Below are 57,671 nucleotides of genomic sequence, written 5' to 3'. Positions count from 1 at the left end.
CGTGCCTCAAAATGAAGCGGCCCCGTTGATTGAAAACGAATACGAACGCGTAGAGTCTTTACGCTAAGCATTAGTTTAACCAGAGGCTAAATTATGAAGTTATTGAAGGCATTTTGGCGCAAACTCAGTACTCCCAGCAAAGCTGCTGTGGGTGTTGTGCTAGCGCTTGGTTTTACAGGCGGTATTCTATTCTGGGGTGCGTTTAACACCGGTATGGAAGCAACGAATACCGAAGCGTTTTGTTCTGGTTGTCACGCACCAATCGTAGCTGAAATACAAGAAACTATTCACTATTCAAACCGTTCAGGTGTGCGTGCTATTTGTTCAGATTGTCACGTTCCACATAACTGGACTGACAAAATTGTACGCAAGGTTCAGGCAAGTAAAGAGCTGGTAGCCTTTGCTATGGGTACCATTAACACTCAAGAAAAATTTGAAGAGCGCCGTAAATATTTAGCAGAGCGCGAATGGCATCGTATGAGCCAAAATGATTCTCAAGAGTGTAGAAATTGTCACGAGTTTGAATTTATGGATTTCTCAGAGCAGCGTCCTCGCAGTGTTGCGCAACACTCAGATGCGTTAGCTAGCGGGGAAAAGACCTGTGTTGATTGTCACAAAGGCATTGCTCACCGGTTACCGGATATGAGTGGTGTTGAAGGCTGGTAGTAAAATAAGGAAAACACATGAGTACTTTGGAATCAGTTTTTTGGCATGTTTTGGGCTATGCAGCCATGCCAACCATTTTTGTAATGGGATTCATTGGTGTAGCAGTGGTTTCTTTAGCGGTTTTGTCCAAATGGGATAAAGACCAATAAGTTAGCACGATAAATCTTTTCATCTAAACGCTTAGTAGGCATTATTAGCCTACTAAGTCGTTCAAGCTTTTAATCAAATGCAATCAAATTCTCTCATAAAGTTAACAGGAGTTGTTCTCGCTGGCGGCAAATCTCAGAGAATGGGAAGCGACAAAGCAGCGCTTCAGTGGCAGGGGAGTAGTTTACTTAAATCTAGGCTTAGCTTGCTTGAAGAGACATTAAATAACGAATGTTATGTGAGCGGCAACTATCCTGAGTTTCGTCATATCGAAGATTCTAGTGAATCGAAAGGACCATTGTCCGGCATACTTTCATGCCTTCAAACCCTTAACCAACGGTTTTGCCTGTTCATCCCTGTTGATATGCCCCTACTCAATATGCAAGTTCTTGATGTGATTATAAATCAACACCAAACTGAACCTGGCAATTACTATTTCTCAAATAGTGTTTTCCCTATAATTGTTGAAGCTAATGCCAAGAACTTGTCCTGTTTAGCTGATGTTTTGTCTTTGCCAGTGGCAAAGCAAAGGTCAATAAAAGCTTTTTTAAACCTTATTCAAGCCACTGAAATTGAAGTACCAAAAGAATTAGCACCTGCGATGGTAAATACCAATACTCCCGAGCAGTGGCAACATATACAAGATAAAGTTGGAGAATCATAATGAGCCATCTGGCCAACGATACGCAAACCTTCTTAAACATCGCGGTATTAACCGTTTCCGATACACGTAATGAAGATACTGATACTTCAGGACGTTATTTGGCCGAAGCTCTTACAGAAGCCGGCCACAAACTGGCTGATAAACAAATTGTTATTGACGATGTTTATCAAATTAGAGCCACATTAAGTAATTGGATTGCTGACCCGTCAATAGACTGTGTTATCTCTACCGGAGGCACCGGTTTTACTGCACGAGATAATACTCCAGAAGCGGTAAGTGTATTATTTGACAAAGACATTGAAGGTTTTGGAGAATTGTTCCGCCATATTTCTTATACCGAGATTGGAACATCTACAGTGCAAAGTCGCGCATTAGGCGGGTTTGCCAATAAAACTGTGATCTTTTGTGTTCCTGGGTCAACCAACGCCTGTAAAACAGCATGGCAGAAAATCTTGTTAGAGCAATTAAATAGCACTCATAAACCCTGTAATTTTGTGCCTCATACAGGTCAAAAATAATGAGTGAATTTACTCATATTAATGCTTCTGGTGAAGCAATTATGGTGGACGTCTCAGAAAAGACCGAGACAAGCCGAATCGCTAAAGCACAGGCTTTGGTACAAGTTAATCAGCTAACCGTAGATAGCTTGCTAAATGGAGAACAGCACAAGGGGGATGTGTTTGCATGTGCTCGTATAGCTGGAATTCAAGCGGCTAAAAAAACATCCGAGTTGATTCCACTATGCCATCCCTTAATGTTAAGTAAGGTTACCGTTGATTTAAGCTTAGATGAAAAAACAGGCATTATTGCGGTAGTAAGCACCGCTAAACTAAAAGGCCAAACCGGCGTAGAGATGGAAGCGTTAACCGCTGCTAGCGTAGCTGCGCTAACAATTTATGATATGTGTAAAGCGATTCAAAAAGACATCATTATTAAAGATGTAAAGCTACTAGAAAAGCATGGCGGAAAATCAGGTTCGTTTAGCGCCGAATAAGCAGGATGTTTAGATGATAATTAAAGTACTATTTTTCGCTCGTTTAAAAGAGCAGTTAGGCGAAAGCTCGATAAATATTGAGTTAGTAGAAGGTAGCGATACTAATACCTTAAAGGAAACGCTGCTTGCTAGAGGTGAGCAATGGTTGGCCTTAAATGATGAGGCGATTTTGACGGCAGTTAACCAAAACCATCTTAGCCAAGTTGTAACGCTAAATAACGGTGATGAAGTTGCATTTTTTCCCCCTGTTACAGGCGGTTAGATGATTAAAGTACAGCTAGAAGATTTTGACGTTGGAGAGGAATACCAACGTTTGCGAGAGCGAGCGAGTGCTGGCGCTATCGTATTTTTTGTTGGTCTAGTTAGAGATATGAACTTAGATCAACAGGTTAAGGGGCTTCAGCTGGAGCATTACCCGGGTATGACCGAGTTGCAGCTGGAGAAAATTGTCGCTGAAGCAAAAACGCGCTGGCCAATCCAAGACGCAAGTATTGTGCATAGGGTTGGGGATTTAGATGTCAGTGATCAAATCGTTTTTGTTGGGGTAAATAGTGCTCATAGGGAAGCATCCTTTGAAGCCTGCCATTTCATAATGGACTACCTTAAAACTAAGGCTACCTTTTGGAAAAAAGAGCGCACTTTAGGCGGTGATGTATGGCTTGATGCTCGTGAGTCCGATCTTAAAGCGAAAGATAAATGGTAGCCCGTTTAGCTTGTATAGTTGCTGTTTTTGTTAGCTCAATTGCTCTCGCTAAGCCCGTTACCATCGCTGTGGCTGCCAATTTTAAACAAACTTTAGAACTATTAGCTGAAGACTTTAAAAGCCAACATACTGAATTCAACTACAGAATATCTAGCGCTTCTACCGGGATTTTGTATAACCAAATAAGTCACGGTGCCCCCTTCGATTTATTCTTCTCGGCTGATGACATTCGGCCAAAACAGCTGGTAGAAGAAGGAAAAGCGCGCCAGCAAATGGCCTATGCGTATGGCCAGTTGGTATTTTGGGCTCCAAGCTTTTTAAATAAAAATGGCGATAAGGTAACAGATAGCAGTTTATGGGATAACTGGGAACAGATGTATGCCTACGCTAACCCAACACTAGCACCATATGGTTTGGCAGCCGAGCAATTAGCTAAACAGAAAAATAATGATGCCAAAATAGTGTTAGCGAATAATGTATCTCAAGTATTTCAATTTATCTCTACTGGTAATGTCGCAGCAGGATTTGTAGCTCGCTCAATTCAAACTGATTTTAATGGGTCTTATTGGTTGGTACCGCAAGATTTACATAAGGGCGTTGCTCAGCATGTTGCGTTGCTTAGCGATGAATCTCAAGCTATTGAATTTTATAACTACTTGTTAAGCGAGAACGCACAAACTATTATCACTGAAAATGGATATTTGTTACCCAAAATATGAGCGATGCTGAATACCAAGCCATTATCCTTTCTGTAAAACTTGCAACGATTAGTTGCCTAATCTTATTGCTACTAGGCACTCCTTTAGCTTGGTGGTTAGCGCGCAGTCACTCTAAGTTAAAGCATATTGTTGAAGCGGTCGTCGCATTACCCATTGTTCTACCTCCTACAGTGTTGGGTTTCTATTTGCTGATCGGATTCGCGCCTAATAGCTTTCTGGGGCAATGGTGGCAGGCTATAACTGGTAGCCAATTGGCCTTTAGCTTTTCGGGGCTGGTATTTGCCTCATGTTTATATTCCTTACCTTTTGTCGTTCAACCCATTCAAAGTGCTTTTAAACAAATTGAACCTGGCGTATTAGATGCCGCAAAAGTGCTTAGAATGCCTAGGTGGAAACAGTTGCTGTCTGTGGAGTTACCGCTGGCAAAAAGTGGCTTTATTGTTGCAATGGTATTGGGGTTTGCACACACCTTAGGAGAGTTTGGGGTGGTGTTAATGATCGGGGGCAATATTCCTGGAGAAACCCAAGTGATTGCGATTGCGCTGTTTGATCACGTAGAGAGTCTTAATTTTGCCGCTGCCCACCGTTTAGCCTTAGTGTTATTGGGTATTTCATTTTTCGCTTTATTGCTCACTTATGGTGTGACCGGAGCTAAGAAACGGGTAGGGAGTGTGGGTGTTAAGTTTTAATCTACATTATCAAAGAGACGATTTTGAGTTAAGTGTAGAGGCCTGCTCTCTACCTTTGCTTACCGGTGTGTTTGGACCGTCCGGAATTGGTAAAACCAGCTTATTGCGATTACTTGCTGGATTAGAGTACCCTCAAACAGGAGAGATTAAATACTTAGAGCAAGTATGGTTTGATAGCAATAGCTGTTTAGCCTCATATCAACGACCCATAGCTTTTGTCACTCAAGGAAGTTTTTTATTTCCTCACTTAACTGTGGCAAAAAACATCAAACTGTCACAAAGGGTGAGTGCCAGTGATTTAGCATATTTAGTTGAGAGTTTTGGTGTTAAAAACCTTCTTAATAAAAATGCCCAACAGCTTTCTGGTGGGCAAGCCCAGCGAGTCGCGCTGGTAAGGGCGCTAGCAACCAAACCCAAAGTATTATTTTTAGATGAAGCGTTCTCAGCTTTAGATCGAAAAGCTGCTACCAATTTGCTGAAAATATTAAAGAAGTGGCTAAAGCAACATCGCATCTGCAGCTTACTTATTTCTCATAATCCAGAAGATTTAGTGTTTTTTAGCGATAAGGTGCTGTTAATGGAAGACAGCCAAACACTTACGCTTGGAAATAGCCTTGAGTTGATTAACCAATATAACGGTAAGGCTAAACAAGCCATAGTGTTAAGTGTAGAACGTAGTGAGCGTTTGGCAGATGAGGGATGGCGTTGGTTTAAGCTGGGCCAGCAATACATCTTAGCTGAGAGCCCAGAGGTGCTAGATGAAGGTGTTCACTTAGTGAGTATTTCACCAAGTAACATTGTGTTGTCGAAACAATTTGTAGAAAGTTGTAGTGCTCAAAATCAGTGGCAAGCCGAAGTATTATCGGTTAATTCTTTGGAAGGTACCTTTTATGTAGAAGTGAGTTTAGAAGGCGTGGCTTTTAAAGTGCCTATCTCTCCGCGAGCACAACAGACTTTGGCATTAAAAATGGGAGAGCAGATATTTTTAATGCACAAAGCGGTTAAGCTACATAATCAATTCTAACTAAAGAATTGGCTCGGCAAACATTTCTATAGTCACCATTTCACCGGCGCTTACACGGCCTCTATCTTGTTCAAGTACTACGAAACAGTTAGCCTCAGTTAAGCTGGTGAAAATAGCGCTACCTTGAGCACCGGTCGATTTTACTTCTAGTTGGCCGCTGCTACTGATACTTGCAAAACCACGTTGATAGTCTGTTCTACCCGGTGATTTTTTGAAATCTAGTAAAGACTTTGCCGGGATTGCGAGTGGCTCTTTGTAGTCCCATCCACACGCTTTTGCTATTACTAGCATTGCCAGTTTGTAGAACGTTACATAAGCCGAAACCGGGTTGCCAGGCAGGCCAATAAAGTATGAATTTGGCAGATTACCGTAAGCAAAAGGTTTACCGGGCTTAATTGCTAGTTTCCAAAAGTTTATGTCGCCAATTTCATCTAAAACCATTTTAGTGTAATCGGCTTCGCCTACCGATACACCGCCACTGCAAATGACTATGTCAGCAACTTGGTCTGCTTTAATAAAAGCTTCAGTAACCAGCTGTTTATCGTCAGCAATAACGCCTAAATCTATTACTTCAACAGGTAACTTTGCGAGTAGGGCGCGAATAGCAAAACGATTACTATCGTATATTTGACCATGCTTTAGTGGGTTGCCAGGTTGAATTAGTTCGTCACCGCTAGAAAACAATGCCACTTTTAGTAAGCTTTGAACTGATATTTCGTTAATGCCCAGTGTGGCGAGTAAACCTATGTGGCTTGAATTTAAGCGGGTCTTCGCTGGGATAACAACTTGTCCTTGTTTAACATCTTCACCTTTTAAGCGAACATTTTTGCCTTTGTTGATTGGCTGCTTAAATGTGATCTGTTGTTCATTGTCTGCGTTTATTTCAGTGTTTTCTTGCATTTCTACAGCATCACAGCCGGGAGGTAGTGGTGCGCCGGTCATAATTCTTACGCAATGACCGGGTTCTAATGCTAGTTGCTGGGTATCTCCAGCAAACACTTTGTGACTAAGTGGAAGAGTTTTATTGTTAGGTAGTTGTTCTGCGCAAATAGCGTAACCATCCATCGCGCTATTATCGAAGGGAGGAATATTAATAGGCGACACAATGTCTTCTGCTAATACTCTACCTAGCGCATCTTCTAAACTCACGGTCTGTATTTGGGTTTTTAGGCTAGCGCTATCGCTTAATAAAGACCTTGCTTGTTCAATGGGCATTAGACCTGGTTGGCTGCAGCAATCCATGTATCTTCCTATAGGGTAATGAGTTTGAATATAGTTGAAGATTATCGCATTTATATGGTTGTTTATCAGTGATTCTTGGCAATTTATAAAGCAGCGAAACTTTCTTTAATCTCGTTGAAGTTTGTATAGTTTTGTCAGCAAGTTGGCACAATATTGGTGATTAAGTTTGTATCACTGGTTTAATTTTAGTTTTTGTGCTGCAAGCCTTGCTTTGTAAGGCTGAAATAAGGAGCTTGTTTTCACCAACAATGCTTTTAACTTAAAGGTAATCTGTGTAACATGTTGTTCACAACTGGTCATCGGTCACAGTTTAGACACTTATCAAGGGAGTTGATATGTCAAGCGAAGCGACACCTAATTTGGTGGTTCGTTCTATATCAAGTATTGAGCTTTATCAGTTTTGCGAATTACTGATGGAAGCAGCAAGTTGGTTCGAATCAAGAGGCGAACCGCTTTGGAAATTTCATCAAATTACTCCACATTCTTTACTTGCTAATCATCGTTTAGATGAAATGTACATGGGGTATATTGCAGGCAAACCTGTAGCAGCCATGATTCTAAATAATCGTAGTGGTGCAATTGAGGTAGAAGCCGAAGTAAGACGTGAAAGTTTGTTTATGCACAAACTTACGGTTAACCGGGATTTTGCAGGAAAAGGGCTGGCTAAACTAATGGTTGATTGGGCCCGCTGTTATGCTTTAAAACAAGGGTTCACGCTACTTAGCCTTATATGTAATTGTAGAGATGAACGTCTACGCTGGACGCTTAGTCAATTTGGCTTTGATGAAGTAGAGCAGCTTAACGCGCAATATCAATTGCAACGCTATTTTTGTTTAGACCTTGATCGCTGTAGCGTTCCCTTAGAGAACATGCCAGTTGAGAGCATTGGCTTCGAATTTACTGGTCTAAACGAAGTAAAACCAGTGCTGGGCTAACTGCTGGTGTTTTGTTTAAAGGCTTTAGCTAAAGGTAAGGTACAGGGCGTTGGTTACCGTTATCACACTCAACTTAAAGCCCTTAAATTAGATCTTGTTGGTTATGCAAAAAATTTAGACTCTGGAGATGTTGAAGTCGTCGCAGAAGGAGAAGAAGCTAAACTTCTTGAGTTGTTGTCCCATCTTCATCAAGCATCTCCGTATGCGGCGGTGCAAGAAGTTAAAACGCTAAAGATGTTACCAATAGAACAGCTTAGCTACTCAGGTTTTAATACTTACTAGAACTAAAAAAGGCGCTTATTAGCGCCTTTTTATGTATTACATTACTCGCATACCTGGTTGAGCACCTTCTCCAGGGCTCAAAATCCAGAGGTCTTTTCCACCAGGGCCTGCAGCAAGAACCATTCCCTGAGACTCTCCAAAGCGCATCTTACGAGGTGCTAGGTTAGCGACCATAACGGTTAGCTTACCTTCGAGATCTTCTGGTGCGTAAGCCGACTTAATGCCCGCAAATACTTGGCGAGTTTCGCTACCAATATCCAGTTCAAGACGAAGTAGTTTTTCCGCTTTTTCTACATGCTCTGCTTTAACAATGCGAGCGATACGTAGATCAATTTTTGCGAACTCATCGAAACTGATAGTATCAGCTATGGGTTCAATCTCGCTGTTAGTTTTGCTTGCTGGCTTCTCTTCTTTTGCCGCTGCGGTAGCGCTAACCAAGTTATCTTTAGAAGCATCAACCATTGCCTCTACGTGCTTCATATCAATGCGCTGCATTAATGCTTTAAAGCTTTGGATTTCATGATTAACCAAGGTGTTATTTATGTCAGCCCATTTGAGCTCTACATTTAAGAACTGCTCAACTTTGTCTGCTAGTTTTGGCAGCACTGGCTTCAAGTAAGTGATTAACACACGGAATAAATGAATCCCCATTGAACATACTTGGTGAGCACGTTCTAAGGTTTCTTCATTTTTGGCTAACTGCCATGGTGCTTCTTCTGCGATGTATTGGTTTGCTTTATCGGCTAAAGCCATAATTTCTCGCATTGCTTTACCAAACTCTCGGCCTTCGTATAAAGCTGCGATGTTTGCTTCAGCTGCGACAAATTCGTCTAATAAAGCTTGGTTGCTTACCACTGGAGACAGCGTGGCGTTAAAGCGTTTACTAATAAATCCAGCGGTACGGCTAGCAATGTTAATCACTTTGCCTACTAAGTCCGAATTAACACGTTGTGCAAAATCTTCTAAATTTAGATCTAAGTCGTCAATTCTGTTATTTAACTTAGCAGCATAGTAGTAACGCAAGTACTCTGGGTCTAAATGGTCAAGATAAGTGCGGGCCTTAATAAATGTGCCGCGTGACTTAGACATTTTTGCGCCATTTACCGTTACATAACCGTGGGCATACACGCTGCTTGGTTTGCGGAATCCTGCGCCTTCTAGCATTGCTGGCCAAAATAGGCTGTGGAAATAGATAATGTCTTTGCCGATGAAGTGATAAACCTCTGCGTCAGAGTCTTTGTTCCAATAATCGTCAAAGTTTAAATCGTTGCGCTTGTCACACAGGTTTTTAAAGCTGCCCATGTAGCCAATCGGAGCATCTAGCCAAACGTAAAAGTATTTATCTTCTGTATTTGGAATTTTAAAGCCAAAGTAGGGCGCGTCACGGCTAATGTCCCACTGTTGTAGGCCTTGCTCAAACCACTCGTTAAGCTTGTTAGACATTTCTTCTTGTAGCGAACCAGAGATTGTCCAGTCTTTAAGCATGTTTTGAAATGCTGGTAGATCAAAGAAGTAATGCTCTGAGTCTTTAAGAACTGGCTCGGCACCAGAGATTACAGACTTAGGTGACAGTAAATCTGTTGGGCTATAAGTAGCGCCACAGTTGTCACAGTTATCACCGTTTTGGTCTTCGCTTTTACATTTAGGGCAAGTGCCTTTTACGAAGCGATCTGGCAAAAACATGTTTTTCTCAGGATCAAACAGTTGAGAAATTGTTCGAGTTTTTATGTGACCCGCTTGATTAAGCTTGTTGTAAATCTCTTCCGATAGCGCTTGGTTTTCTGGGCTATGAGTAGAATGATAGTTATCAAACTCGATGTGGAACTCGTTAAAGTCTGCACTGTGTTCAACGTGAACCTGGTTAATCATTTCTTCAGGGGTAATGCCCATCTGCTGAGCTTTCAGCATGATCGGTGTACCGTGCGCGTCGTCTGCACATACATAGGTACACGTGTTACCACGTAGCTTTTGGAAACGAACCCAAATATCTGTTTGTATGTATTCGAGTAAGTGGCCTAAATGAATAGGACCATTTGCATAAGGTAAGGCACTGGTAACCAGAATTTTACGTTGTTCGTTTGTCATGTGATCTACTGTTAGCTCAGTCAATTAACGGGTAATTCAAGGGTGCCAATATTACCTTAAGCGGCAGGTGATGCCTAGTATCCTAACGCTTGCCTGAATAACTTATAGGTAATTAAGTTGAAAAATAATGTTAGGCGCCATTCGCATAATGACTAATGGGTATATTGCACCTATAATTGCGGCAAAAGAACTAGGTTATTTCTATGCAAAATCAAGATCATAATATCGTAGTAATTGGGATCTCTGGGGCGTCGGCTTCTGGTAAAAGTTTATTTTCTCAAACCATTGTAAACGATATTCGCACCGAACTAGGTGATAGCTGCATTGCAGTAATTAACGAAGATAGTTACTACAAGGACCAAAGCCATATAACGCCTGAGCAGCGCAAGCAAACTAACTATGACCATCCTAAGTCTATGGATCATGATTTATTGGTTGCGCATTTGAAGCAGCTTAAAAGCGGTGAGTCCATCGAACAGCCCCAATACAGTTATAAAGTTAATAACCGTATGGCAGAAACCAAGACGGTAGCACCTACAAAAATTATCGTATTAGAGGGTATTTTGTTATTCACCGATCCTGCTATTCGTGAGCAGTTGGATATCAGCATTTTTGTAGATACACCTTTAGATATTTGTTTAGCAAGAAGAATCCAACGGGACGTAAAAGAACGAGGCAGAACTTTGGATTCAGTGTTGTCTCAATATCACAATACCGTTCGGCCGATGTTTCTGCAATTTGTAGAACCCTCTAAGCAATACGCTGATGTGATTGTTCCAAGAGGCGGTAAAAATCGAATCGCTATCGATATTATTAACGCCAAAATTCGTGACTTGTTGGCCTCTAATTAGCGGGTTAACTAAACACAGCCAAAACAGACTAGATAAGTAATAAAAATATAAGTTTTAATTTATCATTAATAATTAAGCACATACTTACTCAACAGCTTTGTAAATAGGGAAGATTATGAAAAAGTTGCTCTATGTTGTCGCAGCCCTGATTGTTTTATTGGTTGTCGGTGTTGTCGTCGCAGTATCAATGGTAAATACCGACGATATTAAAGCGCTTTTGGTAGAGAAAACCAAAGAATCAACCGGAAGAGAATTAGTGATTGATGGGGATTTAGCTTGGCGTTTTTTCCCTAGTATTGGCTTTGAACTTGGTAGCTTGCGCCTGCGTGACAATCCTGAATTTGGTGAAGGGGATACTGTTAGTATCATAGGAGCTGAAATGTCAGTGGCCTTGATGCCTTTGTTTAGTAAAAGCATTGAAGTGGGGGATATCTCAGTTCGAGGTTTGACCTTACGCCATCAAACTAAAGCAGATGGAACAACCAGTCTTGACGACTTAACCCAGTCTAAAGAAGCCGAACCTGCTTCAAGCGAACCTAAAAGTACTGAGGGGTCGTCTGGCACATCAGCTGCTGGGTGGAACGTTCGATTAGCTGGTATCGAAATTGTTGATGCTAATGTTGAACTCATCGATTTAGCGCTAAACAAAACTCAAAAGTTAGGTCCTGTCAACTTTACTTTAGACGGTTTAGAACTAGGTGAAGATAACGGTTTTAGCCTTTCATTAAAGTTTGATGATGGCGAAATGTTGGTAGAGCAACAGGCAACAGGTTTGCTATTCATAGCCGAAGACTTTAGCCGAATTGCCTTAAGCGATGTTAGCAACGGCTTGAACTTACAAGGCAGCGCTATTCCAAATGGTGCAATGAATGTTCAAACTGATTTAGCGCTGTCTTACACAGTAGCAAGCAAAACAGCAGAGCTTTCTAAACTGGCAGTAGATATTGATGGCAAAACGCAATTAGTTGGTACCAGCAGCGTAGTGCTAAATAACATACCTAGTATCAAATTCGATTTAAATATTCCATTACTCGATACCTCCAACTTTATTAGTGAGTCGTCTGCAAGTAGCAATACAACTGATGATGCAAATTCGTCAAGTGAAGCGCCTGGCCAAGAACAAGAGCCTGATTTAACCGTTTTGAAAACGCTCAATTTAGACGGCACTCTTACAATAGATAAATTACAACATCAGAAGCTGCACATAGAGGACATCAAACAACAAGTTCAGATTAAAGACGGAATTCTGCGTTTAAAAGAGTTAAGCGCAAACTTGTACGATGGACGCTTAGAGAGTAACGCGGTGATTAACGGCCAAAAGCCAGTGGCTAGTTACTCAATGGCTGCTAAATTAAATGGGGTTCAAGCGAGGCCCTTGTTAAGTGACGCTGCTGACTTTGATTTTGTTGCAGGCGGGCTGAATGTAGATCTTGATCTTAAAGGCACTGGTTTAACGCCTACCGCCATTAAAAAGAAGATATCTGGTCCAATAAACGCTACGTTTACCGATGGCGCTATCTATGGGGTTAACATTCCACAGATGATCCGCTCCGCTAAGGCTACTATTAAAGGCGGTAATAAGCAGCAAGCGCAGCAAGAGCAAAAAACAGATTTTAGTGAGCTGGTGATAAACTCAACCTTAGGTAAATCCTTAGCTAAGGTAAATAAGATGCAAATGTCTTCGCCTTTGTTACGCATTGACGGTACCGGTCAAACTCACTTGATTAATGAGAGCCTGGATTTCACTTTTATCACCAAAGTGGTTGCTAGCCTAGAGGGGCAAGGTTCTAAAAATGACTTAGCTGGCTTAGATATACCGATTAACGTAAAGGGCAGCTGGACTGAGCCAAAGGTTAATTTAGACATGAAAAAATTGTTTGAAGGACAAGCTAAAGAAGCGGTTAACAAGGAACTTAAAAAAGCCTTGGGCGACAATGAAGATAGTAAGAAGCTGCTGGATAGCCTAGGCGGCTTCTTCAACTAGATGGTAAAAGGCACTTTAGGTGCCTTTTTTATAAGGGATATATGTGAAAAAACTTGTCGGTGTTAAATCGGTGCTGGTTATTTGTATGGGGAATATTTGTCGTTCAACCACTGCAGAAGCTGTACTGCGAGCTAAATTTAAACAACACAAACTGAAAATCAAAGTTGATTCAGCAGGCACAACGGATTATCACAAAGGTGATAAACCTGACCCTCGTGCAGTAAGAATTGCTGAAGAAAAGGGCTACAGTTTTAAAGGTATTCGCTCACGCAAAGTATTAGATAAAGACTTTGCTAAGTTTGATTTGATTTTAGCATCCGATAAGAAAAACCTAAGCTATTTACATAAGCATTGTCCTGAGCAATATGCGCATAAATTGGCGTTGATTTTACCTTTTGGCGGGGTAGAGCTGGAAGAAGTGCCTGATCCCTATTACGGCAGTGTGCAGGGCTTTAAGCAAGTATTAGCAATGATAGAGCAAGCAAGTGACGGCATTGTGGAAAGGGTGAAAGTTTAGGTTTGTTTAGTTATTCCTAAGTAAATAAAAAGGCCAGCAATTTGCTGGCCTTTTTTGAACAACTTATTTGCTGCCTACAATTCTGGCTTGCTCATAGGGCTCTGCGCAGATGTACTAGAACTAGTAGATTGAACACGACGCGACCCAACTGTTACGGGCTTACGTACGTAAGGTTTTTTAACTACTTCTTCTGCCTGGCTAGGCGTTGCAGCAACAGGCGCTGGTTTTGCCATAGCAGCTGAAGCGTTACCTTTACCTTCAACTTTGCTAGGTTTTAGCTTACCGCGATTACTGCGTTTAGGTTTAACTTCGGCTTTAACCGCATCAAGCTTAATGTCTTCAGCTTTAGCTTCAACTACCGGTGCTTCAGCTTTAGTTTCAACTGCTGGTGCTTCAGCTTTAGTTTCAACTGCTGGTGCTTCAGCTTTAGTTTCAACTGCTGGTGCTTCAGCTTTAGTTTCAACTGCTGGTGCTTCAGTTTTAGTTTCAACTGCTGGTGCTTCAGTTTTAGTTTCAACTGCTGGTGCTTCAGCTTTAGTTTCAACTACAGGTGCTTCAGCTTTAGTTTCAACTGCAGGTGCTTCAGCTTTAGTTTCAACTGCAGGTGCTTCAGTTTTAGTTTCAGCAACAGGTGCTTCAGCTTTAGTTTCAACTGCAGGTGCTTCTACTTTAGTTTCAACTACAGGTGCTTCTACTTTAGTTTCAACTACAGGTGCTTCTACTTTAGTTTCAACTACAGGTGCTTCAGCTTTAGTTTCAGCAACAGGCGCTTCTGCTTTAGTTTCAACTACAGGAGCTTCAGCTTTCACTTCTGCTTCTGGATAGCGAGAATCGATAGCTGCTTCTTGAGCGTTGGTCTCTGCTTTTGGCAAGTCATTAAAGCGTTTACGGCCTGCGCTGCTCGATGAGCGACGACGACGTTTAGGCTTTGGTGCTTCCGAGTTATCGCCGGTTTTAGCTGCCGGAGCTTCAGTTTTTTGAGAAGCTACTTCTACTTTTTTAGATACTGGCTTTTCAGCCACTGGCTGTTCTGCGGTTTGTTCAGCTGCTGCTTCGTTGGTTTTCTCAGCTTTTACTCTTACTTTCTTACGCAAGTTACGACGTTCTCTACGCTCTTTAACTTGCTGTTCTTTCGGAGCATGTTGCTTGGTTTGAGACTTAGTTTCTTGAGTAGTCTCATTTTCAACTTTATCTCTAGCAGGTTTGTTACGCTGATCCTTGCGGCGGCGGTTGCTATTAGAACCTTCCTTGCGATCGCTGCGTTCTTTTCGCTCTGGGCGTTCTTGGCGCTTGTCGTTGCGTTTGTCATTACGTTGATTATTGCGACGATTATTACGCTTATCACGCTGATTGTTCTTGCTGCGTGTTTGTTTCTTTGGTGCTGGCTTTTCTTCGCTAGCAAACATGGCACTAAAGAATGCAACAATACGTGCGATTAAAGATGGCTCTACAGCACTCTTAACAGGCTTAGCGGCTTTGGCTGGGGCGCTAGGTGCAGCTGGAGCACTAAAGCCCTGCAACACTGGCTGCTCAGCTTCAATTTTTTCTTTAGCCACTTGGTTAGGTTGATAAACCGGAGATGGGTTTTCAGCAGTAAGCTGATAGCTAGTCTCTTGAGTCTCTTCACCATTTCGAATACGAGTAACGTCGTAGTGAGGTGTTTCCATATGTTGGTTAGGAATGATCACTAATCGAACGTTATGGCGCTTTTCAAGCTTGTTGATTGCTACACGCTTTTCGTTAAGCAAGTAAGCTGCTACTGGCACAGGAACTTGAGCATGAACTTCAGAGGTATTTTCTTTTAGCGCTTCTTCTTCGAATAAACGAAGGATAGACAATGCTAGAGACTCGTTATCACGAATAGTACCTTGTCCGTTACAACGTGGACAAATATGAGTGCTCGACTCACCTAATGACGGACGTAAACGTTGACGAGACATTTCTAGTAGGCCGAAGCGAGAAATGCGACCAACTTGAACGCGAGCGCGATCTTGACGAACAGCTTCACGGAAGCGGTTTTCCACTTCGCGCTGGTTTTTAACCGGCGTCATATCGATGAAGTCAATAACTACTAGACCACCTAAGTCACGCAAGCGAAGTTGACGAGCAATCTCATCTGATGCTTCTAGGTTGGTTTGAAGCGCGGTTTCTTCAATGTCTCCGCCCTTAGTTGCGCGAGCCGAGTTAATATCAATTGAAGTTAAGGCTTCGGTTGGATCGATAACAATTGAACCACCCGATGGAAGACGAACTTCGCGTTGGAAAGCAGATTCAATTTGCGATTCAATTTGGTAGTGGTTGAACATCGGCACTTCGCCTTCGTAACGTTTTACGCGGTTTACGAAGTCAGGACGAACCAGCTCGATGTGCTTTTTAGCTTGCTCATAGATAGTTTTGTTATCGATGAGGATCTCGCCAACATCGCGACGTAAATAATCACGAATTGCACGAACAATTACGTTGCTTTCTTGGTGGATAAGGAATGGTGCTGGCTTAGACTCTGCGGCATCGGTAATTGCACCCCAGTGATTAAGCAGTACTTTTAAATCCCACTGAAGCTCTTCAGCCGATTTACCCACGCCAGCTGTACGAACGATTAGCCCCATGCCGTTAGGCAATTCGAGACCATTCATCGCTTCTTTGAGCTGTGTGCGTTCATCGCCTTCGATACGACGAGAAATACCGCCTGCACGAGGGTTGTTTGGCATTAATACTAAATAACTACCGGCTAAGCTGATGAAAGTAGTTAGTGCAGCGCCTTTGTTGCCACGTTCTTCTTTATCGATCTGAACGATGACTTCTTGGCCTTCTTTAACCACTTCTTTGATGCTTGGACGCCCTTGATAGACGTAGCCTTCTGGGAAGTATTCGCGAGCGATTTCCTTCATTGGAAGGAAGCCATGACGCTCCGCGCCGTAGTCAACAAATGCAGCTTCTAAACTAGGCTCTACGCGAGTAATTTTGCCTTTGTATATATTTGCTTTTTTCTGTTCGTGACCAGGACTTTCTATGTCTAGATCGTATAGCCTTTGGCCATCGACCAATGCAACGCGCATTTCTTCTAGCTGCATTGCATTAATTAACATTCTTTTCATTTATGTTGCCTTGGGGTTTGTTTGATTTAAACAACCTCATGGGCAGCAATTAACCTGCCTTAAATGGCCAGACCCTGTGTTTATTGTCAGAGCGTCTAGGTAACCTCGCGGTTAGCTTCTCTAGTCCTTAGGGCGCATTTTGGCGCTTGTATAAATATGAGTCCCGCAAACTGTGCTTGCCGAACTTTACAATCTATTCTATATAGCTTTGATTTAAGGCAAATAATTGTGATTGCCTATCAGGTTGCTATGAAAATTCTTAGTTTCGATAGCGCCAAAATTTACAAATTAATGGGCTTCGAATACGGTGCCAAATAAGGAAAACCTTTAAAAACGGGCACTTTAAGCCTTACAAATATAGCAAAGCTATATTTTTCCATCAAATTATTTATGAGCATGTTACAATTTTTGCTATGAATACCGAAAATAAAGCAGTTCAGATGGTCACGGTTAGTGACGACGAGGCTGGACAAAGAATAGATAACTTCCTACTAAAACGGCTAAAAGGGGTACCTAAAAGTCGTATTTATCGCATTTTGCGCAAAGGGGAGGTTAGGGTTAACAAAAAGCGAGTTAAACCAGAATACAAAGTTCAGGCTGATGATGTAGTAAGAATTCCGCCGATTAGAGTTTCGGAAGAAACCGGTTTGCCGTCTAACAAGCTCAATCAGGTTGTTCAGCTAGAACAGCAAATAGTTTATGAAGACGACTGCTTATTGGTTCTGAATAAACCTTCTGGTATGGCTGTGCATGGTGGCAGTGGTTTAAGTTTTGGAGTTATTGAAGCGCTGCGCTCGTTACGTCAAGATTGTCGTTATTTGGAGCTGGTTCACCGAATAGACCGAGATACCTCCGGATTATTGGTCGTCGCTAAAAAGCGCAGTGCATTACGTGAGATGCATCGACAGTTGAGAGAGAAGGTTGTTCAAAAAGACTATCTAACTTTAGTGCATGGCCAATGGCCAAAATCGGTTAGGTCGGTTGACGCGCCATTACGTAAAAATGCTGTGTCGTCAGGTGAAAGAATGGTGATTGTTGATCAAGCAGAAGGTAAACCTTCGCTCACTCGTTATCGAATAGAGCGAAGATACGCTGACATGACTTTGATGAAAGCCAGTCCGGTGACTGGTAGAACGCATCAGATTCGTGTGCACAGCCTTTACGAAGGTCATAGCATTGCGGGTGACGACAAATACACAGATAAAGAACTATTGGCCGCTACCGAAGCGAAAGGTTTGAATCGTTTGTTTTTACACGCATGGCAAATTCGCTTTGAGCACCCAGCTACACAAAAAGAGATGCATTTAACCGCGCCGTTAGAAGAAAGTCTTCAACGCTTTTGTGATCAGCTTGATCCTTTGTAGAAAGGTATGAGATAAAAGGAGTTAAGCTCCTTTTATCTTTACTAAGTTAATAGCTCAAAATCTTGGCTTTCTAATAAGCCGCATAGTTTTATTAATGGAAGGCCAATCAAACTGTTCGGGTCGTCACCTTTTAAGTGCTTGAATAACACAATGCCAGAACCTTCACTTTTAAAGCTTCCAGCACAGTTGTAGGGTTGTTCGATTTGCAGGTAACGCTCAATGAGGCTGTCGGAGAGCTCTCTAAAGCCAACTTCGAAGGTGTCTATTAAACTCTGCATCTGTTTCGTTTCACTATTATATAGCGCGAGCCCTGTATAAAAGGTAATGGCTTGTCCGCTTGCTGCTTTAAGTTGTTTTACAGCATTTTGATGGTTGCCGGGTTTTCCAACTATTTCTCCGTTTATGCAGCAAACTTGATCAGAACCTATAATCAGATTTTTAGGAAACTGTGTTTTTCCTGCAAGTGCTTTTTGCTCGGCTAAACGTAATACCAACAACTCTGGCGTTTCTTTAGGTTTTGGTGATTCATCGATATCTGGATTGAAGCAATCAAATGTTGGGCAAACTTTTTCTAATAGTTGTTTTCTGTAGGCAGAGCTTGAGGCAAGAATTAGTCGATTTTTCATCGTTTTTTAACCAAAATTAACAGTCTGCTGATTTTAAACGCAATCTTTAGCGATAGCGATGCTTTAAAGGCAGGAAAAAAGCACAAATTGTTTTGACTATCACTGAGTGTAACTATATTATGCGCGCCTTATGCAAAAAGTGAAATTACCAGTAGAGATTGACCCGTTTAAGACGGCTAAGCGAAAGTTAGATTATGAGGGCTTCCTCGAGATCAAACGATTGCCTCGTTTTAGCGATGCAACCTTGAAAGTGAATAGTGATGTAGACGTCTGGTTGCGCTTTGGAACTGATCCGCAAGGTTTAGTTGTCGTTCAAGGCAAAGCGTTAACTGAGGTGGAGTTAGAGTGCCAACGTTGTAGTGAAACTTTTAGTTATGCTATTAATGTTGAGTTTACTTACTCGCCAGTCTGCGATGAATCGCAAGTGGAAGAGTTACCAGAAGATTACGAACCACTGCAACTAAATGAAGACAACTACTTTTTAGTAGCTGAATTGATTGAAGACGAATTGTTATTAGCGTTGCCAATCATACCTAAACATTCTTTAGAGGATTGTAAGGTTCAGCAAAACGAACAAGTATTTGGTGAAATCGACGTTGTAGAGGAAGAATCTAAACCAAATCCGTTTGCAGTGTTACAAAGTTTAAAAAAGAAAGACTAGGAGACTGGGTCAATGGCTGTTCAGAAAAGTAAAGTTACACGTTCAAGACGTGGCATGCGTCGTTCACACGATGCTATCGAAAACAATGTTGCATTAACAACTGACGCTACTTCAGGTGAGCTTCACCGTCGTCACCATGTTACTGCTGACGGTTACTACCGCGGTAACAAGGTAATCAACAAGTAAATTTTTGCATTTTGCAAAAACTTACTATTGCAGTTGATGCAATGGGGGGCGATGTTGGCCCCCATGTTACAGTGCCTGCCGTTGCGCAGGCACTTAACTATTACCCTCATTTGCATGTTACCTTAATTGGCGACAAGCACTTTATTAACTCCCTGTTAATAGAGCATCAAATTTCTCAGCATCCGCGCTTAGAGTTTGTTCATTCCAGCCAAGTTGTCTCTGCCAACGACAAACCGATTACCGCTTTACGTTCTCGTAAACAATCATCAATGCGTTTAGCCCTAGATCTTGTTCACCAACAGCAAGCTGATGCCTGTGTTAGTGCAGGTAATACCGGTGCCTTAATGGCCATGGCCAAAGTTGTACTAAAACTTTTACCCGGTATAGAACGCCCAGCGTTAGTGACTCATTTACCTGAAGAAAACGGCCAGGGTAGTTTGCTGCTAGATTTAGGCGCTAACTCTAGTTGTGATTCAGAGGTATTAATGCAGTTTGCGGTAATGGGAGCGTCTTTAGCCGAAAGCGTATGGGGCTTAACTAAACCACGTGTTGCATTGTTGAATATTGGTGAAGAGCAAATAAAGGGCAATGACGTTGTAAAACAAACTGCGCAACTTCTTGAAAACTCAAGCGCGATTAATTACATTGGCTTTGTTGAGGGGAATCAGATATTTAGTGGTAAAGCTGACGTAATAGTATGTGATGGTTTTGTAGGCAATATTGCACTCAAAACCGCTGAAGGGGTTTCCCAGCTTATACTCGCAAAACTAAAGAAACAGTTTGATGTAAACTGGTTTGCTAGATTTATTCTTAAACTGTTTTTGCCGAGTCTTAAATCTCAACTAAAACAACTGAACCCCGACCAGTATAATGGCGCGAGTCTGTTAGGATTGCGCGGCATTGTAATTAAGAGTCATGGACATGCCGATGAAAAGGCATTTTTGCAAGCTATTCACCAAGCCGTCGCAGAGATACAACAGCAAGTGCCAGGTCGTATTACCGACAAACTTGAATCTTTATTAATTGATAAGCATTAAGTCTTTTATGTACTCAAAAATATTATCTACAGGTAGTTATCTGCCAACAAATGTAAGAACTAACTCAGATCTTGAGCAAATGGTAGAAACCAGTGATCAATGGATTACTGATCGTACCGGTATTAAAGAACGCCGTATTGCAGGTAATAACGAGTCTGTTGCTGATATGGGCGCATTTGCGGCTGAGTTAGCGATTAAAAGAGCAGATATCGACAAAAACGATATTGGCCTAATTATTCTTGCAACCACCTCAAGCGAGAATGCATTTCCTGCCGCTGCTTGTGAGGTTCAAGCAAAGTTAGAGCTCCCTGGTGTGCCCGCTTTTGATATTGCGGCAGCCTGCGCTGGCTTTACCTATGCTTTAAGTGTTGCCGACCAATACATAAAGAGTGGCTTGGTTAAAAAAGCACTAGTCATTGGCGCTGATAAGCTTTCACATATGTGCGATCCAGACGACCGCTCTACCATTATATTATTTGGTGATGGTGCCGGAGCCGTTCTATTAGGCGCAAGCGAAGAACCAGGCATTTTGTCTACCCATATTCATGCAGATGGTCGTTATGGCGATTTGCTAAAACTACCTCATCCACAACGTGGAATGTCGGGCACCGAAATGGAGTCTTACATGACGATGAGTGGAAATGAGGTATTTAAAGTAGCGGTAACCCGTTTAAGTGAAATTGTCACAGAAACCTTAGCCGCAAACGGTATTGAAAAAACAGAATTAGATTGGTTAGTGCCACACCAAGCTAATTTCAGAATTATTAAAGCTACAGCCAAAAAACTCGCTATGCCACTTGATAAAGTAGTGCTTACTTTAGATAGGCATGGCAATACTTCGGCTGCCTCCGTCCCCATTGCTTTAGACGAAGCAGTAACTGATGGGCGTATTCAACGAGGCCAGCTAGTATTACTAGAAGCATTTGGTGGTGGTTTTGCGTGGGGCAGTGCCCTAGTTAGATTTTAATTATTAGGATAGATGATGAGTAAATTAGCATTTGTTTTTCCAGGACAAGGCTCACAAAGCGTTGGCATGTTAGCCGAGCTTATTAGTGAGTATCCGGTAGTTGCTGATACCTTTAAACAAGCCTCTGAGGTGCTAGGTTATGATTTGGCAGGTTTAGTTGCCAACGGCCCAGCTGAAGAGTTAAACGAAACCAGCCGCACCCAACCCGCATTATTAACCGCCTCTGTGGCTTTATGGCGTTTATGGAACGAGCTAGGGGGCAGCGCGCCCGCAGTATTAGCAGGACACAGTTTAGGCGAATACTCGGCATTAACTTGTGCTGGAGTGTTAGAGTTTGCTGATGCACTTAAGTTAGTGGAATATCGCGGTCAGTTAATGCAAAAAGCCGTACCAGCCGGAGTGGGTGCAATGTCTGCAATCATTGGCTTAGGCAATCAAGAAATTATTGACGCTTGTGAGAAAGCCGCCCAAGACCAAGTAGTAACAGCAGTTAACTTTAACTCACCTGGTCAAGTGGTTATCGCGGGCCATAAAGAAGCCGTAGACCGAGCTAACGTATTATGTAAAGAAGCAGGTGCTAAGCGAGCCTTGCCATTGCCGGTAAGTGTGCCTTCTCACTGTGCTTTGATGCAGCCAGCGGCTGATGAATTGGCGGGTTACATTGAGGGTATCTCTTTTTCTGAGCCAAAATTCGATGTTATTAATAACGTAGATGTAGCAATAGAACGAGATGCTAAAGCAATTAAGCTTGCACTAATTAAGCAGCTATATAGCCCAGTACGTTGGACTGAAACCGTTGAAGCAATGGCCACTCGCGGTATCGAAACCGTTTATGAGTGCGGCCCGGGTAAAGTACTTAGCGGCTTAGTTAAGCGGATCCATAAGCCATTAGTTGCTGCGGCAATTAATGATACAACTTCTATAAAAACTGCTTTAGATAATAAGTAACGAGGAATTATCAATGTCTCTACAAGGTAAGGTTGCCTTAGTAACTGGCGCAAGCCGTGGTATTGGTCGTGCAACGGCTGAAACTTTAGTTGCTCGCGGCGCCACCGTTATTGGAACTGCTACTTCAGAGAAGGGCGCCGAAGCCATTGCTGCCTATTTAGGCGAAAATGGTACTGGTTTAGCCTTAGACGTAACTTCTAGCGATTCTATTGCTCAGCTGTTTGCTGATATCAAAGCTAAATATGGCGATATCGATATTCTTGTGAACAATGCAGGTATTACCCGTGACAACTTATTAATGCGTATGAAAGACGACGAGTGGGAAGATATTATCAATACAAACCTAACGTCTATTTTTCGTCTAAGCAAAGCAGTGCTTCGTGCAATGATGAAAAAGCGCAATGGTCGTATTATTAGTATTGGTTCGGTTGTTGGCACCATGGGCAACGCAGGCCAAGCTAACTATTCTGCTGCCAAAGCAGGCGTATTAGGTTTTACTCGTTCATTGGCGCGCGAAGTTGCTTCTCGTGGGATCACAGTTAATGCGATTGCTCCTGGTTTTATTGAAACAGATATGACGCGAGCACTTGACGATAATCAGCGTGGTGCTATCTTGTCGCAGGTGCCTATGGCGCGTTTAGGTGATGCTGAAGAAATCGCCAAAACGGTTGCTTTTTTAGCAAGCGACGATGCTGCCTATATTACTGGTGAAACTATTCACGTTAATGGCGGGATGTACATGGTTTAAGCAGTGGCTTAAAAAATGTGCAAAAAATTGATAGATCGCAAGTTTTTTATAAAAATAACTACGAAAAACGTGGTTAGACCACTACGGTTAGACTTGCAAAGTAATTCGGTTTGAATACACTATCGCAACAACGCAGAAGCGTATTTACTAAGGAAAAATATTGTCATGAGTGCAATTGAAGAACGTGTTAAAAAAATCATCATCGAGCAACTAGGTGTAAGCGAAGACGAAGTTAAAAACGAAGCTTCATTCGTTGACGATTTAGGTGCTGACTCTTTGGATACAGTTGAATTGGTTATGGCTTTAGAAGAAGAATTCGATACTGAAATCCCTGATGAAGAAGCTGAGAAAATCACTACTGTTCAAGCTGCAATTGATTACGTTCTAAATAATCAAGATTAATAAAAAAGTGGGCGGCATCAGTCGCCCATTTTGCATCCCCCTAAGATAAGTAAATCCCCCCTTGGAGGCATTTCAGTGACTAAGCGTAGAGTCGTTGTTACTGGTATTGGTGCACTATCACCAGTAGGTAATACCGCTGAATTAACTTGGCAAGCCCTTAAAGCTGGTCAAAGTGGCATTGGCCCTATCGAACACTTTGATACCGAAGCTTTCCCAACCCGTTTTGCCGGTTTGGTTAAAGACTTCAATGTAGAAGAGTTCATGAGTAAAAAAGACGCGCGCAAAATGGATGCGTTTATTCAATACGGAATTGCAGCTGGCCTAATGGCTTTTGATGATGCTGGTATTGAAGTTACCGAGGAAAATGCTGATAGCATTGGGGTGTCAATTGGCTCAGGCATTGGTGGTCTTGGCTTAATTGAACAGAATCACGAAAATTACTTAAAGAATGGACCACGTAAAATCAGTCCGTTTTTTGTGCCATCAACCATTATCAACATGGTCGCTGGCCACCTTTCAATAATGAAAGGTCTAAAAGGCCCTAACATCGCTGTTACTACTGCTTGTACTACTGGTGCTCATGCTATTGGCCTTGCAGCACGTATGATTGCCTATGGTGACGCTAGTGTAATGTTAGCTGGCGGTGCTGAAAAAGCCTCTACGCATTTAGGTATGGGTGGTTTTGGCGCAGCAAAAGCACTATCTACTCGTAACGATGACCCAACAAAAGCTAGCCGACCTTGGGACCAAGACCGTGATGGTTTTGTGTTAGGCGATGGTGCAGGTGTTGTTGTACTAGAAGAATATGAAGCCGCTAAGGCACGTGGTGCTAAAATTTACGCCGAGCTGGTTGGATTTGGTATGAGTGGTGATGCTTACCACATGACGTCGCCTCCAGCCGATGGTGATGGTGCTGCTCGTTCTATGGCTGCTGCTATTAAAGATGCAGGTATCGATGCCTCAGAAATTGACTACATTAATGCTCACGGCACTTCAACACCAGCAGGTGACGTTGCCGAGACGCAAGCGGTTAAGTCTGTATTTGGCGAACACGCTAAAGAAGTATTGGTTAGCTCAACAAAATCTATGACTGGTCACCTTTTAGGTGCAGCTGGCGCCGTTGAAGCGATTGTGTCTATTTTGGCTATTCGCGACCAAATTGCTCCTCCAACCATTAACTTGGAAAACCCAAGTGAAGGTTGTGATTTGGATTATGTAGTTGGCAAAGCACGTGAAACTAAAATTGATTACGCATTGTCGAATTCATTTGGTTTTGGTGGTACTAACGGATCTCTGGTATTCAAGAAAATTGATGCCTAATCTGCGTATTGCGCTATAGCTAATTGAAGCCTGATGTTATCATCAGGCTTTTTTATATCTAGGATTGTTGAGTTTGCTAGACGCTAATTTATCAACGCTTGATCGAGGCTTAAACTACGGCGATGGTTTTTTCACAACAATGCTGGTGCGGTCTGGAGAGTTGACGCTTTGGGATTACCACCTAAAACGTTTACAACGCGCTCAACAACAGCTTGGCTTTCCTTCTCTTGATTTCGTTACTATCAAAAGAGATGCCGATAAGCACGCTTCTAAAGCGAACAATGCCGTACTAAAAGTCACTATTACTCGCGGAGAAGGTGGTCGAGGTTACGGCTTGCCAGAATGTGTTAAACCAAGTGTATTTATGTCTATTTCCGAGTTTCCGCAAAGCTACGTAAACTTTAGAGATAGTGGAATATCACTTGGAATTGCCAAGCAACGTTTGGCAAGTGGTAGTGCATTTTCATCAATTAAAACCTTAAATCGCTTAGAGCAAGTGCTACTAAAAAGAGAAGCAGACTCAAGCGGGGTTGCTGACTTGGTTTGTTGTGATATTTTTGATCAGGTGGTTGAGGGGGTTGCGTCTAACTTGTTCTGGGTTAAGGGGGAAGTGATTTATACAAGTGATCTGGATGGTGCAGGGGTTGCCGGTGTGCAACGTCAGTTTTTGCTAGACAACGTGAAGCATTCTCCTTATCAGATCCAATTAGGTAAGTTTAAAATTGAAGATGTAGTCGCTGCTGATGAAATATTTGTCAGTAACTCGGTATTGCAGTTTGCCCCAGTTAATACTTTTAATGAGCGCAATTACGAGCGCTTTCCTGTTTGTCGTTGGTTCCAAAATTTGGTGAAAAATGCTTCGTAAAGTAATACTCGGTTTTATTGGTTTTTGTTTAATTGCTGGTTTCCTTTCTTATAAGTGGTTTGATAATTACTTAGTTGAACAATGGCAATTGCCGCGTGCAACCGAAGTTCAACAAGTATCGGTAGGCTCGGGAGCTAACATTTATCGTGTCGCCAACCAGGTATTTGCTAACGCAGACCAAGATGCATGGTGGTTGCGAGTTTGGTTCAAACTTCATCCTCACCACAGTCAAATTAAAAAGGGCTTATATCACTTAGATGAGCAGCTTAGTTATGCCCAGCTAAGCCAAATATTAGCGAGCGGAAAAGTCGTTCAGTTTAAAGTTAGCCTAATTGAAGGTGAGACCTTTACCCAGTTTTGGCAAAAGCTTAACCAAACTGAAGGGATTAAGCCGAGCAGTAAGAATGAACAAGAGTTAATTGAGTGGCTTGAAGTTGAGCAAAGTAAGTTAGAAGGGCTGTTGTTACCAGAAACTTACTTTTTTGTTCACAATACGCCTGCAGAAAGCATTATCAAGCGCGCCAAGCTTGCATTAGATAAAGTAGTTGCCGAGCAATGGGATAAACGCAATCAAACTGTTCCACTCAAAACACCTTATGAAGCGCTAATTCTCGCATCAATTATCGAAAAAGAAACCGGTGCTAAGTTCGAACGGCCTCGGATCGCTTCGGTATTTGTAAATCGCCTTAATAAGGGGATGCGTCTGCAAACTGACCCTACTGTAATTTACGGTATGGGAGAGCGGTATGATGGAAATATTCGCCGTAAAGATTTACGCGAGGCTACGCCTTACAATACCTATGTTATTCGAGCTCTTCCGCCAACACCCATCGCTATGGCTAGTGAAGATGCCATTATCGCTGCGCTAAACCCCGAGCAATCTAATTATTATTATTTTGTCGCTAAGGGTGGTGGTGAACATTATTTTTCTAAAAACTTAGCTGAGCACAATCGCGCAGTTAAAAAATACATACTTAAGAAATAGTTATTATGACGCGTGGAAAATTTGTAGTTATTGAAGGCTTAGAGGGTGCTGGAAAAAGTACCGCAGTTGCTGCGATCCAAACTTTGTTAGAGCAACAAGGTGTAGAGTACATAAATACTCGTGAGCCTGGCGGTACGCCGATTGCTGAATCTTTACGAACGATAGTAAAACAAGGTGTTGATGGTGAGCAGGTTTGCGATAGCACTGAGTTGTTACTCATGTATGCAGCTCGCGCTCAATTGGTGGAAACACGTATTAAACCCGCTTTAAGTGAAGGTAAATGGGTGGTAGGTGACCGACACGATTTAAGCTCACAAGCTTATCAAGGTGGTGGCAGAGAGTTAGGCGTAGATAAACTACAAGCGATTAAACAGATTGCTATTGGCAGTTTTGAACCTGATTTAACCTTATACTTGGATATTGAACCTGGATTAGGGCTAAGCCGAGCACGTGATCGCGGCGAGTTAGACAGAATTGAGCAGCAAGCTTTGAGCTTTTTTGAAAGAAGTAGATCGGTTTATCTTGCGCAAGCAGAGGCTAATGAAAATATCGTGAAAATCGATGCAAGCCAAAGCATAGACAAAGTAGCTTGTGATATTCAGGCTGCATTAAATAATTACCTAAATACACTGTAACGGTATTTACTATGAGTTCTCCTTGGTTAAGTAAGGCATGGAAACAATTATCACATCAATTAAGTGAAGATAACTTTCCGCAAAGCCTGCTGCTTCGTGGAGAAAAAGGTTTAGGTAAGCTCCAGCTAGCAAAGTTTGTTGCTAAAACTATTTTATGTAGCGAGCAAAAACATCAAGCCTGTAATCATTGCCATAGTTGTCAGCTAGTAGACTCTGGCGCCCATGGCAGTTTGTTTTTGCTAGAACAAGAAAAGCCTAAAGTAGATGATATTCGTGCTTTAAGTTTGTGGGCAAACCAGACTAGTAGTTTTGGTTCTTCAAAAGTGGCGATTATAAGCGATATCGGCGCGCTAAATACGGCATCAAACAATGCTTTGTTAAAAACCTTAGAAGAACCCGTGGCAGATACACACTTTATCTTGGTTAACCATTTGCCGTTTAAAGCGATGCCAACAATAATGAGTCGATGCCAAGTTTTAAATATCGCCACACCAGAGCAAAGCTGGGTGAAGCAATGGTTGGTAAAACAAAAGCTTAAGGTAGACGAAAACTTTGCTCTAATTTATCGTTTCTGTAACGGTTCTCCCTTACAAATCAAAGAGTTTTATCGCGAGCAGCAGTTTACTCAGCTAGAACAGTTTATTCATCAATATCAATTAATGGTGCAAGCTAAAACTAATAAACTGGCTGATTTAGTTCACAAGCAGCCATTGTACTTACAATGGCTAGGTCATTGCTTAACCTTATCCTTTAGTTTAGCTAAAGGGCTGGCTAATAGAGATGACTTTCCCCAGTTTGCTGTTGTTAGTACTAAAGACAAAACTATTGAATTGGCCTATCAAGACTGGCTCGATTTGCTCAAACAGATAGAAGAATATCCGGGCCTAAATGTTGGCCAACAGCTTTACCCGCTGTTTACACGATTTAAGGATTAACGCGCGTGTTAGTAGATTCACATTGCCATTTAGACAGACTTGATTATCAAGGTAAGCATGTAAACGTAGCGGATGCTTTAGCTAAAGCCAAAGATGCTGGTGTAGATTATTGCCTTGCTGTGGCTATATCTCCTGAGAAGTTTCCGAGCATGATGGAGAAAGTGCAACACTTTGATCAAGTGTTTGCCTCTTGTGGTATGCATCCACTTTATGTTCAAGACCAAGAGTTTGACCTTGAAAAAATGGAGTCTTATTTGGCTCACCCTAAAGTAGTTGCCGTGGGTGAAACAGGTTTGGATTATTTTTATGCGAAAGAACATAAAGAGCTACAGCAGAGAGTCTTTATTGAGCAGATAAAGTTAGCTGTTAAACATAACAAACCATTGATTATTCATACCCGAGATGCACGAGAAGATACTTTGCGTTTACTGTCGGAGCATAAGGCGGAGCAATGTAAAGGGGTACTTCATTGCTTTACTGAAAGTTTAGAGATGGCAGAAACAGCTATTGAAATGGGCTTTTATATATCAGCTTCAGGGATCATTAGTTTTAACTCGGCAAAAGAGTTGCAGCAAACCTTTAAACAAATACCTTTAGATAGGATCTTGGTTGAAACAGATAGCCCATACTTAGCGCCGATCCCGTTTAGGGGAGAAGAAAACCAACCTGCTTATACTCGGCAGGTAGCTGAGTGTTTAGCAAAAATAAAAGGCATTAGTTTAGAGGAAGTTGCAGAACAAACTACCCAGAACTTTTTTGATTTGTTTAGTTTGGCAAAGCCTTGAAAAAAACGGCTCCACTCTAGTCCCTGAGCGGAGCGTAGGGGAATGGCTCTGTGTTAGAGCCTTGCGCTAATAGTCTGTTAAGTGTAGACCGAGTTGCGTGCTTTGCAAGCTCAGCCAAGCCCCTTGTCTTTCACTAACTCTCTAGGGTAGGAGTTTTTAATCTTGTTTCTTACCCATTTACCTAAACCAATAACATAACCTTGGTAGCTTAGAGCCACTTCGCCTTTGTTGTTATTTGGATAGATAATATCTTTGCCTTGATAAAAGTGATGGGCTTGTTCGGACTCTAGTTCAATACAGTTTTTTGCAACTAAGTGTCCAAGAGCAGTAATTGCATCGTGGCTTGTTCTAAATCCATGTTTAAACTCTTCGGCTAACTTGAGGCCAACTCGTTCAAATCGCATTTCATCTTTTACACGCAAAAAGCTGTTTGGAAGTAACCAGTAATCATTAGCTTTGGTAAATATGCTGTAGTCGCTAGGGAGCGTCATTCCAAACTGAGATTTAAAATGCTGCGCAATTGATGCTTGCTGCTTTTTCGTCGCAGTTTGATAAGCAAACGGTTTTATTCGTTTGTTGATTGCTGGTGTATCGATTGTTGCAGCGTTTTTGCGCAGTGCAGCTACAAAGAAACCCTCGCTATCATAGTATTGTGGCCAAACGTGTAAATAGCCTTCTTTAGTTATGGCTTTGTGGCTGTGCTCAAAAAGTAGCTCGAGATTAATGGTAGAAAAGCTATCGGGGTATTGGGTAGCAATACGACTAATCACTTGCTGGTTTTCTTGCTGATTTAAGGTGCAGGTTGAGTAAATCAGTACTCCATTAGGCTTTAGGGCTTGTAGCGCGCTTTCTAATAACGTGCTTTGCAGCTGAGAAATTTCATCGACATGCTGCTCACTCCAATTATCTAGAGCTTGAGGATCTTTGCGTAAGGTACCTTCACCAGAGCAGGGAGCGTCTAGCAAAATAGCGTCAAACTGCTCGCTCATCCAAGTACCAAAAATTTCAGCACTAAAGTGTGTTACAGCCGCATTAGTTACACCACAACGTAACAAATTGGCACTAAGCACTTTAACTCGGCTAGCAGAGAACTCATTGGCAACTATTGCACCTTTACCTTGAAGCATGGCTGCCATTTGTGTTGTTTTTGACCCTGGGGCGGAAGCTGCGTCTAGTAACAAACAGTCTTCTTCGGCTTGAAAGCAGTGAAATAGGGCGCTTACCGGCAGCATCGAGCTGGCTTCTTGAATGTAGAACAAACCTGCTTGGTGTTCAGCGGTGTTACCAAGCGATAAGCTCTCATCTTCGCGGGTAATCCAAAAGCCAGTCTCGCACCAAGGTATGGGCTCAAGCTGCCATTGATTGGTTTTGGCTAAGCTTAAAAATGCCTCGAGGCTTATTTTAAGCGTATTTACTCTAATGCTTCTGCGCATCGGCTGCTGACAAATAGCTTTGAAGCCAGCTAAACTCAAGTCGCTTGGAAGATCTATCTCAATGCGCTCTATGAATTTAGCTGGATAAATTATTGGTTTGGTCAAAATGCAGATTTTCTATGGCTCAATGGAAGGGCTCCATTGTAACCATTTTTCATCATAAATGGGCTGTAGTTCGTACTTATCCTGATCCTTTGCTGGTTTAGCTGTAGGTTCTTCATCGGGTGTCGCAAACGCAATGCCGCCAGTTAATAGTGTTTCCATTGAATCAAGACGAATGTTCGCGCCACCGAGGCCAAGTTTTACATCTACGCCCGAGGCATTCCAAAAGACACTATTTTCTCGCACTAAGTGGCGATATGCTGAGTTTATGTTCAGGCGAGCTAAGATTTTTGAGCCATCCATAGCCAGTTTTGCATCATCAACAAAACCTACTTGATACTGCTTATATAGTACTGGGCTGCCGACTTTTAAGGAGCCAAAGTGGCTACTGCTAAGCCAAATCTGTAAAGCATTTGTGTCGGTATTTGGTGCTTGTTTTTGTAAAACAAACTGTTGTGAGGGCTTACCTTTTCCCGGAAGGGCATTAATAAAATCGCCTTTTACCAAGGTATCTAAGTTTTTTACTTCAGATAGACTGATAGAGGCTGTTTCTTGCCAATATAGGGCGCCACTGCGGGCGAAGTTTCTATAAAAGGGGAAGTCCAACTCAGCATCTGCTTGTAGTTCGGAAAGGCTATCATTGAATTGCAAGTTGGTGACTTTACCAATTTGCTGCCCCTGGTATTTAATCGGCATGTTGTTGTAGAGGCCATGGCTATCGTTAGTTGTTAGGCTAATCGCTAAATGACGCTTAGTTGCATCCTGTTTAGTTTTATGAACAGTTCGGATACTTTCCTTAGCCAGTTCTTCGAAGTGATCAAAACTGATACCACCCATCACCAGTGATTTAAGTGATTCACTGTTTACCGACAAACCCTCTAAACTGGCTTTAATTTCCAGTCCTGATGCGTGCCAGAATCGACTGTTATCCGTTACTAAGTGTCGATAGTTGCCAAAGATTTTAATTTTTAGGTCAATGCTACCATCTTTTAACAAGCTGTAGTGCTCAACTTCTCCTACCGGTACTCGTCTGAAAAGAACTGGCGCCCCTTCTCCTAATGACCCTAAATAATCAGTATTTAGGCGCAGCGATAAAGGTTTCTCTATTTTTGCTTTAGACAATTGAGCAGCTTGTTTGTTGTGATGCAGGGCATATTGACTTTGCTTACTGAGAGCATTGCTATGTCCGGGCATCAATATGATTGGGGAGTTTATAAAGCCACTCAGACCGCTGCTTTCAAAACTTATTCCGTTTAGATCAGCTTCCACAGTTAGCGGACTTTGGTTATAAAATCGGCTGCCTTGGGTAAGTAGTTTGGTATATTGAGGCTGAATAAAAGCTTTTAGCTCAAAGCTGCGATCTATTAAGTCGATTTCAGTCACTTTACCAATGGTTAGCCCGTTGTAAACGATCGGGCTGTTAACTGCTAAACCCTTAACATTGTTAGTGGTAAAGCTGATGGACTTGCTTCCAACGGGAGGCTTTGGTGATGTGGTAAGGGTAAACTCAGTTTGAAGCTCACCTTGCTCTGCAATCACTTCGATTTGTTTTGCACCAACTAGCGCACCAAGATTTTTAACTCCGTTTAATCCTATTTCAGGCTTTATCAGGACTAATTGGGTTGTATCGTTAAACAGATCTTCATACTTAGGCTCGACCAAGGCTTTTGCTAAAAAATGGTCGTGGCTTCCGGTATTTTGAATATCATTGATAAACCCTATTACCGCACCGCGATAAATTAGCTTGCTGCGGTTTGCTGCAAGGCCATGTTGCTGCTGCATGGTAATTTGAATAGCTTTACCACGTTGAGAGTCTTTAAGATTGTCATAGAGGGTAAAGTTTTGTCCTTTATCTGCAATAGCAGATTGAACGGGGCTATCAAAACTGACGCCACCGGAAATCACGCTGGCTAGGCTTTCACTAGAGATTTGCATCCCATCGAGAGAGATATCAGCCTCAAAACCGCTTACATTCCAAAACCGAGTATCAATTTTCACTAAATGAGAGAATTGCGGTTTGATTTGAATATCAAATTCTACATGGTGTTGATCATTTAATTGATAACGTTGTACCTCTCCTACTTTTATTTTTTTGAAGTAAACAGGGGAGCCAATATTTAGAGAGCCTAAATCGTTTGATGTAAGGCGTACATTTAAACCGTTACCCCTAATAATATTAGGAGGTTCATTAAGTGCAACGAAGTCGTCGCTAAATTTACCTTTGCCGGGGTTTAGTTCAATGTAGTTACCAGATACTAGCGCGTCTAAACCGCTAATCTCTGTAATCGACGCTTTGGGCGTTACTAGCCAGAATTGGCTATCTTCTTTTAGTAACTGCTCTGCTTCTCGTTTAACTTCTGCAACTACAATTACGCCTTCTAAATTAGGTGCAAGTTCTACCGTTTTCACTACGCCAATATCTAGACCTTGGTAAAACAACTGAGTTTGCCCAGCGGTAATACCTTTTGCGCTATCAAACACAATGTTGATTTTCACACCTGCTTCAGACCAAGCTTTGAATAGTAGCCAAGCGCCTAACAGCACAGCCAAAATGGGCAACAGCCAAATAGGGGAGATTACCTTCTCTTTTTTAAGTTCCGGTTTACTAGCGTTATTCAAGTTGTTTATCCCAAATTAGTCTTGTATCAAAAGATTTTGCTGCGAACAGTGTTAACAATACTACTGCGCCAAATGCGGTGGCGCCGGGTCCTGCTTCCACGCCTACTAAATTATTTCGTTCAAATACTGCAATCATGATAGACAGAACAAAAAGGTCGAGCATTGACCACTTACCAATAATGTCAATTATTCTATAGATAACAATCCGTTGTCGATTGTTCAGATTCAAATTAAATTGCAGGCTCAATAAGATAACAACCAGGCCGACAAGTTTCATTACAGGCACCACAATACTGGCGACAAATACCACTATGGCAATACCTACCATATCGTCTTTAATTAAGCTGATCACGCCAGACATAATGGTTTCGTATTGGGGGGCACCGCGTGTACTTAAAACGGTTATTGGCATTAAGTTAGCTGGGAACAGTCCTACAGTAGCGGCAATGATAAAAGCCCAACATTTTTGCATGCTTTGAGGGGTTCGTGAATGCACTCGCATATGGCAGCGCTGACAGTGGCTTTGTTCCTCGGGCATTGACAGTTTGCAGTGCCTGCATTGTTTTAAGCCTAGCTGTTTAGCGGATGTGTACATAACGCTCCCAGTATTCCGCTGGCTCTATACGTTGAATTAGGCGGGTAGAAAGTAGCAAGGTGATGCAGATACACCAAAGCCCATAGCCCAAATCGATATCTGCGTATTCTACTAGTTTAACCAAAGCTACCAAAAAACTAACGATGTAGACTTCAATCATACTCCAGTGAATAAGATCGTCTTGAAAATGCAGTGCTGTTGCCAAAAAGGGGGCTTTCCAGCCTTTGCTTAAAGACAAAGAGGTATAACAGATTAAGCTGAATAGCAGAATTGGTGCGATGAAACTAGCTAGCACCACGCTGAACCCTACCAAATAATAGCCGTTTTCGAGTAACAACACGGTGCCGCGTAGAATATTGGCTGAACTGGGGATCCCAAGGAATGTAAAGCTCAACAGCGGATAAGTGTTAGCAAGCGTAACCATAATCAAGCACGTTAACGCTAAGGCAAATTGGCTAGAGAAACGGGCTCTACGCCCCCGCGCAAGTGTGTGTTTGCAACGTGGACATATTAATACGTTTCCAGCCCTACAATGTGCTTGGGTGTCGACCAACAAATCGCAACTCGGGCAGATGGATAGCTTTGATAACTCAGAAGATTTCATACACTACATATTAGCTAAGTCAGGCTAACTATGCTGTAAAAATTTGTCACTAGTAGTTTAAAAGTGAATGGTGCATACTACCCTGTATATAAAAACAGTAAATGGAGGCAGCGGTGGCTGTAATTATTAAATATGTCGTCGAACGTAACGGTGTAGAGAAAATGACTTTTAGTTCAAAAAAAGAAGCCGACAATTACGACAAAATGTTAGACGTAGCTGATCAGCTTACATTAATGATAAAGCATGCAGAACCTAAGATGAACGAGCAACAAGCCGAGAATTTAGGCTTCTACCTTTCTTCTCAGCGAAATGCACTGCAACAAGTGCTTAAAGGTCAGGAGTTTGATGCATCGATGATAGAAGACGAGGAGTAATGCAGTGACAGATGTATCTTCTCGTTATTTGACACTAAGTAAGCAATTAGACGCTTTGTTAGATAAAGACTTACCTTATATTTCTAATCTGGCAAATTTTTCTGCCTTATTATGGCTCGAGTTAGAAGATATTAACTGGGTAGGGTGTTATTTAGCCGATAAAGCCAAAAAACAGCTGTTCTTGGGGCCATTTCAAGGTAAACCTGCCTGTACTTCAATACAAGTTGGTAAAGGCGTATGTGGTTCGGCCTTTGCGCAGCAACAAACCTTCCGTGTAGAAAATGTGCATGAGTTTCCGGGGCATATCGCTTGTGATAGTGCTAGCGAATCAGAAATCGTAGTGCCTTTATACCTTAATGGTGAACTGTTTGGCGTAGTAGATATTGATAGTCCACGTCTTAATCGATTCGAGCCAAGTGACCAAATTGGCATCGAGTATTTAGTTAAGGTGTTGGAAAATAAACTAAGTGATGTGCATTTTTAATGGCTTTTCAATATACGCTCACTATAATAGCCGAAATCAGCCCTGTCGCTGTACCAGTAAAGATGTATAAGAAAGGTCATCATGGAACAAACTAACAAACTGAAAAATAGCAAAGAAGTCATTCAATATTTGGCGACACAATTCCCAAACTGTTTTTCTACAGAAGGTGAAGCCAAGCCGCTTAAAATTGGTATTTTTCAGGACTTAGCTGAACGTCTAAAAGAAGACGAGAAAGTAAGTAATACCGTACTACGTTCTGCTCTGCGTCAATATACGTCTAGCTGGCGTTACCTACATGGCGTAAAAGTTGGCTCTAAACGCGTTGATTTAGACGGAGTAGAGGGCGCAGAAATTGAACAAGAGCATGTAGAACATGCACAAAAGACCTTAAAAGAAAGCAAAGATAAAGCCTTTGCTAACAAAAAGGCTCAAGCTGAAAAAGCTGACAAAAACAAAGCTGCTGCACGTAAACCAAAAGCTGATTTCAAGCGTACTAGTAAACCTAAAACTAGCGACAGCAAACCAGCAGCAGAGAAGAAGCCGATTGAAAAAATCGACAGTAAAGATTTAGTTGCAGGGAAGGAAGTTCGTGTATTGGTTGGAAAAACACCAATGCCGGGTCAGATCTCAGAAGTAACAAAAGATGGCATTGCTGTTACACTTAAAAGCGGTATGTTAGTTAAAGTTAAAGCAGAACATATCGTTGCATAATTGATTTAGTAGTGAGATAGGTGCCTATGAAATATTTGAGCCGTCTGTGGCTATTTTTTTTAACGCTTAGTTACTCAACTCTGTTGTTGGCTCAAACGCCTACATTAGGACAAGATGCGCTACCCACTTTAAGCCAGCAAAGCCAACATGCTACAGCGGCAAAAAGAATTAGCGCTTTATATACCCGCTCTCACTACCGCAGTGTTCCTTTCGACGATGAATTATCAAGCGAAATCTTCGACAAGTTTATTCAGCAACTTGACTACAACCGTAGCTTGTTTTTGGAAGAAGACTTCTTACGCTTCGAACGTTATCGCTACAGCCTAGATCAAGACATACCAGCTGGCAGATTGGAACCGCTTTATTCCATGTTCGACCTGTCGCTTAAGCGTCGCTACCAACAATTAGTATACTCTTTACAAGTGCTCGACGAGCCAATGGATTTTACTAAAGACGAACAGTTTCAATTTAATCGCAGCGAAGCTGATTGGCCTAAAACACAAGCTGAGATTAAAGAACTGTGGCGCTTAAAAGTAAAATACGATGCGCTAAACTTAAAGTTAGCAGGCCGCGAACACGACAAAATTGTCGAAGTATTGGCCAAGCGCTATAACAGTGCGATTAAGCGTTTAGTGCAAACCGGCAGTGAAGATGTTTTCCAAACTGCAATGAACGCTTATTCTCGCGCCATCGAACCACATACTAGTTACCTCTCTCCCCGCACTGCAGAACGCTTCAAAATGGAAATGAATCTTTCATTAGAAGGCATTGGTGCAGTGCTGCAAGGTGAAGATGAGTACACCGTGATTCGAAGTTTGGTTCCTGGTGGACCTGCAGCGCTGAGCAACCAATTAGGTCCAGAAGACAAAATTGTTGGCGTTGCTCAAGGTGAAGATGAAATCGTTGACATTATTGGTTGGCGATTAGATGACGTAGTTGACCTAATTAAAGGTCCAAAAGGCACTACTGTTCGCCTTGAGATACTTGCATCAGGTGGCAAAGTAGATGGTAAAACTAAAATCGTTGATATCGTTCGCGACAAAGTTCGCCTAGAAGACCGCGCCGCGAAAAGCGAAGTAATAGAAATTGAAGGCAAGAAAGTAGGGGTGCTTAATGTTCCTAGTTTCTATGTAAATTTGAGTGAAGATGCCAGCAAAGAGTTACGTAAATTAGACGAAGAGAATATCAGTTCTTTGATTGTTGATTTACGTGGCAACGGCGGTGGAGCATTAACAGAAGCTACCGCATTAACCGGTTTATTCATTCCACAAGGTCCAGTTGTACAAGTGCGCGACCAGCTTGGTCGAATTACGGTAAACAACGATACTAGTAATTCAGTCACTTACAGTGGCCCAATGGTTATTCTAATCGACCGTTACAGCGCTTCAGCATCTGAAATTTTTGCCGCTGCCTTGCAAGATTATGGCAGAGCCATTGTTATTGGAGAGCAAAGTTACGGTAAAGGTACTGTGCAGCAGCACCGCGGTTTAGGTCGAATTTACGACTTGTACGAAAATGAACTTGGCCATGTGCAGTACACCATTGCTAAGTTTTACCGTATAAACGGTGGTAGTACTCAACATCGCGGCGTAATTCCTGATATCTCTTATCCTTCTGCCTTGTTGCCGGAAGAAACGGGAGAGAGCGTTGAAGATAATGCTTTGCCTTGGGATAAAATTAAAGCGGCTAACTATAAGTTGCTTGGCGATGTTAGCCCTTATATTGAAGCTTTAGATAAAAAGCATCAGGCTCGCATTGCAAATGATCCAGAGTTTCAATACATCATTAGTGATATAGCTGATTATCGTAAAGACAAAGATATGAAGTCGGTAAGTCTTAATGAAAAAGCGAGGATCTCTCAGCGCGATGAAAAAGAGCAGAAACAACTTGCTCGCTTAAATGAGCGTTTAGTTCGCCTTGAACTGGAACCTGTTAAAGACTTAGAAGACGCGCCAAAAGATATTGATTTGGATGATGCTTTTTTAACTGAAGCTGCAGAGATTGCGGTTGATTACTTAGAACTTCGTAATCCAAGCTAAACAAATTTAGTTGTCGATAAAAAAAGCCAGCTAATCGCTGGCTTTTTTGTATTGGTTTAAAGCCTAACTAACAGGGGGCTGCAACGATTGATTGTTGTAGCTTTTTCACTTCTACAATCTTTACAGAGATGGTATCACCCACGCAATACTGTTTGTCTTTAGTGGCTAAACGGCCCAACTCACTTTCGATGGTGAGTTCTTCATCTTTACCCGCAAGCTTGGTTTTTGGAACAAAAGCCGAGGCACCACTGTCAACTAGACGAATATTAAGGCCACCACGGTTTATATTGCTAATTTCTGCCAACAAACATGTATTTGGATCTTGTTCTGCAAAATACTCGCAATACAAGTAGTTGGCCATTTCTCGTTCAGCAAACTTTTGCTTCTTGCGATTATCACTTAGATGTTCGGATAGCTCTTCAGATAATGGTGAAGACGGTGTTTCGCCATTAATCACTGATTTAATAAGGCGATGATTTAATAGGTCGCTGTATTTTCGTATTGGAGAGGTCCAAGTTGCATACTTAGCTTCACCTAAACCAAAGTGAGGCAAACACTTTTCATTATAAACACCAAAATTAAAGTGGCGTTTTACCAACTGATCTAAACATTTATCGCCAGTCGCTGCGATGGTTCTTCTTAGTTGGCAGAAGTAATCGAGATCATTGAGCTTTTCTCGCTCAACCGGTAACTTAAACTTGGCCAGTAGCTCTACTAGTCCGTCTAGCTTCTCTTCTTTAAAACCAGAATGACATGCAAACACCCCAAAACCGAGTTTTTCATCTAGGAAGCGTCCGCCACAAATGTTGGCTGCCACCATTGCTTCTTCAATCATACGGTTTGCACTACGACGAGATTGGCGAAGAATATCAATAACCTGACCTTTATTATCTAAGACAAACTCGTAGTCTGCTTGATCGCCAAACACCGAGGTGTTCTCTGCGCGCCATTGATTACGTTGCTCACTAAACAAGTTAAGTTGTTGTAAAGCTTCAGCTAGCTCAGCGTTTGATTCGAGTTCAGTGGCTTTTTGCTCTATAAAGTCCGACACCTGATTGTAGTTTAGGCGATGTTTGGACTGAACAGTGGCTAAGTAAAACTCAGCATTTTCTTGTAACTCACCATCAAGTCCAATCAGCATTTCACATACCAAGGCTGGACGAACTTGGTCAGCGACTAGCGAACAATGTTCGTTAGCCAACTTACTTGGCATCATCGGCACAGTGCGTGCTGGTAAGTACAAAGTGAATGCTCGTTGTTTGGCAGCTTTTTCAAGTTTGCTTTCACTGTTAATGTAAGCACTCGGATCCGCTATAGCGACCTTTAGCTTCCAATGTTCTGCTTCGCGCGTGATTGAGACTGCATCATCCATATCTTTGGTATTTTCACCGTCGATAGTGAAAAACAACTCGTTGGTTAGATCACGACGCTCAACTTGTTGATCAATAATCGCCAGGTCTTCAGTGAGTTCAGGCTGGTCCCAAGCTAATTGGTGCTTTTTAGTAGTAGCTTTCCATCGGGCAAAGTTATCGTCACTTTCTGCGATAAACTCGAAGATCTCGGCTTGGAAGTGTTGTTCTTTAAGTGCGTGTTTAACCAGTCTAGCTAACACCCAATCACCTTGTTTGATTGAGAATCCACTATCTTTTATCACTTTTGCACTTAATAACTGGTTGATCAATGGATGGTCAACCTGCAGCTTAGTGCGTTTATCAACAAACTTTACACGGGCAACAAAGGTATCTAAAGCGGCTTCCACTAGTGTTTCTGGCTCTGCTGCTTCTTTACCGTTATTTTCGCGAATAGCAGCGCTAATCCGGTCGCCGTGAATTAGCTTTTTCATCATTGGAGGAGAGATGAAATAGCTTTTTTTGTTGTCTGTTTGAAGGAAACCGAAGTTCTTCTCAGTAGCTTTTACTACACCTTCAACAGTGGGAATGGTCTCTCTAATTTGCTGCTTTAGTTGAGCCAATAGAGGGTTATCTTTAAGCATAAAGGCTTCCATTTTTTATCGTGAAAGCACTATACCCAAAGGTTTATCGCTATTCTAGCGAAACAGTACTGGTTTATTGGGTTTGGCTCGAGCTAAACTAAAAACAAATCAGTAACGACTAAAGAGCAGGGATGAGTAAAGATCAAGAAAAGCATCAGCAACGACAGGAAAAGTTGAAAGCAAGTGTGGATGCTAAAGTTGAAGATGCACAAATTGAAAAGGGTTTAGTGCTGGTTATTACCGGTAACGGTAAGGGTAAATCGACAGCTGGTTTTGGTAATGTTGCGCGTGCTACTGGGCATGGTTACAAAGCAACGGTGGCGCAATTTATTAAAGGCGGCTGGGAATGCGGAGAACGCAATCTTCTGCAAAATAACGGGGTAGAGTTTGCCACTATGGCAACAGGGTTTACCTGGGAGACTCAAAACCGAGAACTTGATACCCAAGCTGCGCAAGAAGTATGGCAACGCTGTAAGCAGTGGCTAGCTGATCCATCAATCTACTTGGTATTGTTGGACGAAATTACTTACATGTTAAGTTATGACTACCTAGATGTTGAAGAGGTTGTCGAAGCGATTAAGCAGCGACCCGCAGAGCAATCGGTAGTAGTAACTGGCCGTGCATGTCATCGTAAAGTGCTTGATATTGCAGATACCATTTCTGAAGTAAAAAATGTTAAGCATGCTTTTGAATCAGGAATCAAAGCTCGCCAGGGTATTGATTGGTAAATACCTAAAGTGGCTTTAGGGCCACTTTCTCACCCGTATTTAAATATACGAAAATATTTTCTTATGATTTTCTATTTATTGGAAACATATTTTAATATTCGTCTTAGCTATTAAAACTGCGCCAACCTTTTCTACAAACATATTTGTACACTGTATCAAACGCACTTAGCCGAGATAATCCATGAAACAGTGGCAACAATACATAGACTTAGTTCAATCTGAAGTTGTACCTGCATTAGGTTGCACCGAACCCGTTACTGTTGCGCTTGCTAGCGCTAAAGCTGCAGAATTACTTGGCGGTTTACCAGACTCTATTCAAGTTAAAGTAACCCCAAATCTTTACAAGAATGGAATGGGAGTATTTGTACCTGGTACTGGTAAGGCAGGTTTACCTATAGCTGCTGCTGTAGGAGCGACAGCTGGAGATGCGAGTAAAGGCTTAGAGGTATTGGCGACAATCTCGGAAGAAGCGCTTCGCAAGGCAAATCAAATGCTGAGTAAACGCCAAGTTAGTGTGTCAATGGTAAGCAATGATGACGTGTTGTATACGGTGGTAAATGCCAGCCGCAATCAAGATAAGGTTGAGGTTTGCATAGCAAAGTCACATACCCGCTTTGAATACATCGTAAAGAACGGAGCAGTAGTGCAGCAAGCCAAAGTTGTGCAATGTGTTCAAGCCACTGAAACGAATCACCTTAAACTTTCAATAGAGCAGATCGTAGACTTTGTTGAAAACGTGCCGCTTACACAGATTGCCTTTATTAAACGTGCCGCTAGCTTAAACCGAGCGTTAGCTGAGACTGGGTTGTCGGGGAATTATGGCTTGGCGCTAGGCGCTAGTTTACAAGCGCAAGTGGAGCAGGGGCTACTTGCCGATGATTTGATAAATCGAGCAATGCGTTTGGGGGCGGCGGCATCGGATGCTCGAATGGGTGGAGCTCAACAAGCAGCAATGAGTAACTCAGGTAGCGGAAATCAAGGCATAGCTGCAACCATGCCGGTTGTGGCTTATGCAGAAATAAAGCAACTAGATGATGATGCTTTTGTTCGTGCTTTAATGCTAAGCCACTTGGTTGCTATTTACGTTAAGTCGAAGCAAAACAAATTGTCAGCCTTGTGCGCTGCCACCACCGCGGCTATGGGGGCCAGTGCAGCACTCACTTGGTTGATGGGAGGTAAGTTGGCTGCAATTCATCGTGCAATTAACTCCATGGTTGGAGATGTTTCCGGGGTGTTTTGCGATGGCGCTAAAGCTGGTTGTGCAATGAAAGTATCAACTGGAGCCAGCAGTGCAGTTAAGTCTGCCATTCTCGCCGTTGCGGGTAGTAGCGTATCGGCTCAACAAGGAATTGTGTTTGAATCAGCCGATGATAGTATTGCTCAGCTCGGAATTATGTCTAAAACCGCCATGCTTTCTACGGATGAAGCCATTATCGCTACAATGAAGAATAAGCAGGCTAGCTAAGCTTGTAAGTAAAAGGCAATTAGAAACCAAGCTTTGCGTAGAGATGGCGCTTTTGCTAATAAGATTTGCTAGTCTTAAACAATGAATTTATGGCACTTATTCCCAAAACAATTATTAGCATTTGAGCAAATACTGCTAATGCCGTATTTGCTTATTCCTACCTATGGTTATTTAATTTTCGTGGCAGTTGCTAAGGCAAACCTTCGTAGGCCTTTAATCGTTTTTCTGTTGCTCTCAGGATTGACTAGTGCGTTGATGGTCTTCAGCTTTGGTCCGAATATGGGAAAAATTGTACCGCCTTTAATGCTAATAGCGGTGGTATTGTTTCCTGTTTATCGGTGCATTCGGTCACTTCAGCAGCCCGATGTTAGCGCAAAATGGCATTGGTTTATCGCTATTATAGCCGGGCTGGTGCATAGCCTTAGTTGGGCACTTTGGTTTGTCGCTATGGCTAACGCTTAATGAGTGACAAATTGCGTTTGCAGGGCATCCATGGCTAGCTGAACTTTTTGCTTTTCGTTGGGGTTAACTTTATGCACCAAGCTAAGCTCAAAGGGATAACTGTATTCATTGGGTTTTATTAGGCGAATGGTTTGTTGGTCTATATAGGGCTGCGCTTCACTTAAGGGTAAATAGCCAATGTAAGCACCAGATAGTATTAGGGCCAACCGGCTGTCGAATTGGTATCCCTTAGCGCCAAAGTTAAGTTGTTGAAGTTGAGCTCGTCCTTTAGGGTTTAGTTCAATACTAGGGTGAATCGCTGCATGTTTTGCTAGTAGCTCGCGATCTATATCTGCATCGAGAGTGCCAAATAACGGTGATTGTTTACTGGCGCACAAATAGATAGATTCACTAAACACTACTTCACTCAAAAGCCCGTCAATGCTTCGATAAGCGGGGTAAAACCCAACATGAGCTTGGTTATTGATCAATGCTGACTCAATGTTTGCGACCGATTCCATGTTAAGTGATATACAAAGTCTTGGTGCTTGCTGTTTAATTACAGTCACTGCCTTGGCTATGTTTTCAATACTCCTGTGATCAAGCAGATCGGAATAAAGGATAACAAGCTCGCCAGTAAGGGGTTTACCCAAGTTATCTACCAGCGATGCAAACTCTTGAATAGAGGAAAACAGCTGTAGGCAAGCTTGATAAACAGTTTGGCCTCGCTCGGTAAGGGCAAAACCGGCTCTGCCTCTAACACATAACTTAATGTTCATTCTGCTTTCAAGGCTAGACATATGAACACTAATGGTTGAACGAGTGATCCCCAAACTATGTTCAGCAGCTGCGAAGCCGCCATGTTCAACTACTGCCTTAAATACTCTTAACAAGCGCAAATCATATTCACTAAGCTGTTTGCCGGATAACGGATCTAACATAGTTTTATATATACCAAACTAAAGTTTTATTGTTTGATATTTAACATCGTTTTAGATTGGTATTCAATGGACTAAAACAAGTTACAAGGGAAGTGAGCACAAATGGAAGCGATTCGATACTCAAGTTTGATAAAAACACAGTCTTACATCAATGGCTGTTGGCATGCTTCTCAGCAGCGTTTTCCAGTAAACAATCCGGCTAATCAGCAATGCTTGCTTGAGGTAGACGACTGCGGCTTGCAAGGTGTTGAATTGGCAATTCAAGCCGCTAAGGCTGCTCAAAAGGCGTGGGCTGCTAAATCAGCCAATGAGCGGGGCAATTTGCTGAGAAAATGGTATCAACTGGTTATGCAGCATCAAGACGATTTAGCGAGCATTCTCACCCAAGAGCAAGGTAAGCCCTTAGCCGAAGCAAAGGGGGAAATAGCTTATGGCGCCGCTTTCTTAGACTGGTTTGCTGAAGAAGGTAAGCGCTGTTACGGCGATGTAATACCAGCGCCAGCTGATGACAAGCGTATTGTTGTGCTTAAGCAAGCGGTGGGTGTAGTGGCTGCAGTAACGCCTTGGAATTTTCCTAACGCCATGATTGCACGAAAAGCTGCAGCTGCCTTAGCGGCAGGTTGTACTTTTGTGGTTCGCCCAGCTCAGCTCACTCCAATCTCAGCGCTAGCGTTGGCGCAATTGGCCGAAGAAGCCGGCATTCCCCCAGGCGTGTTTAATGTAGTTGTAGGTGAAGATGCCAGGGGCATGGGCAAGTTACTAACCGAAAGCCCAGATGTGGCCAAATTTACCTTTACTGGCTCCACGGCGGTGGGCAAACAGTTGATAGCTCAGTGTGCGAGTACGGTTAAAAAAGTATCTATGGAGTTAGGGGGAAACGCGCCATTTATTGTATTTGATGACGCGGATATCGATGCAGCGGTGCAAGGAGCGATAGCTTCAAAATACCGAAATGCTGGGCAAACATGTGTGTGTGCTAACCGCTTTCTGGTTCAAAAGGGTGTTTATCAACAGTTTAGTGAAAAGCTAGCAGAGGCACTAGCAAAACTCAAAGTGGGTGATGGGATGCAATCAAATGTCGATATAGGCCCAATGATAAGTGAGCAAGCGAAAGAAGCCGTGCATGAGTTGGTAGTAGATTCGCAGAAAGCTGGCGCAAAGGTTATTTATGGCGGGCAAGCTCATCAAGCGGGTAAACAGTTTTATCAACCCACCATTATGACTCAGGTAAGCAACGATATGCCGATTGCGAAAAATGAAATATTTGGTCCCGTAGCACCGATAATTATGTTTGATACAGAGGAGCAAGCCATAGCCTTGGCCAATGACACTGAATATGGCTTAGCAGCTTATTTTTACACTCGCGATATTGGTCGAGTATGGCGTGTTGGTGAAGCGTTGGAATATGGCATGGTGGGCATAAACGAAGGGATTATCTCAAATGCGGCTGCACCCTTTGGCGGCGTTAAACAATCGGGTAACGGGCGAGAAGGCTCGCACTATGGTTTAGATGACTACACAGAGATTAAGTATTTGTGTATGGGCGGCGTAAACAGCTAACAATAGGAGACAGTGATGAATAACCAACAACTACAAGAAAGAAAACAAAGCGTTATTGCACGCGGCCAAGGCAATGTTTATCCAGTTTATGCTGAGCGAGCATTAAATGCAGAGCTGTGGGACGTAGAAGGTAAGCGTTATATCGATTTCGCCACTGGTATTGCTGTATGTAATACCGGCCATAGCCACCCAAAAGTTGTGGCTGCAGCAAAACAGCAACTGGATAAGTTTAGCCATACTTGTGTAATGATTAATCCTTACGAGAGCGCTGTAGAGTTAGCAGAAAAGCTTGTAGCTATTGCGCCAGGTGATAGCGATAAAAAGGCCATGTTTGTAACCACCGGGGCAGAAGCGGTCGAAAATGCGGTTAAAATCGCACGCGCTGCTACTGGGCGTCGCGGGGTTATTGCGTTTAATGGTGGTTTTCATGGTAGAACAAATCTTACTATGGCGTTAACCGGAAAAATTACGCCTTACAAACATCAATTTGGCCCCTTTGCCGGAGACATTTATCACGCCCCTTACCCTATGCAAATGCACGGTATAAGCAGTGAGCAAAGCCTGCAAGTTCTCAACAATATCTTTAAAGTAGATATCGCTGCAGAAGATGTAGCGGCATTAATCGTTGAGCCGATTCAAGGTGAGGGTGGTTTTTATCCTGCTCCTAAAGAATTCTTACAGGCACTTAGAGCGCTTTGTGACCAACACGGTATCGTGTTAATCATGGATGAAATTCAAACGGGCTTTGGAAGAACCGGCAAAATGTTTAATTGCGAGTATGCCGAAGTTGAGCCTGATTTGATTACCATGGCAAAAGGCATTGCTGGCGGCTTTCCATTGTCGGCGGTGGTTGGGAAATCATCAATCATGGATGCTCCTTTACCTGGTGGATTAGGCGGTACCTACGGTGGTTCACCGGTAGCTTGTAGCGCGGCTTTAGCGGTTCTTGATGTGATTGAAGAGCAAGATTTGGTGGCGCGTGCTAATCAAATTGGCCAACAGTTTGGCGAATACTTGCATTCCTTGCAGCAGCAATTTCCAAACCTGATTGGCGACATTCGGATCTCAGGGGCGATGATTGCCATGGAGCTCATCGAAGATGGCGATGTAACTCGCGCCAATACCGCATTAACTCAAGCGCTTATTGCCAACGCCGCGAATTATGGCCTTGTACTATTAGCCTGTGGTTTTTATGGGAATGTGATTCGCTTTCTACCAGCACTAACTATTGAGGATGAGATAGTTGATGAAGGCATGCAGCAGTTTTGTCGCTTATTTAAATCTTTAGCCGGTTAATTCAAACAAGTTAACTTAAAGCAGCGTTCACTAAGCGCTGCTTTTTTTGTCGTTTTAAAGCTATACAAGCGCTTGCTGCTTAGCTATGTTGTTATCTAAGGTCATGATTAAAAGCAATGTTTTGTGATAGCCTCGCTTTCCAGATTGCTTAAGTAATTAACGTTTTATAGGAAATAAAATGCCGCACCCTTTGCCAAATAGCCCGAGCACTTTACTTGTTTTACTAAGGTGGCTGTTATTGCTAATCCCCTTGGCCTTTGTGGTGGGTTCGTTAAACGCTTTATTTTTGTATTTGCTCGATTATGCTAGCCATACCCGAGCCGATAACCCTTACTTGTTGTACTTCTTGCCTTTGGCTGGCTTAGTGGTGGTTTTTATCTATCGCCGCTTTGGAAAAAACTCCGAATCAGGCAACAATCTCATCATTGATGAGATCCATCAACCTGGTGCAGGTATTCCTGCTCGTATGGCGCCTTTGGTACTTATTTCCACAGTAGTTACGCATTTGTTTGGTGGCTCTGCCGGTCGCGAAGGAACTGCCGTTCAAATCGGTGGAGCATGCAGTGCCGCATACGGGAAGCTTTTCAAACTTAGTGGTCGAGACTATCAGATTTTGCTTAGCGCTGGCGTAGCTGCAGGATTCTCCGCCTTATTTAGCACGCCTCTTGCTGCCACTATTTTTGCGATTGAAGTCTTGGCGGTAGGTAGGATCCGCTTCGATTCAGTTATCCCTGCTTTATTTGCAGCAATATTAGCTGACTTAGTGTGTTCTGCTTGGGGCACGCCTCATACCCAATACAAAATCGATTTTCTGGAACACGTGATGCTGTTTGAGCATGTGGTTCATGTTGATTTGATCATGTTAGGTAAGGTGCTTATTGCCGCGGTAGCGTTTGGTATAACTGGTTACCTGTTTGGCGAAACGGTGTTTGTACTTAAAGATATCTTTAAACACGTATTTAAGAACCCTTATTTGATAGCAGTAATTGGTGGACTGATAGTCATTGGCATTGTGAGCTTAATTGGCAATCAAGACTACATAGGTCTGGGAGTTAACAGTTACCGAGAAGGTGGGGTAAGTATAATAAGTGCCTTTAACGAAGGTGGAGCAGAGTGGTACAGCTGGATGCTTAAGTTGTTGCTAACGGCAATCACCCTTGCTGCTGGGTTTAAAGGCGGTGAAGTAACTCCATTGTTTTTCATCGGGGCTACCTTAGGTAACACTTTGGCGTGGATAATGGGCGCACCAGTGGATTTATTTGCAGCAATTGGCTTTATTGCAGTGTTTGCCGCAGCTACCAATACGCCTTTAGCCTGTACTATTATGGGTGTTGAGTTGTTTGGCTCCGATCATTTACTGTATTTTGCGGTAGCTTGTTTTGTAGCCTATTACTTTAGTGGTCACACTGGTATTTATTCGGCGCAACGGGTGGCAGTACCAAAGTCTACAAACTTTGCGGCGCACGAAAAAACATTGGGTGAAATTAGGGCGGCCAATAACCGTTTGGTGTCTTGGTTGAAAAAACGAAGCAAATAAATGCAAGCTAAAACGCGTCACTCATCTTTATTAGTATTGGCCATATTGTTATGGCCAAGTATAGCGTTTGCTTACCCTGGCAATTTAACCACCCATTTTGAAGGTGAAGAGTTAAAGGCAACCGTCACCTCAAACACTGATCGGCCAATCCGTTGTCAACTTTCTGCTGGCCCAGATATTGTGTGGATGGAGATTCAAGACAAACAAGAGAATTTTAAATTTGCCAAAGGCTATAAAACTCATCACCTGAGCTTGTATTGCAAGATTATCGAGCAGAAAACCAAAGCTAGGCCTTGGCGATTAAACCCTTATAACACACCCATTCCTGAGTGGAATAAGGTCATCTTTCCAGATTAGCCTTGGCAATCTTAAGCCATTTCCATGGCTTGTCGCTGAGCTTTAAATGGGCAGGGCGAACCATCAATGACTAAATCACTTAGTCTCTCCGGTTTTGGGATATCTTTTTCATCAATATCTAGTTGGCTAGCCAGTAAGCGGCTAAACATTTGCCAGCTTTTTAATTGGCAAAACTCTTCGGTTTCGCCAGGATAGGGTTTAGCTAGTAATGGCGCTAAGGTTGAAGAAGAGGTGGCAAAAATGGTTAGTAACCATTTTAGCTCGCCAATGTTGAAGTGTTTTACATATCCTTGCTTGTGGCATTCAATCACAAGGTCTTCAAGAATCTTTCGTACTTGATCATCTTCTTCTAAGAAATACTCAAACAATTCTTGTTCGTTATTTACTGCATCATTAAGCAGCCTAACCGGCTGAGGGTCTACTTGCAGTGCAGCTAAGATCTTAATTAGCAAATCAAACAACTGATGACGACAAGAAAGGCCATGTTTTTGCTCAGCAACCAATAAGTTTACGTAGGCTAAAAATTGCTGGTGCATGCAGTCACATATATGTTGCCAAATCTGTAGCTTAGAGCCGAAATGATGGCGGATGAGGGTATGAGACACACCAGCTTGTTCACTAATCGCGCGCAGTGATACAACGGCATAGCCTTTACTGGCAAAAAGATCTGCGGCTGCGATTAAAATCTTAGTGCGGGTTTCTTCTGCTACTTTGGCGCTTTGTCGTCCGGTGCGTTTTTCAGTCATCTTCTATAATTACTTAACTCGAATTCACAGTGCTTTTTAAACTAAGCGTAGTCTATCATAAAATTTACTTTCCATGTGGAAAGTAAAGCTTGATCGGCAAGCAAGTGATCAATATACTTTCCGCCTGGAAAGTATATATGACTGTTTGTTCAACTGGAGCAACTAATGAGAACAAATTTAACAAACAAGGCCGTTTGGCAGCGGCTTAGTTTTGTAGGCCTAATGATGCTGGTATTGCAAGCTTGCGAACCCGCTCATTCAGAGCCAGTTACTGAAATTGTAAAACCCGTGAAATTATTGGAAGTGCCAGAAACGTTCAACGCTGTTGACTACAACTTTGTAGCGCAGGTTCAAGCAACAAGCCGAGCTCAGTTGGCCTTTCAAGTATCAGGTGAAATACAGCAATTAAACGTAAGAATGGGGCAGTTTGTAAATAAAGGAGATTTACTTGCCGCTCTTGACCCTCATGATTTTCAATTAGCTGTTGATGCGCGTAAAGCTCAATTTGATTTAGAGAAAGCTCGTCGTACAAGATCTGAGCAGTTATTTGCTAAGAAGTTGATTTCTGAGGATAACTACGATCAAGTTCTTACTGCCTACACAGAAGCACAAGCTAATTTGGACCAAGCGGCCACTGATTTAGCCTACACCAAACTTCATGCGCCGTTCTCCGGGGTTGTATCACTGACTTACGCAAAGCAATTCCAGTTTGCCGGTGCAAAACAGCCAGTGTTGAGTTTGTTGGGTGATGAGCAATTAGACTTAGTCTTTAACTTACCGGTTACCATTACCGAGCGCCTGAATTTAGCCGAACTGCGCGAAGCAAAACTATGGGTAACCTTAGGAAACTTTAAAGGTGTCGAGTTACCCGCTCGTTTTAAAGAGATCTCTACCCAACCAGATCCCGATACCAATAGTTATACGGTTACCTTAACCATCATAAGGCCAGAGCACCTAAACATCTTACCTGGCATGTCTGGCGCGGTTTATGTGCGTAATGAGTCTGAAACCGATAACGGTTTAGCCTTACCTAAAGGTGCTTTCATCCAAATTGATGAGCAGCAAGCACAAGTATGGCGAGTGGTGCCTGAAACAATGCGAATAGAAGCAGTGGACGTACAACTAAATCAACAAGGTTTGGTTATTAAAGGTTTAGATGCCGGAGATAGCATTGTAGTTGCAGGTGCTAAATCGTTAAATGCTGGCCAGATAATACGGCCTTGGCAACGTGAAGGAGGTATTTAGAATGTTGTTAAGAATCCATACCTTGGCTGCGTTAACCGTTACTACATTGCTTACTGCTTGCAGTGAGCCAGTAGAAACTGTCACTGATAATGCCTTATCGGTATTAACAATTAGTATTAATGAATCTGCAGCTCAGCCGGAACGAGAGTTTAATGCCCGCGTTGAGCCAGCTGAATTGACGCCTTTATCATTTCGTATTGCTGGCGAATTGACCCAAATGTCGATCAAGCCTGGTCAACACGTTCAAAAGGGTCAACTATTAGCTCAGCTTGATGATAGAAAGCTAAAACAACAAGTAGACGATGCCCAAGCAACGTTTAGTCTAGCCGAGCGCCAGTTAAACCGCGCCCAAGGCTTGGTAGGTAAAAGCTTATTGTCTCAAGAAGAATACGATGTGCTTAAAGCTAACTATGAGTTGGCAGGTGTAGATTATCAGTTGGCTAAAGCGCAGCTTAAATACAGCCAGTTACGCGCACCATTTGAAGGCCTAGTTGCAGAAGTACCAAAGCAGTCTTTTGAAACAGTAACGCCTGGCGAGACGGCAGTATCTATTTACCAAGATGATTTAGTTTATGTTCGCCTGCAGTTGCCCGATAACTTGCTTGCTCAAATAGACCCAACGGAACGTAACTATAATTACCAACCTAAAGCTAAATACGCAGGTAACGATACACTTTACCCAATTACCTTTTTAGAACATACCTCGGAGCCTAACCCCGAGACCCAAGCGTTTGAGGTATGGATGAGTATGCCACAAGTCGAGCCAGCTATTTTGCCTGGAACCTCTGTCACTATGTATGTTGATTTAGATGCGGCTGGCCTTGTTGGCCGCAGTGGATACTTGTTACCTATGACAGCATTAGACCCTGGCAATAACGATCAACAATTTTACGTATGGAAAGTGACTGAAGGGCGTGCCCAAAAGGTTGAAGTTCAAGTAGCACAAATACATACCAAAGGCGTGTTAGTAAGTGAAGGCTTAAGCCAAGGCGACCAAATCATTGTTTCAAGCTTAGCCAAGCTTAGAAATGGACTTTCTGTAACCACTAAATCTCAGGAGCAATAAGCGTGACTATTGCTGAATACTCGATAAAAAATAAAGTTATAAGCTGGATGTTTTTGGTCATTCTGGCGGTTGGTGGCGTAGTGTCTTTTGCAGACCTTGGGCGTTTGGAAGATCCTGCCTTTACGGTTAAAGACGCCATGGTTATTACCTCTTACCCTGGCGCTACATCTACAGAAGTAGAAGAAGAGCTGACCTATCCTCTAGAAAAGGCGATTCGCCAGTTGCCTTATTTGGATAAGGTTACTTCTACATCATCGGCTGGTTTGTCGCAAATTATGGTGAGCATGAAGATGGACTATGGTCCTGATGAACTGCCGCAAATATGGGACGAGTTAAGACGTAAAGTAAATGATCTGGAGCCCTCGTTACCGCCAGGTGTAAACCCTGTTCAGGTTATGGACGACTTTGGTGATGTTTATGGCGTAATGTTAATGGTTACCGGCGAGAACTATTCTTACGTAGAGTTAAAGCGCTATGTTGATTACTTAACCCGTGAGTTGGAAGTAGTTGATGGCGTTGGGAAAATCAGCTTAGCGGGTGACCAACAAGAGCAATTGTTTGTAGAAATGTCGCTTAAACGAGTGGCAGCGCTAAACCTAGATATGAACACTGTAGCTGGATTATTAGCCCAGCAAAATGCAGTGATTAGTGCAGGTGAGGTTACTGTTAACTCCCAAACGCTTACATTGCGCCCAACCGGTGAACTAAATTCTATCGAAACCTTTGAAAACCTAATTATTCATGGTCGCGATACCGGTAATCTTATTCGCTTAAAAGACGTAGCTACCGTTACCCGTGATGTGCAGGAAGTACCCAGTAACTTGCTTAATTACAATGGCGAACCTGCACTAAACCTAGGTATTTCGTTTTCCTCTGGGGTTAACGTGGTTAAGGTGGGAGAGGCTGTTGACGCGCGTTTAGCTGAGCTTGAAAACATTAAACCTGCCGGGATTAAGATTCACACGCTTTACAATCAAGCCAAAGAAGTTGAGCAGTCGGTTAACGGTTTTGTGCTTAGTTTGGCCGAAGCGGTGGGTATTGTGATTGTGGTGCTGTTGTTTACCATGGGTTTGCGCAGCGGAGTGATCATTGGCGCGGTGTTGCTATTAACGGTGATGGGTACTTTCATATTGATGAGTATCTACGACATTGAATTGCAGCGGATCTCGCTTGGCGCATTAATTATTGCGCTAGGTATGTTGGTCGACAATGCCATTGTCGTTGTTGAAGGTATTTTGGTTGGCATGCAACGAGGCCGAACTAAAGTCCAAGCCGCTAAAGACATCGTAGAACAAACTAAGTGGCCGCTATTAGGCGCAACGGTGATTGCCATTGTAGCCTTTGCACCAATAGGCTTATCGCCCGATGCAACGGGTGAGTTTATGGGCTCACTGTTTTGGGTACTTTGTTTCTCACTCTTTTTAAGCTGGATTACCGCCATTACCTTAACGCCTTTTCTTGCTGACTTATTGTTGTCGTCTAAAACCAGCGAGAAACAACAAAACAATGATGATCCCTACAAAGGTGTTTTATTTGTTGTGTTTGGCCGTTTATTGAAGTTCTGTTTGCGCTTTAGAATGCTTACGGTAGCAGTGATGATAATGATGTTAGCTGGAGCATTTTACGGCTTTAGCCTAGTAAAGAACTCATTCTTTCCGCCTTCAAATACGCCAATGTTCTACGTTGATATGTGGATGCCAGAAGGCACCGATATCCGTGATACCTACAAGCAAGTTCAAAAAGTAGAAGACTTTTTGTTAGACAAAGAGCAAGTAGAGTTTGTTACTTCTACTACTGGTCAAGGCTTGCAACGTTTTAGCCTTACTTACAGCCCAGAAAAAAGCTACGAAGCGTTTGCTCAGCTGCAAGTTCGAGTGGTTGACCGTGAACAAATGCTAGATCTGATGCGCGAGCTTGATACCAGTTTGCGTGATTCTTTTAGGCAAGTGAGCTTTCAGTTCCGATTAATGGAAATTGGTCCATCTCCTGCCTCTAAGATTGAAGCGAGAATTATTGGTTCTGATCCGCAAGTACTTAGAGATTTAGCCACTCAGGTTGAGGACATTTTTAATGCCGACTCTGGAGCGCGAAACATTCGCCATGATTGGCGCGAACGAACTAAAGACTTGCTGCCTCAGTTTAATGAGTCTCAAGCTCGCCGCTTAGGTATTTCTAAACAAGATTTGGCTGACACCTTACAAATGGCCTTTGGTGGAAGCGCTATCGGCTTGTTTAGAGATGGCACCGAGATGCTGCCAATTGTTGTTCGTTTACCAGAAGAAGAGCGGGTTGATTTTTCAACGGTGCAAAACCTAAAGCTTTGGAGCCCAGCGCTACAAACTTATGTGCCTATTCAACAAGTAGTGGATGACATTAGCTTAGATTGGGTTGAACCGCTTATTCAACGCCAGGACCGCAAGCGCACGCTAACGGTATTAGCAGACCATGACATCCTTGGCGATGAAACTGCGGCTAGTTTGTTTGGTCGTTTACGCCCTCAAGTGGAAGCTATTGATTTACCTGTTGGTTATTCAATAGAGTGGGGTGGTGAGTACGAGTCATCAAACGATGCACAGGAAGCACTATTTAGCTCATTACCAATGGGTTATCTGTTTATGTTCATCATTACGGTGTTTTTGTTTAACTCTATTCGCCAGCCTATTGTTATTTGGCTCACGGTGCCGTTGGCGGTAATTGGTGTGGCTATTGGCCTACTTGCAACCAACTCGGCATTTAGCTTTACCGCTTTATTAGGCGTGTTGAGTTTAAGTGGTATGGTGTTAAAAAACGGCATTGTATTAATGGATCAAATTAACATTGAGACTCACTCAGGCAAAGACCCTTACCAAGCAGTAGTTGATAGCGCAATTAGCCGGGTAAGGCCGGTGAGTATGGCAGCATTAACCACGATATTGGGTATGATGCCTTTAGTATTTGATGCCTTCTTTGGCTCAATGGCGGTAACCATCATGTTCGGACTTGGTTTTGCAACCGTGCTAACTCTAGTGATTGTTCCGGTATTGTATGCCTTGTTTTATCGAATAAAACCTAGCGAAGCATAAATGAAAAAAGGGCGTAATTAGCGCCCTTTTTACTATCTGTAATATTTAGACCAAATACACCTGAATATTATTCTCTTGAAGCAGTTCAATCATCGCCTTATCGGCGTTTTCTCCGGTAATCACAATATCTATCTCATCTAAACTAAACAGCGATAGCCCTCCAAATACGCCCACTTTATCTGCCGATACCATCGCGACAACTTTGTCGGCGTATTGCAGCATCTTCTTTTCTTCCATAAAGGTAAGTAAGGCAGACTTAGTTAAACCCGCTTCGGTAAGGCCGTCGCCGCTTACTATTAAATAGCGCCCCTGATACGAAGTATGGTTATCTGGAGACACTAATAAGCTTTGGCTTTTAATGTACTGCCCACCCAAAACAACTAGGTGAGGGTAGCTCTGAGAAATCAAATAAGTAAGCAAAGGCAGGTAGTTAGAGTAAACATGCACATGAGTATCAGTTAAATATTTCCCCATTAAGAATGGGATCTGCCCTTCACCAACAAAAATGTTGTCTCTTACTTCACACAAGTCTACTGCTTTACGCGCAATGCGGTCTGACTCTTCATAGTTTTCATAGTCAGATATGTTTGGATAAAACCCCACCATACCGGGTGAACTAACAACATTGGGCGAGAGTATCTTCTCGGCGCCGTTACGTATCTTTTTTAATTTTCCTTGGGTATCTAGGTCGATAATGTCGCGGCGAACTGTAGCAGGAGAGCAATCTAGAAGCTCTACTAATTGTTGAACACTGGCCACAGTATTCTCTTGGAGGTGGTCTAAAATTCTATTATGACGAAGCTTGGCTGGCATTTGAAAACTCTTGAAATCTTCTTGATTAAAAAAGATTGTAGTTGATTACGATTTGAAAACTTTTACCCCGATCACAGAGTTTTTGATTGCAAATGATCGCCTATGATTAGATATGACTATAAAAATGCGAGTGTTGCTGTTTTGTTAAAGCCAATCGTTATATGACGTCAAATCTAATCACCTTCTTTGACACATAAATTTCACTTTCTATACTCGGTTTAACGTGATGCGAGGGATAACAATGAATCAGGATCTGATAACAAAACAAAGCATATTGCTCGACTTCGAAGCTGAGTCTAAAGATGAAGCTTTATACAGCATATGTGCTCAATTGTTTTTGTTACGCAAAACCACAGACCCAACCGGCTTATATAACGACATTATTAAACGCGAGAACATTGTTAGTACATTTGCCGGGCAACATACTGCTATTCCCCACGTAATTACTCAACACATCAATGAACCGGTGTTGTGTTTCGTTCGAGTAAAGAGTGATGAGTTTTACTGGAATGAAGAGGATGAGGATGTTCGCATCATCTTCTTGCTTGCTGTACCTCTAAAAGAAAATTTAAAAAAGCTTAGAGAGTCTCAGTCATATGTATTTTCGTCGATTGCTCAATTAATGACAGATCCTTCGATGATAGAACTATGGCTAACAACAAATGAAGAGCGAGTGATACTCGACAGCTTGAACTTGGCCTTTGAGTCAAATTTCAAAGCAACTACGAGCATAAAGGAATAAGGAGTTAGACTAATGTCTGCTAACAATTTAAAGGTTGGCGTTCAGTCAATCGGACGTTTTTTGAGTGCGATGGTTATGCCAAATATCGGGGCATTTATCGCGTGGGGTTTAATTACAGCTTTATTCATCCCAACAGGGTGGTTACCTAACGAGAGTTTGGCCGCCTTAGTTGGACCAATGATCTTGTATTTACTACCTCTACTCATTGGTTACACCGGCGGTAAAATTGTCGGCGGAGATCGCGGAGCTGTTGCCGGTGCCGTGACCACCATGGGTGTTATTGTGGGAACCGACATCCCCATGTTTATGGGCGCGATGATAGTAGGTCCGCTGGGTGGTCTTGCTATCTCTAAGTTTGATACTTGGGTGCATGGTAAAATTAAACCGGGTTTTGAGATGTTGGTAAACAACTTCTCGCTTGGGATCATCGGCATGATCATGGCAATGGTTGCTTATGTGATTATTGGCCCTGTGGTTTCGGTGCTAACTACCGCGTTAGGCGATGGTGTGGGCTGGATTGTAGACCGTTCTTTATTGCCGCTAGTATCGATTATTGTTGAGCCAGCTAAGATCTTGTTCTTGAATAATGCAATTAACCACGGCGTATTTACTCCACTTGGTGCTGAGCAATCAGCTGAAGTTGGCGCTTCTATTTTCTATCTTATCGAGACTAACCCTGGTCCTGGTTTAGGCATTTTGCTTGCCTACATGGTTGTAGGTAAAGGTACTGCTCAAAAATCAGCGTATGGTGCATCTATTATCCACTTCTTTGGTGGTATCCACGAAATTTACTTCCCATACATCTTAATGAAGCCACGCTTAATCATCGCGGTAATTGCTGGTGGTATGGCAGGCGTTGCTTTCAATATGATTACTGGTAATGCCTTAGTAGGTCCACCATCTCCAGGTTCGGTATTTGCCTTAGTGCTTATGTCTACTGGTGGTATGGGTATCTTGCTAACCCTAGGTTCCATTGCTGTTGCAGCAACAACTTCATTCCTAGTTGCATCGGTGATTATTCGTCGAGACGCATCAGAGACTGATGACTTAGAAGCAGCGCAAGCAGCGGTTGATGCCAACAAAGCAGAATCAAAAGGTCAAATCCCTGCAGGTGCTAGCGCTTCAATAGCTGCCGGCGGTGAAGTGAAATCTATTGTTGTTGCTTGTGATGCAGGTATGGGCTCATCAGCCATGGGCGCCACAGTGCTAAGAGGCAAGATTAAAGATGCAGGCTTAGATATTAATGTCACCAATTCAGCCATCAACGATTTGCATGATGCCGACATTGTAATTACTCAACAAGAGTTGTCTGCCAGAGCCAAAGAGAAGTTACCTAGTGCCCGTCACGTGAGCATCGGAAACTTCATGGATGCAAGCTTCTACGACAAATTAGTCGCAAGCCTTAAAGCCTGAGCTTAGTCATTCTTTAGGTAGCGCCTACAGCACAGCAGTACCGCTGTAGGCCGCATCTTTATTAACCATTTACGTCAAATTGCCCAGCCTACGCGGCAAGGTGTTTTGCTAAATCAACAAAACGAGATAAGCATGTCCTTTTTTAAAAGTTTATTCGCTTCCAGTGAGAAAGAGACAGAGGTTGCCTCTCAACCAGAATTGGTGCAGTCAGCCACTATTGAGCAGCCAGTTGCTGCTAAAAAAG

58 protein-coding genes (2 of these 58 running past the window's edge) are annotated in these 57,671 nt (G+C 42.6%); 46 read left to right on the top strand and 12 right to left on the bottom strand.

Features of this window, described 5'->3' with window-relative positions; all coding sequences use genetic code 11:
* From K5620_RS11575 to K5620_RS11525, 11 genes are all read left to right on the top strand, one after another.
* On the top strand, positions 1–67 hold the 3' end of the coding sequence (locus K5620_RS11575; RefSeq protein ID WP_040307189.1) for a nitrate reductase cytochrome c-type subunit. The gene continues 383 nt to the left of window position 1, outside the view; only the last 67 of its 450 coding nucleotides appear in the window; its start codon lies off the left edge, out of view; its stop codon occupies positions 65–67.
* 26 nt (positions 68–93) lie between these two features.
* A complete protein-coding gene (locus K5620_RS11570; RefSeq protein WP_016401814.1) occupies positions 94–666 on the top strand; it encodes a NapC/NirT family cytochrome c in 573 nt (190 codons plus the stop codon).
* A gap of 17 nt (positions 667–683) precedes the next feature.
* A complete protein-coding gene (locus tag K5620_RS11565; protein WP_016401813.1) occupies positions 684–815 on the top strand; it encodes a TIGR02808 family protein in 132 nt (43 codons plus the stop codon).
* A 77-nt stretch (positions 816–892) separates the two neighbouring features.
* On the top strand, positions 893–1,477 hold the full coding sequence (mobA, locus tag K5620_RS11560; protein WP_051147614.1) for a molybdenum cofactor guanylyltransferase: 585 nt from the start codon (positions 893–895) through the stop codon (positions 1,475–1,477).
* The gene (gene moaB / locus K5620_RS11555; protein ID WP_016401811.1) at positions 1,477–1,995 is read left to right on the top strand and encodes a molybdenum cofactor biosynthesis protein B; all 519 of its coding nucleotides are present in this window, start codon (positions 1,477–1,479) and stop codon (positions 1,993–1,995) included. The genes mobA and moaB overlap by 1 nt, the downstream gene beginning before the upstream one ends.
* Positions 1,992–2,471 carry a cyclic pyranopterin monophosphate synthase MoaC gene (gene moaC, locus K5620_RS11550; protein WP_215426405.1) on the top strand — a complete coding sequence of 160 codons (480 nt, stop codon included), beginning with the start codon at positions 1,992–1,994 and terminating at the stop codon, positions 2,469–2,471. Before moaB ends, moaC begins: the two co-directional genes overlap by 4 nt.
* Positions 2,472–2,484: 13 nt before the next feature.
* Positions 2,485–2,733, top strand: coding sequence for a molybdopterin converting factor subunit 1 (gene moaD / locus K5620_RS11545; RefSeq protein WP_016401809.1), 249 nt, complete (start codon positions 2,485–2,487; stop codon positions 2,731–2,733).
* Positions 2,734–3,174: a molybdopterin synthase catalytic subunit MoaE gene (gene moaE / locus K5620_RS11540; protein ID WP_016401808.1), complete on the top strand. Its 441-nt coding sequence runs from the start codon at positions 2,734–2,736 to the stop codon at positions 3,172–3,174.
* Positions 3,168–3,893 carry a molybdate ABC transporter substrate-binding protein gene (gene modA / locus K5620_RS11535; protein ID WP_016401807.1) on the top strand — a complete coding sequence of 242 codons (726 nt, stop codon included), beginning with the start codon at positions 3,168–3,170 and terminating at the stop codon, positions 3,891–3,893. The genes moaE and modA overlap by 7 nt, the downstream gene beginning before the upstream one ends.
* Entirely contained in the window at positions 3,890–4,582 is a 693-nt protein-coding gene (modB, locus tag K5620_RS11530) for a molybdate ABC transporter permease subunit (RefSeq protein WP_016401806.1), read from the top strand. The genes modA and modB overlap by 4 nt, the downstream gene beginning before the upstream one ends.
* The gene (locus K5620_RS11525; RefSeq protein ID WP_016401805.1) at positions 4,569–5,606 is read left to right on the top strand and encodes an ATP-binding cassette domain-containing protein; all 1,038 of its coding nucleotides are present in this window, start codon (positions 4,569–4,571) and stop codon (positions 5,604–5,606) included. The genes modB and K5620_RS11525 overlap by 14 nt, the downstream gene beginning before the upstream one ends.
* On the opposite strand, the gene moeA is transcribed toward K5620_RS11525, so the two are convergent.
* Entirely contained in the window at positions 5,607–6,848 is a 1,242-nt protein-coding gene (moeA, locus tag K5620_RS11520; RefSeq protein ID WP_016401804.1) for a molybdopterin molybdotransferase MoeA, read from the bottom strand.
* A 335-nt stretch (positions 6,849–7,183) separates the two neighbouring features.
* Between moeA and K5620_RS11515 the strand changes: the two genes are divergently transcribed.
* Positions 7,184–7,783 (top strand): GNAT family N-acetyltransferase, encoded by a 600-nt coding sequence (locus K5620_RS11515; protein WP_016401802.1) that lies wholly within the window; start codon positions 7,184–7,186, stop codon positions 7,781–7,783.
* A 6-nt stretch (positions 7,784–7,789) separates the two neighbouring features.
* Entirely contained in the window at positions 7,790–8,065 is a 276-nt protein-coding gene (locus K5620_RS11510) for an acylphosphatase (protein WP_016401801.1), read from the top strand.
* 36 nt (positions 8,066–8,101) lie between these two features.
* On the opposite strand, the gene metG is transcribed toward K5620_RS11510, so the two are convergent.
* Positions 8,102–10,150 (bottom strand): methionine--tRNA ligase, encoded by a 2,049-nt coding sequence (gene metG, locus K5620_RS11505; RefSeq protein ID WP_016401800.1) that lies wholly within the window; start codon positions 10,148–10,150, stop codon positions 8,102–8,104.
* Between the two features lie 203 nt (positions 10,151–10,353).
* On the opposite strand from metG, the gene udk reads away from it, so the two are divergent.
* From udk to K5620_RS11490, 3 genes are all read left to right on the top strand, one after another.
* On the top strand, positions 10,354–11,001 hold the full coding sequence (gene udk, locus K5620_RS11500; RefSeq protein WP_016401799.1) for a uridine kinase: 648 nt from the start codon (positions 10,354–10,356) through the stop codon (positions 10,999–11,001).
* A gap of 115 nt (positions 11,002–11,116) precedes the next feature.
* Positions 11,117–12,985: an AsmA family protein gene (locus tag K5620_RS11495; protein ID WP_016401798.1), complete on the top strand. Its 1,869-nt coding sequence runs from the start codon at positions 11,117–11,119 to the stop codon at positions 12,983–12,985.
* Between the two features lie 43 nt (positions 12,986–13,028).
* The gene (locus K5620_RS11490; RefSeq protein WP_016401797.1) at positions 13,029–13,502 is read left to right on the top strand and encodes a low molecular weight protein-tyrosine-phosphatase; all 474 of its coding nucleotides are present in this window, start codon (positions 13,029–13,031) and stop codon (positions 13,500–13,502) included.
* Between the two features lie 74 nt (positions 13,503–13,576).
* On the opposite strand, the gene rne is transcribed toward K5620_RS11490, so the two are convergent.
* The gene (gene rne / locus K5620_RS11485; RefSeq protein WP_221077363.1) at positions 13,577–16,597 is read right to left on the bottom strand and encodes a ribonuclease E; all 3,021 of its coding nucleotides are present in this window, start codon (positions 16,595–16,597) and stop codon (positions 13,577–13,579) included.
* A gap of 413 nt (positions 16,598–17,010) precedes the next feature.
* On the opposite strand from rne, the gene rluC reads away from it, so the two are divergent.
* Positions 17,011–17,961 (top strand): 23S rRNA pseudouridine(955/2504/2580) synthase RluC, encoded by a 951-nt coding sequence (gene rluC, locus K5620_RS11480; protein ID WP_040307541.1) that lies wholly within the window; start codon positions 17,011–17,013, stop codon positions 17,959–17,961.
* 41 nt (positions 17,962–18,002) lie between these two features.
* Here rluC and K5620_RS11475 read toward each other — a convergent pair whose 3' ends face one another.
* Positions 18,003–18,587 (bottom strand): Maf family protein, encoded by a 585-nt coding sequence (locus K5620_RS11475; protein ID WP_016403346.1) that lies wholly within the window; start codon positions 18,585–18,587, stop codon positions 18,003–18,005.
* Positions 18,588–18,717: 130 nt separating this feature from the next.
* Between K5620_RS11475 and yceD the strand changes: the two genes are divergently transcribed.
* The 13 genes from yceD to K5620_RS11410 all read left to right on the top strand — a co-directional run bounded on the left by yceD (position 18,718) and on the right by K5620_RS11410 (position 29,061).
* Positions 18,718–19,248 (top strand): 23S rRNA accumulation protein YceD, encoded by a 531-nt coding sequence (gene yceD / locus K5620_RS11470; protein ID WP_016403345.1) that lies wholly within the window; start codon positions 18,718–18,720, stop codon positions 19,246–19,248.
* A gap of 12 nt (positions 19,249–19,260) precedes the next feature.
* Positions 19,261–19,434, top strand: a complete 174-nt coding sequence (gene rpmF / locus K5620_RS11465; protein WP_016403344.1) for a 50S ribosomal protein L32 — start codon at positions 19,261–19,263, stop codon at positions 19,432–19,434.
* A gap of 11 nt (positions 19,435–19,445) precedes the next feature.
* A complete protein-coding gene (gene plsX, locus K5620_RS11460) occupies positions 19,446–20,471 on the top strand; it encodes a phosphate acyltransferase PlsX (protein WP_016403343.1) in 1,026 nt (341 codons plus the stop codon).
* Between the two features lie 7 nt (positions 20,472–20,478).
* On the top strand, positions 20,479–21,438 hold the full coding sequence (locus tag K5620_RS11455) for a beta-ketoacyl-ACP synthase III (RefSeq protein WP_016403342.1): 960 nt from the start codon (positions 20,479–20,481) through the stop codon (positions 21,436–21,438).
* A 15-nt stretch (positions 21,439–21,453) separates the two neighbouring features.
* Entirely contained in the window at positions 21,454–22,386 is a 933-nt protein-coding gene (fabD, locus tag K5620_RS11450; protein WP_016403341.1) for an ACP S-malonyltransferase, read from the top strand.
* 13 nt (positions 22,387–22,399) lie between these two features.
* Entirely contained in the window at positions 22,400–23,134 is a 735-nt protein-coding gene (gene fabG / locus K5620_RS11445; protein WP_016403340.1) for a 3-oxoacyl-ACP reductase FabG, read from the top strand.
* 165 nt (positions 23,135–23,299) lie between these two features.
* Positions 23,300–23,536 (top strand): acyl carrier protein, encoded by a 237-nt coding sequence (gene acpP / locus K5620_RS11440; protein WP_016403339.1) that lies wholly within the window; start codon positions 23,300–23,302, stop codon positions 23,534–23,536.
* Positions 23,537–23,611: 75 nt separating this feature from the next.
* Positions 23,612–24,856 carry a beta-ketoacyl-ACP synthase II gene (gene fabF / locus K5620_RS11435; RefSeq protein ID WP_016403338.1) on the top strand — a complete coding sequence of 415 codons (1,245 nt, stop codon included), beginning with the start codon at positions 23,612–23,614 and terminating at the stop codon, positions 24,854–24,856.
* 73 nt (positions 24,857–24,929) lie between these two features.
* Positions 24,930–25,721: an aminodeoxychorismate lyase gene (gene pabC, locus K5620_RS11430; RefSeq protein ID WP_016403337.1), complete on the top strand. Its 792-nt coding sequence runs from the start codon at positions 24,930–24,932 to the stop codon at positions 25,719–25,721.
* Positions 25,711–26,706 (top strand): endolytic transglycosylase MltG, encoded by a 996-nt coding sequence (mltG, locus tag K5620_RS11425; RefSeq protein ID WP_016403336.1) that lies wholly within the window; start codon positions 25,711–25,713, stop codon positions 26,704–26,706. Before pabC ends, mltG begins: the two co-directional genes overlap by 11 nt.
* 5 nt (positions 26,707–26,711) lie before the next feature.
* The gene (gene tmk, locus K5620_RS11420) at positions 26,712–27,341 is read left to right on the top strand and encodes a dTMP kinase (protein ID WP_016403335.1); all 630 of its coding nucleotides are present in this window, start codon (positions 26,712–26,714) and stop codon (positions 27,339–27,341) included.
* 11 nt (positions 27,342–27,352) lie between these two features.
* Complete coding sequence (locus K5620_RS11415) at positions 27,353–28,276, top strand: DNA polymerase III delta prime subunit (RefSeq protein ID WP_016403334.1); 924 nt, start codon at positions 27,353–27,355, stop codon at positions 28,274–28,276.
* Positions 28,277–28,281: 5 nt separating this feature from the next.
* Entirely contained in the window at positions 28,282–29,061 is a 780-nt protein-coding gene (locus tag K5620_RS11410; protein WP_016403333.1) for a TatD family hydrolase, read from the top strand.
* A gap of 110 nt (positions 29,062–29,171) precedes the next feature.
* Here K5620_RS11410 and rsmF read toward each other — a convergent pair whose 3' ends face one another.
* Genes rsmF through K5620_RS11390 form a run of 4 tightly spaced genes read right to left on the bottom strand, consistent with a single transcriptional unit; the run spans position 29,172 to position 34,234 of the window.
* The gene (rsmF, locus tag K5620_RS11405) at positions 29,172–30,599 is read right to left on the bottom strand and encodes a 16S rRNA (cytosine(1407)-C(5))-methyltransferase RsmF (protein WP_016403332.1); all 1,428 of its coding nucleotides are present in this window, start codon (positions 30,597–30,599) and stop codon (positions 29,172–29,174) included.
* A gap of 12 nt (positions 30,600–30,611) precedes the next feature.
* The gene (locus K5620_RS11400) at positions 30,612–33,215 is read right to left on the bottom strand and encodes an MlaD family protein (protein ID WP_016403331.1); all 2,604 of its coding nucleotides are present in this window, start codon (positions 33,213–33,215) and stop codon (positions 30,612–30,614) included.
* The gene (locus tag K5620_RS11395; RefSeq protein ID WP_016403330.1) at positions 33,208–33,810 is read right to left on the bottom strand and encodes a paraquat-inducible protein A; all 603 of its coding nucleotides are present in this window, start codon (positions 33,808–33,810) and stop codon (positions 33,208–33,210) included. The genes K5620_RS11400 and K5620_RS11395 overlap by 8 nt, the downstream gene beginning before the upstream one ends.
* Positions 33,794–34,234 carry a paraquat-inducible protein A gene (locus tag K5620_RS11390; RefSeq protein ID WP_040307540.1) on the bottom strand — a complete coding sequence of 147 codons (441 nt, stop codon included), beginning with the start codon at positions 34,232–34,234 and terminating at the stop codon, positions 33,794–33,796. Before K5620_RS11390 ends, K5620_RS11395 begins: the two co-directional genes overlap by 17 nt.
* Positions 34,235–34,527: 293 nt before the next feature.
* Between K5620_RS11390 and K5620_RS11385 the strand changes: the two genes are divergently transcribed.
* The 4 genes from K5620_RS11385 (at position 34,528) to prc (ending at position 38,022) form a co-directional block, all read left to right on the top strand.
* Positions 34,528–34,788 (top strand): YebG family protein, encoded by a 261-nt coding sequence (locus tag K5620_RS11385; protein WP_016403328.1) that lies wholly within the window; start codon positions 34,528–34,530, stop codon positions 34,786–34,788.
* A gap of 4 nt (positions 34,789–34,792) precedes the next feature.
* Positions 34,793–35,272 carry a GAF domain-containing protein gene (locus tag K5620_RS11380; protein ID WP_016403327.1) on the top strand — a complete coding sequence of 160 codons (480 nt, stop codon included), beginning with the start codon at positions 34,793–34,795 and terminating at the stop codon, positions 35,270–35,272.
* An 81-nt stretch (positions 35,273–35,353) separates the two neighbouring features.
* A complete protein-coding gene (gene proQ / locus K5620_RS11375; RefSeq protein ID WP_016403326.1) occupies positions 35,354–35,983 on the top strand; it encodes an RNA chaperone ProQ in 630 nt (209 codons plus the stop codon).
* Positions 35,984–36,009: 26 nt separating this feature from the next.
* Positions 36,010–38,022, top strand: a complete 2,013-nt coding sequence (gene prc / locus K5620_RS11370) for a carboxy terminal-processing peptidase (RefSeq protein ID WP_016403325.1) — start codon at positions 36,010–36,012, stop codon at positions 38,020–38,022.
* A 67-nt stretch (positions 38,023–38,089) separates the two neighbouring features.
* On the opposite strand, the gene K5620_RS11365 is transcribed toward prc, so the two are convergent.
* Complete coding sequence (locus K5620_RS11365; RefSeq protein WP_016403324.1) at positions 38,090–40,015, bottom strand: exoribonuclease II; 1,926 nt, start codon at positions 40,013–40,015, stop codon at positions 38,090–38,092.
* A gap of 131 nt (positions 40,016–40,146) precedes the next feature.
* On the opposite strand from K5620_RS11365, the gene cobO reads away from it, so the two are divergent.
* Together cobO and K5620_RS11355 are read left to right on the top strand one after the other, a co-directional pair.
* On the top strand, positions 40,147–40,743 hold the full coding sequence (gene cobO, locus K5620_RS11360; RefSeq protein ID WP_016403323.1) for a cob(I)yrinic acid a,c-diamide adenosyltransferase: 597 nt from the start codon (positions 40,147–40,149) through the stop codon (positions 40,741–40,743).
* A gap of 181 nt (positions 40,744–40,924) precedes the next feature.
* Positions 40,925–42,208 carry an L-cysteine desulfidase family protein gene (locus K5620_RS11355; protein WP_016403322.1) on the top strand — a complete coding sequence of 428 codons (1,284 nt, stop codon included), beginning with the start codon at positions 40,925–40,927 and terminating at the stop codon, positions 42,206–42,208.
* A gap of 458 nt (positions 42,209–42,666) precedes the next feature.
* On the opposite strand, the gene K5620_RS11350 is transcribed toward K5620_RS11355, so the two are convergent.
* Positions 42,667–43,590: a LysR family transcriptional regulator gene (locus K5620_RS11350; protein ID WP_016403320.1), complete on the bottom strand. Its 924-nt coding sequence runs from the start codon at positions 43,588–43,590 to the stop codon at positions 42,667–42,669.
* Positions 43,591–43,692: 102 nt separating this feature from the next.
* Between K5620_RS11350 and K5620_RS11345 the strand changes: the two genes are divergently transcribed.
* The 4 genes from K5620_RS11345 to K5620_RS11330 all read left to right on the top strand — a co-directional run bounded on the left by K5620_RS11345 (position 43,693) and on the right by K5620_RS11330 (position 48,340).
* Positions 43,693–45,150: an NAD-dependent succinate-semialdehyde dehydrogenase gene (locus K5620_RS11345; RefSeq protein ID WP_016403319.1), complete on the top strand. Its 1,458-nt coding sequence runs from the start codon at positions 43,693–43,695 to the stop codon at positions 45,148–45,150.
* A gap of 15 nt (positions 45,151–45,165) precedes the next feature.
* A complete protein-coding gene (gene gabT, locus K5620_RS11340; protein WP_016403318.1) occupies positions 45,166–46,446 on the top strand; it encodes a 4-aminobutyrate--2-oxoglutarate transaminase in 1,281 nt (426 codons plus the stop codon).
* Between the two features lie 178 nt (positions 46,447–46,624).
* Positions 46,625–47,983, top strand: coding sequence for a voltage-gated chloride channel family protein (locus tag K5620_RS11335; protein ID WP_016403317.1), 1,359 nt, complete (start codon positions 46,625–46,627; stop codon positions 47,981–47,983).
* Positions 47,984–48,340: a hypothetical protein gene (locus K5620_RS11330; RefSeq protein ID WP_016403316.1), complete on the top strand. Its 357-nt coding sequence runs from the start codon at positions 47,984–47,986 to the stop codon at positions 48,338–48,340.
* Between the two features lie 11 nt (positions 48,341–48,351).
* On the opposite strand, the gene K5620_RS11325 is transcribed toward K5620_RS11330, so the two are convergent.
* Complete coding sequence (locus K5620_RS11325; RefSeq protein ID WP_016403315.1) at positions 48,352–49,086, bottom strand: TetR/AcrR family transcriptional regulator; 735 nt, start codon at positions 49,084–49,086, stop codon at positions 48,352–48,354.
* A gap of 165 nt (positions 49,087–49,251) precedes the next feature.
* Between K5620_RS11325 and K5620_RS11320 the strand changes: the two genes are divergently transcribed.
* The 3 genes from K5620_RS11320 to K5620_RS11310 are packed head-to-tail and all read left to right on the top strand — an operon-like array spanning position 49,252 to position 54,459.
* A complete protein-coding gene (locus K5620_RS11320) occupies positions 49,252–50,331 on the top strand; it encodes an efflux RND transporter periplasmic adaptor subunit (RefSeq protein WP_016403314.1) in 1,080 nt (359 codons plus the stop codon).
* A 1-nt stretch (position 50,332) separates the two neighbouring features.
* The gene (locus K5620_RS11315; protein ID WP_016403313.1) at positions 50,333–51,397 is read left to right on the top strand and encodes an efflux RND transporter periplasmic adaptor subunit; all 1,065 of its coding nucleotides are present in this window, start codon (positions 50,333–50,335) and stop codon (positions 51,395–51,397) included.
* Positions 51,398–51,399: 2 nt separating this feature from the next.
* Positions 51,400–54,459 carry an efflux RND transporter permease subunit gene (locus K5620_RS11310; protein WP_221077362.1) on the top strand — a complete coding sequence of 1,020 codons (3,060 nt, stop codon included), beginning with the start codon at positions 51,400–51,402 and terminating at the stop codon, positions 54,457–54,459.
* A 45-nt stretch (positions 54,460–54,504) separates the two neighbouring features.
* Here the strand turns inward: K5620_RS11310 and K5620_RS11305 are convergent, their stop codons facing one another.
* Complete coding sequence (locus K5620_RS11305) at positions 54,505–55,272, bottom strand: DeoR family transcriptional regulator (protein WP_016403310.1); 768 nt, start codon at positions 55,270–55,272, stop codon at positions 54,505–54,507.
* 241 nt (positions 55,273–55,513) lie between these two features.
* Here K5620_RS11305 and K5620_RS11300 point away from each other — a divergent pair, with 241 nt between their 5' ends.
* The 3 genes from K5620_RS11300 to ptsP form a co-directional block, all read left to right on the top strand.
* Positions 55,514–56,014: a PTS sugar transporter subunit IIA gene (locus tag K5620_RS11300; protein WP_016403309.1), complete on the top strand. Its 501-nt coding sequence runs from the start codon at positions 55,514–55,516 to the stop codon at positions 56,012–56,014.
* A gap of 12 nt (positions 56,015–56,026) precedes the next feature.
* Positions 56,027–57,427, top strand: a complete 1,401-nt coding sequence (locus tag K5620_RS11295; protein WP_016403308.1) for a PTS mannitol transporter subunit IIBC — start codon at positions 56,027–56,029, stop codon at positions 57,425–57,427.
* A 132-nt stretch (positions 57,428–57,559) separates the two neighbouring features.
* On the top strand, positions 57,560–57,671 hold the 5' portion of the coding sequence (gene ptsP / locus K5620_RS11290) for a phosphoenolpyruvate--protein phosphotransferase (RefSeq protein WP_051147660.1). It continues 2,513 nt past the right edge of the window; only the first 112 of its 2,625 coding nucleotides appear in the window; the start codon lies at positions 57,560–57,562; its stop codon lies off the right edge, out of view.

The sequence above is a fragment of the Agarivorans albus genome, from assembly GCF_019670105.1.
Classification (GTDB): domain Bacteria; phylum Pseudomonadota; class Gammaproteobacteria; order Enterobacterales; family Celerinatantimonadaceae; genus Agarivorans; species Agarivorans albus.
Note: the sequence above shows the minus strand (reverse complement) of the source record. Positions and strands in the feature narration are given on the sequence as shown.

Excerpts from the sequence above, each read along its gene's own strand:
- K5620_RS11570 (WP_016401814.1), top strand. The coding sequence starts at position 94 with ATGAAGTTATTGAAGGCATTTTGGCGCAAACTCAGTACTCCCAGCAAA.
- K5620_RS11565 (WP_016401813.1), top strand. The coding sequence starts at position 684 with ATGAGTACTTTGGAATCAGTTTTTTGGCATGTTTTGGGCTATGCAGCC.
- mobA (WP_051147614.1), top strand. The coding sequence starts at position 893 with ATGCAATCAAATTCTCTCATAAAGTTAACAGGAGTTGTTCTCGCTGGC.
- moaB (WP_016401811.1), top strand. The coding sequence starts at position 1,477 with ATGAGCCATCTGGCCAACGATACGCAAACCTTCTTAAACATCGCGGTA.
- moaD (WP_016401809.1), top strand. The coding sequence starts at position 2,485 with ATGATAATTAAAGTACTATTTTTCGCTCGTTTAAAAGAGCAGTTAGGC.
- moaE (WP_016401808.1), top strand. The coding sequence starts at position 2,734 with ATGATTAAAGTACAGCTAGAAGATTTTGACGTTGGAGAGGAATACCAA.
- modA (WP_016401807.1), top strand. The coding sequence starts at position 3,168 with ATGGTAGCCCGTTTAGCTTGTATAGTTGCTGTTTTTGTTAGCTCAATT.
- modB (WP_016401806.1), top strand. The coding sequence starts at position 3,890 with ATGAGCGATGCTGAATACCAAGCCATTATCCTTTCTGTAAAACTTGCA.
- moeA (WP_016401804.1), bottom strand. The coding sequence starts at position 6,848 with ATGGATTGCTGCAGCCAACCAGGTCTAATGCCCATTGAACAAGCAAGG.
- K5620_RS11515 (WP_016401802.1), top strand. The coding sequence starts at position 7,184 with ATGTCAAGCGAAGCGACACCTAATTTGGTGGTTCGTTCTATATCAAGT.
- metG (WP_016401800.1), bottom strand. The coding sequence starts at position 10,150 with ATGACAAACGAACAACGTAAAATTCTGGTTACCAGTGCCTTACCTTAT.
- udk (WP_016401799.1), top strand. The coding sequence starts at position 10,354 with ATGCAAAATCAAGATCATAATATCGTAGTAATTGGGATCTCTGGGGCG.
- K5620_RS11495 (WP_016401798.1), top strand. The coding sequence starts at position 11,117 with ATGAAAAAGTTGCTCTATGTTGTCGCAGCCCTGATTGTTTTATTGGTT.
- rne (WP_221077363.1), bottom strand. The coding sequence starts at position 16,597 with ATGAAAAGAATGTTAATTAATGCAATGCAGCTAGAAGAAATGCGCGTT.
- rluC (WP_040307541.1), top strand. The coding sequence starts at position 17,011 with ATGAATACCGAAAATAAAGCAGTTCAGATGGTCACGGTTAGTGACGAC.
- K5620_RS11475 (WP_016403346.1), bottom strand. The coding sequence starts at position 18,587 with ATGAAAAATCGACTAATTCTTGCCTCAAGCTCTGCCTACAGAAAACAA.
- yceD (WP_016403345.1), top strand. The coding sequence starts at position 18,718 with ATGCAAAAAGTGAAATTACCAGTAGAGATTGACCCGTTTAAGACGGCT.
- rpmF (WP_016403344.1), top strand. The coding sequence starts at position 19,261 with ATGGCTGTTCAGAAAAGTAAAGTTACACGTTCAAGACGTGGCATGCGT.
- K5620_RS11455 (WP_016403342.1), top strand. The coding sequence starts at position 20,479 with ATGTACTCAAAAATATTATCTACAGGTAGTTATCTGCCAACAAATGTA.
- fabD (WP_016403341.1), top strand. The coding sequence starts at position 21,454 with ATGAGTAAATTAGCATTTGTTTTTCCAGGACAAGGCTCACAAAGCGTT.
- fabG (WP_016403340.1), top strand. The coding sequence starts at position 22,400 with ATGTCTCTACAAGGTAAGGTTGCCTTAGTAACTGGCGCAAGCCGTGGT.
- acpP (WP_016403339.1), top strand. The coding sequence starts at position 23,300 with ATGAGTGCAATTGAAGAACGTGTTAAAAAAATCATCATCGAGCAACTA.
- mltG (WP_016403336.1), top strand. The coding sequence starts at position 25,711 with ATGCTTCGTAAAGTAATACTCGGTTTTATTGGTTTTTGTTTAATTGCT.
- tmk (WP_016403335.1), top strand. The coding sequence starts at position 26,712 with ATGACGCGTGGAAAATTTGTAGTTATTGAAGGCTTAGAGGGTGCTGGA.
- K5620_RS11415 (WP_016403334.1), top strand. The coding sequence starts at position 27,353 with ATGAGTTCTCCTTGGTTAAGTAAGGCATGGAAACAATTATCACATCAA.
- K5620_RS11395 (WP_016403330.1), bottom strand. The coding sequence starts at position 33,810 with ATGTACACATCCGCTAAACAGCTAGGCTTAAAACAATGCAGGCACTGC.
- K5620_RS11390 (WP_040307540.1), bottom strand. The coding sequence starts at position 34,234 with ATGGTTACGCTTGCTAACACTTATCCGCTGTTGAGCTTTACATTCCTT.
- proQ (WP_016403326.1), top strand. The coding sequence starts at position 35,354 with ATGGAACAAACTAACAAACTGAAAAATAGCAAAGAAGTCATTCAATAT.
- prc (WP_016403325.1), top strand. The coding sequence starts at position 36,010 with ATGAAATATTTGAGCCGTCTGTGGCTATTTTTTTTAACGCTTAGTTAC.
- K5620_RS11365 (WP_016403324.1), bottom strand. The coding sequence starts at position 40,015 with ATGCTTAAAGATAACCCTCTATTGGCTCAACTAAAGCAGCAAATTAGA.
- cobO (WP_016403323.1), top strand. The coding sequence starts at position 40,147 with ATGAGTAAAGATCAAGAAAAGCATCAGCAACGACAGGAAAAGTTGAAA.
- K5620_RS11355 (WP_016403322.1), top strand. The coding sequence starts at position 40,925 with ATGAAACAGTGGCAACAATACATAGACTTAGTTCAATCTGAAGTTGTA.
- K5620_RS11350 (WP_016403320.1), bottom strand. The coding sequence starts at position 43,590 with ATGTTAGATCCGTTATCCGGCAAACAGCTTAGTGAATATGATTTGCGC.
- K5620_RS11345 (WP_016403319.1), top strand. The coding sequence starts at position 43,693 with ATGGAAGCGATTCGATACTCAAGTTTGATAAAAACACAGTCTTACATC.
- gabT (WP_016403318.1), top strand. The coding sequence starts at position 45,166 with ATGAATAACCAACAACTACAAGAAAGAAAACAAAGCGTTATTGCACGC.
- K5620_RS11335 (WP_016403317.1), top strand. The coding sequence starts at position 46,625 with ATGCCGCACCCTTTGCCAAATAGCCCGAGCACTTTACTTGTTTTACTA.
- K5620_RS11330 (WP_016403316.1), top strand. The coding sequence starts at position 47,984 with ATGCAAGCTAAAACGCGTCACTCATCTTTATTAGTATTGGCCATATTG.
- K5620_RS11325 (WP_016403315.1), bottom strand. The coding sequence starts at position 49,086 with ATGACTGAAAAACGCACCGGACGACAAAGCGCCAAAGTAGCAGAAGAA.
- K5620_RS11320 (WP_016403314.1), top strand. The coding sequence starts at position 49,252 with ATGAGAACAAATTTAACAAACAAGGCCGTTTGGCAGCGGCTTAGTTTT.
- K5620_RS11315 (WP_016403313.1), top strand. The coding sequence starts at position 50,333 with ATGTTGTTAAGAATCCATACCTTGGCTGCGTTAACCGTTACTACATTG.
- K5620_RS11305 (WP_016403310.1), bottom strand. The coding sequence starts at position 55,272 with ATGCCAGCCAAGCTTCGTCATAATAGAATTTTAGACCACCTCCAAGAG.
- K5620_RS11300 (WP_016403309.1), top strand. The coding sequence starts at position 55,514 with ATGAATCAGGATCTGATAACAAAACAAAGCATATTGCTCGACTTCGAA.
- K5620_RS11295 (WP_016403308.1), top strand. The coding sequence starts at position 56,027 with ATGTCTGCTAACAATTTAAAGGTTGGCGTTCAGTCAATCGGACGTTTT.